General features: G+C 70.6%; 46 protein-coding genes. 18 read left to right on the forward strand and 28 right to left on the reverse strand.

The window, feature by feature from the left end; genetic code table 11:
• Window positions 1-153: 153 nt before the first annotated feature.
• Entirely contained in the window at window positions 154-648 is a 495-nt protein-coding gene (locus AC07EQ_RS35815; protein ID WP_478392245.1) for a winged helix-turn-helix transcriptional regulator, read from the reverse strand.
• A gap of 110 nt (window positions 649-758) precedes the next feature.
• Between AC07EQ_RS35815 and AC07EQ_RS35820 the strand changes: the two genes are divergently transcribed.
• Complete coding sequence (locus AC07EQ_RS35820) at window positions 759-1355, forward strand: dihydrofolate reductase family protein (protein ID WP_478392246.1); 597 nt, start codon at window positions 759-761, stop codon at window positions 1353-1355.
• Between the two features lie 129 nt (window positions 1356-1484).
• On the forward strand, window positions 1485-2189 hold the full coding sequence (locus tag AC07EQ_RS35825; RefSeq protein WP_478392247.1) for an SdrD B-like domain-containing protein: 705 nt from the start codon (window positions 1485-1487) through the stop codon (window positions 2187-2189).
• A 6-nt stretch (window positions 2190-2195) separates the two neighbouring features.
• Here the strand turns inward: AC07EQ_RS35825 and AC07EQ_RS35830 are convergent, their stop codons facing one another.
• Complete coding sequence (locus AC07EQ_RS35830; RefSeq protein WP_478392248.1) at window positions 2196-2825, reverse strand: NAD(P)-dependent oxidoreductase; 630 nt, start codon at window positions 2823-2825, stop codon at window positions 2196-2198.
• Window positions 2826-3032: 207 nt separating this feature from the next.
• Here AC07EQ_RS35830 and AC07EQ_RS35835 point away from each other — a divergent pair, with 207 nt between their 5' ends.
• Window positions 3033-3575 carry a DinB family protein gene (locus AC07EQ_RS35835; protein ID WP_478392249.1) on the forward strand — a complete coding sequence of 181 codons (543 nt, stop codon included), beginning with the start codon at window positions 3033-3035 and terminating at the stop codon, window positions 3573-3575.
• A gap of 43 nt (window positions 3576-3618) precedes the next feature.
• Here the strand turns inward: AC07EQ_RS35835 and AC07EQ_RS35840 are convergent, their stop codons facing one another.
• From AC07EQ_RS35840 to AC07EQ_RS35850, 3 genes are all read right to left on the reverse strand, one after another.
• A complete protein-coding gene (locus tag AC07EQ_RS35840; RefSeq protein ID WP_478392250.1) occupies window positions 3619-4923 on the reverse strand; it encodes a M20 family metallopeptidase in 1305 nt (434 codons plus the stop codon).
• A 229-nt stretch (window positions 4924-5152) separates the two neighbouring features.
• On the reverse strand, window positions 5153-7990 hold the full coding sequence (locus tag AC07EQ_RS35845; RefSeq protein WP_478392251.1) for a penicillin acylase family protein: 2838 nt from the start codon (window positions 7988-7990) through the stop codon (window positions 5153-5155).
• Between the two features lie 296 nt (window positions 7991-8286).
• Window positions 8287-9360 (reverse strand): LysR family transcriptional regulator, encoded by a 1074-nt coding sequence (locus AC07EQ_RS35850; RefSeq protein WP_132482556.1) that lies wholly within the window; start codon window positions 9358-9360, stop codon window positions 8287-8289.
• A 544-nt stretch (window positions 9361-9904) separates the two neighbouring features.
• On the opposite strand from AC07EQ_RS35850, the gene AC07EQ_RS35855 reads away from it, so the two are divergent.
• Window positions 9905-10495 (forward strand): hypothetical protein, encoded by a 591-nt coding sequence (locus tag AC07EQ_RS35855; protein WP_478392252.1) that lies wholly within the window; start codon window positions 9905-9907, stop codon window positions 10493-10495.
• A 144-nt stretch (window positions 10496-10639) separates the two neighbouring features.
• Here AC07EQ_RS35855 and AC07EQ_RS35860 read toward each other — a convergent pair whose 3' ends face one another.
• Complete coding sequence (locus tag AC07EQ_RS35860; RefSeq protein WP_132482552.1) at window positions 10640-11503, reverse strand: fumarylacetoacetate hydrolase family protein; 864 nt, start codon at window positions 11501-11503, stop codon at window positions 10640-10642.
• Window positions 11504-11740: 237 nt separating this feature from the next.
• Window positions 11741-12202: a MarR family winged helix-turn-helix transcriptional regulator gene (locus AC07EQ_RS35865; protein ID WP_478392253.1), complete on the reverse strand. Its 462-nt coding sequence runs from the start codon at window positions 12200-12202 to the stop codon at window positions 11741-11743.
• Window positions 12203-12282: 80 nt separating this feature from the next.
• Between AC07EQ_RS35865 and AC07EQ_RS35870 the strand changes: the two genes are divergently transcribed.
• Window positions 12283-13065 carry a dioxygenase family protein gene (locus tag AC07EQ_RS35870; protein ID WP_478392254.1) on the forward strand — a complete coding sequence of 261 codons (783 nt, stop codon included), beginning with the start codon at window positions 12283-12285 and terminating at the stop codon, window positions 13063-13065.
• A gap of 127 nt (window positions 13066-13192) precedes the next feature.
• Here AC07EQ_RS35870 and AC07EQ_RS35875 read toward each other — a convergent pair whose 3' ends face one another.
• Both AC07EQ_RS35875 and AC07EQ_RS35880 read right to left on the reverse strand, forming a co-directional pair.
• Entirely contained in the window at window positions 13193-13981 is a 789-nt protein-coding gene (locus AC07EQ_RS35875; protein ID WP_478392255.1) for an IclR family transcriptional regulator, read from the reverse strand.
• Window positions 13982-14320: 339 nt separating this feature from the next.
• Window positions 14321-15232, reverse strand: coding sequence for a pseudouridine-5'-phosphate glycosidase (locus AC07EQ_RS35880; protein ID WP_478392256.1), 912 nt, complete (start codon window positions 15230-15232; stop codon window positions 14321-14323).
• Window positions 15233-15301: 69 nt separating this feature from the next.
• On the opposite strand from AC07EQ_RS35880, the gene ileS reads away from it, so the two are divergent.
• Window positions 15302-18439, forward strand: coding sequence for an isoleucine--tRNA ligase (gene ileS / locus AC07EQ_RS35885; protein ID WP_478392257.1), 3138 nt, complete (start codon window positions 15302-15304; stop codon window positions 18437-18439).
• 96 nt (window positions 18440-18535) lie between these two features.
• On the opposite strand, the gene AC07EQ_RS35890 is transcribed toward ileS, so the two are convergent.
• The 3 genes from AC07EQ_RS35890 to AC07EQ_RS35900 form a co-directional block, all read right to left on the reverse strand.
• Complete coding sequence (locus tag AC07EQ_RS35890; RefSeq protein ID WP_478392258.1) at window positions 18536-19324, reverse strand: S1 family peptidase; 789 nt, start codon at window positions 19322-19324, stop codon at window positions 18536-18538.
• Between the two features lie 640 nt (window positions 19325-19964).
• Window positions 19965-20624 (reverse strand): response regulator, encoded by a 660-nt coding sequence (locus AC07EQ_RS35895; RefSeq protein WP_132482538.1) that lies wholly within the window; start codon window positions 20622-20624, stop codon window positions 19965-19967.
• Entirely contained in the window at window positions 20617-21879 is a 1263-nt protein-coding gene (locus tag AC07EQ_RS35900) for a sensor histidine kinase (RefSeq protein WP_478392259.1), read from the reverse strand. The genes AC07EQ_RS35895 and AC07EQ_RS35900 overlap by 8 nt, the downstream gene beginning before the upstream one ends.
• A gap of 195 nt (window positions 21880-22074) precedes the next feature.
• Between AC07EQ_RS35900 and AC07EQ_RS35905 the strand changes: the two genes are divergently transcribed.
• The 3 genes from AC07EQ_RS35905 (at window position 22075) to AC07EQ_RS35915 (ending at window position 25747) form a co-directional block, all read left to right on the forward strand.
• A complete protein-coding gene (locus tag AC07EQ_RS35905) occupies window positions 22075-23547 on the forward strand; it encodes a glycosyltransferase family 39 protein (RefSeq protein ID WP_478392260.1) in 1473 nt (490 codons plus the stop codon).
• Window positions 23548-23672: 125 nt separating this feature from the next.
• A complete protein-coding gene (locus AC07EQ_RS35910; RefSeq protein WP_397528742.1) occupies window positions 23673-24188 on the forward strand; it encodes a PH domain-containing protein in 516 nt (171 codons plus the stop codon).
• Window positions 24185-25747 (forward strand): PH domain-containing protein, encoded by a 1563-nt coding sequence (locus AC07EQ_RS35915; protein WP_478392261.1) that lies wholly within the window; start codon window positions 24185-24187, stop codon window positions 25745-25747. The genes AC07EQ_RS35910 and AC07EQ_RS35915 overlap by 4 nt, the downstream gene beginning before the upstream one ends.
• Before the next feature lie 63 nt (window positions 25748-25810).
• Here AC07EQ_RS35915 and AC07EQ_RS35920 read toward each other — a convergent pair whose 3' ends face one another.
• The 3 genes from AC07EQ_RS35920 to AC07EQ_RS35930 all read right to left on the reverse strand — a co-directional run bounded on the left by AC07EQ_RS35920 (window position 25811) and on the right by AC07EQ_RS35930 (window position 28813).
• Window positions 25811-26002 carry a DUF397 domain-containing protein gene (locus tag AC07EQ_RS35920; protein WP_478392262.1) on the reverse strand — a complete coding sequence of 64 codons (192 nt, stop codon included), beginning with the start codon at window positions 26000-26002 and terminating at the stop codon, window positions 25811-25813.
• Window positions 26003-26851, reverse strand: coding sequence for a helix-turn-helix domain-containing protein (locus tag AC07EQ_RS35925; protein WP_478392263.1), 849 nt, complete (start codon window positions 26849-26851; stop codon window positions 26003-26005).
• Between the two features lie 228 nt (window positions 26852-27079).
• Window positions 27080-28813, reverse strand: coding sequence for a pyruvate dehydrogenase (locus AC07EQ_RS35930; RefSeq protein ID WP_478392264.1), 1734 nt, complete (start codon window positions 28811-28813; stop codon window positions 27080-27082).
• A 184-nt stretch (window positions 28814-28997) separates the two neighbouring features.
• Here AC07EQ_RS35930 and AC07EQ_RS35935 point away from each other — a divergent pair, with 184 nt between their 5' ends.
• Window positions 28998-29165 (forward strand): hypothetical protein, encoded by a 168-nt coding sequence (locus AC07EQ_RS35935; protein WP_478392265.1) that lies wholly within the window; start codon window positions 28998-29000, stop codon window positions 29163-29165.
• 53 nt (window positions 29166-29218) lie between these two features.
• Window positions 29219-29692, forward strand: a complete 474-nt coding sequence (gene bcp / locus AC07EQ_RS35940) for a thioredoxin-dependent thiol peroxidase (RefSeq protein WP_478392266.1) — start codon at window positions 29219-29221, stop codon at window positions 29690-29692.
• 338 nt (window positions 29693-30030) lie between these two features.
• Here bcp and AC07EQ_RS35945 read toward each other — a convergent pair whose 3' ends face one another.
• The gene (locus tag AC07EQ_RS35945; protein ID WP_478392267.1) at window positions 30031-30789 is read right to left on the reverse strand and encodes a sulfite exporter TauE/SafE family protein; all 759 of its coding nucleotides are present in this window, start codon (window positions 30787-30789) and stop codon (window positions 30031-30033) included.
• Between the two features lie 153 nt (window positions 30790-30942).
• Here AC07EQ_RS35945 and AC07EQ_RS35950 point away from each other — a divergent pair, with 153 nt between their 5' ends.
• Complete coding sequence (locus AC07EQ_RS35950; protein ID WP_478392268.1) at window positions 30943-32370, forward strand: carotenoid oxygenase family protein; 1428 nt, start codon at window positions 30943-30945, stop codon at window positions 32368-32370.
• A gap of 49 nt (window positions 32371-32419) precedes the next feature.
• Here the strand turns inward: AC07EQ_RS35950 and AC07EQ_RS35955 are convergent, their stop codons facing one another.
• Both AC07EQ_RS35955 and AC07EQ_RS35960 read right to left on the reverse strand, forming a co-directional pair.
• Complete coding sequence (locus AC07EQ_RS35955) at window positions 32420-33115, reverse strand: MOSC domain-containing protein (protein WP_478392286.1); 696 nt, start codon at window positions 33113-33115, stop codon at window positions 32420-32422.
• 28 nt (window positions 33116-33143) lie between these two features.
• Entirely contained in the window at window positions 33144-34265 is a 1122-nt protein-coding gene (locus tag AC07EQ_RS35960) for a L,D-transpeptidase (protein ID WP_478392269.1), read from the reverse strand.
• Window positions 34266-34629: 364 nt separating this feature from the next.
• Between AC07EQ_RS35960 and AC07EQ_RS35965 the strand changes: the two genes are divergently transcribed.
• Window positions 34630-37818 (forward strand): NACHT domain-containing protein, encoded by a 3189-nt coding sequence (locus AC07EQ_RS35965; protein WP_478392270.1) that lies wholly within the window; start codon window positions 34630-34632, stop codon window positions 37816-37818.
• 12 nt (window positions 37819-37830) lie between these two features.
• Here the strand turns inward: AC07EQ_RS35965 and rdgB are convergent, their stop codons facing one another.
• The 6 genes from rdgB to AC07EQ_RS35995 form a co-directional block, all read right to left on the reverse strand.
• Window positions 37831-38436, reverse strand: a complete 606-nt coding sequence (gene rdgB / locus AC07EQ_RS35970; protein ID WP_478392271.1) for an RdgB/HAM1 family non-canonical purine NTP pyrophosphatase — start codon at window positions 38434-38436, stop codon at window positions 37831-37833.
• The gene (gene rph / locus AC07EQ_RS35975) at window positions 38433-39188 is read right to left on the reverse strand and encodes a ribonuclease PH (protein ID WP_358576377.1); all 756 of its coding nucleotides are present in this window, start codon (window positions 39186-39188) and stop codon (window positions 38433-38435) included. The genes rdgB and rph overlap by 4 nt, the downstream gene beginning before the upstream one ends.
• A gap of 182 nt (window positions 39189-39370) precedes the next feature.
• Window positions 39371-39823, reverse strand: a complete 453-nt coding sequence (locus AC07EQ_RS35980; RefSeq protein ID WP_478392272.1) for an N-acetyltransferase family protein — start codon at window positions 39821-39823, stop codon at window positions 39371-39373.
• A 48-nt stretch (window positions 39824-39871) separates the two neighbouring features.
• Complete coding sequence (locus AC07EQ_RS35985) at window positions 39872-40642, reverse strand: MBL fold metallo-hydrolase (protein WP_478392273.1); 771 nt, start codon at window positions 40640-40642, stop codon at window positions 39872-39874.
• Window positions 40639-41454, reverse strand: a complete 816-nt coding sequence (gene murI / locus AC07EQ_RS35990) for a glutamate racemase (RefSeq protein ID WP_478392274.1) — start codon at window positions 41452-41454, stop codon at window positions 40639-40641. Before murI ends, AC07EQ_RS35985 begins: the two co-directional genes overlap by 4 nt.
• A complete protein-coding gene (locus AC07EQ_RS35995; RefSeq protein ID WP_478392287.1) occupies window positions 41451-42047 on the reverse strand; it encodes a rhomboid family intramembrane serine protease in 597 nt (198 codons plus the stop codon). Before AC07EQ_RS35995 ends, murI begins: the two co-directional genes overlap by 4 nt.
• A 185-nt stretch (window positions 42048-42232) precedes the next feature.
• On the opposite strand from AC07EQ_RS35995, the gene AC07EQ_RS36000 reads away from it, so the two are divergent.
• Window positions 42233-43063 (forward strand): SMP-30/gluconolactonase/LRE family protein, encoded by an 831-nt coding sequence (locus tag AC07EQ_RS36000; protein ID WP_478392275.1) that lies wholly within the window; start codon window positions 42233-42235, stop codon window positions 43061-43063.
• Between the two features lie 256 nt (window positions 43064-43319).
• Here the strand turns inward: AC07EQ_RS36000 and AC07EQ_RS36005 are convergent, their stop codons facing one another.
• The 4 genes from AC07EQ_RS36005 to AC07EQ_RS36020 form a co-directional block, all read right to left on the reverse strand.
• Complete coding sequence (locus AC07EQ_RS36005; RefSeq protein WP_478392276.1) at window positions 43320-44270, reverse strand: PLP-dependent cysteine synthase family protein; 951 nt, start codon at window positions 44268-44270, stop codon at window positions 43320-43322.
• A gap of 233 nt (window positions 44271-44503) precedes the next feature.
• Window positions 44504-44782: a MoaD/ThiS family protein gene (locus AC07EQ_RS36010; protein WP_478392277.1), complete on the reverse strand. Its 279-nt coding sequence runs from the start codon at window positions 44780-44782 to the stop codon at window positions 44504-44506.
• Between the two features lie 69 nt (window positions 44783-44851).
• Window positions 44852-45307, reverse strand: coding sequence for a M67 family metallopeptidase (locus AC07EQ_RS36015; RefSeq protein WP_478392278.1), 456 nt, complete (start codon window positions 45305-45307; stop codon window positions 44852-44854).
• A gap of 98 nt (window positions 45308-45405) precedes the next feature.
• A complete protein-coding gene (locus AC07EQ_RS36020; protein WP_478392279.1) occupies window positions 45406-46437 on the reverse strand; it encodes a P1 family peptidase in 1032 nt (343 codons plus the stop codon).
• Window positions 46438-46632: 195 nt separating this feature from the next.
• On the opposite strand from AC07EQ_RS36020, the gene AC07EQ_RS36025 reads away from it, so the two are divergent.
• The 4 genes from AC07EQ_RS36025 to AC07EQ_RS36040 all read left to right on the forward strand — a co-directional run bounded on the left by AC07EQ_RS36025 (window position 46633) and on the right by AC07EQ_RS36040 (window position 51110).
• The gene (locus AC07EQ_RS36025; RefSeq protein WP_478392280.1) at window positions 46633-47943 is read left to right on the forward strand and encodes an MFS transporter; all 1311 of its coding nucleotides are present in this window, start codon (window positions 46633-46635) and stop codon (window positions 47941-47943) included.
• 45 nt (window positions 47944-47988) lie between these two features.
• Window positions 47989-48645, forward strand: a complete 657-nt coding sequence (locus tag AC07EQ_RS36030) for a response regulator transcription factor (protein ID WP_478392281.1) — start codon at window positions 47989-47991, stop codon at window positions 48643-48645.
• Window positions 48646-48828: 183 nt separating this feature from the next.
• The gene (locus AC07EQ_RS36035) at window positions 48829-50202 is read left to right on the forward strand and encodes a sensor histidine kinase (RefSeq protein WP_478392282.1); all 1374 of its coding nucleotides are present in this window, start codon (window positions 48829-48831) and stop codon (window positions 50200-50202) included.
• Window positions 50202-51110 (forward strand): TAXI family TRAP transporter solute-binding subunit, encoded by a 909-nt coding sequence (locus AC07EQ_RS36040; RefSeq protein WP_478392283.1) that lies wholly within the window; start codon window positions 50202-50204, stop codon window positions 51108-51110. The genes AC07EQ_RS36035 and AC07EQ_RS36040 overlap by 1 nt, the downstream gene beginning before the upstream one ends.
• The last annotated feature ends 128 nt before the right edge of the window (window positions 51111-51238 follow it).

Below are 51238 nucleotides of genomic sequence, written 5' to 3' on the forward strand. Positions count from 1 at the left end.
CAGGCTGGGGTGTCGGGGGAGGAGAGGACCCAACTCTCTGAAAGAACTGGGGGGCGGGGGGGGGGGGTTGGGGAGGGATTTTGAGAAGCCCCAAAAGAAAAAAGGACCCACGGCCACCGGCCGCACCGACCCTCGCGAAGCGCGGGAACCGCGTCACTCCCGCGCGAGTTCCGCCTCGTAGGCGGCGCGCAGGCGGGCGAAGACCGATTCGGTGCCGGCCGGCCGCGGGATGCCCAGGTGCTGCTCCCGCAACTCGTCCATGAACTCGTCCCACAGCTCGGGGCCGCCCCGTTCGAGCAGTTCGGCGCGGATGGCCAGCTCGCGCGTCACCGGCAGGTGGCGGCGCCCCCAGGCGCCGAGGTGCGCCATGACCGGGACGAGCTGGATGGCGGTCTCGGTGAGGCTGTAGATCACCTTCTGCTTGTGGCTCGGGTCGTCGGCCTTCGACACCAGTCCGTTCTCGACGAGGCGCTGCAGCCGCGACGCGAGGATGTTCGAGGCGATGCCTTCCTCGGAGTTGTTCAGCAGCTCGCGGAAGTGCCTGCGGTTGCCGAACATCATGTCCCGGATGACGACCAGCGACCACTTGTCGCCGAGCACCTCGACGGCGAGGTTGATCGGGCATCCGGATCGGCGCTCGTCCTTCACCGAAACCTCCTTGGATCAGAAACCACTTGCACTCTGCATCCGGTCTTGTATATGGTCCCACCACCGGTTGCAAAACGCAATCGGATGGGACGACGAACACGGGAGAACCCATGTCCAAGGTGGTTTGCGACATCGCTGTTTCGGCTGACGGGTACGCCGCCGGCCCGGGCCAGACCCATGAGAAGCCCTTCGGCGACGGCCCGGTCGACCGGCTGACCACCTGGATGTTCGAGACCGCGGACGAGAACAAGGCCGAGCTGGACGCGGTCACCGCGGCCGGCGCCTACATCATGGGGCGCAACATGTTCGGGCCGATCCGCGGGGAGTGGGACCTGGACTGGACGGGCTGGTGGGGCGACGAGCCGCCGTACCACGCCCCGGTCTTCGTGCTCACCCACCACTCGCGCGAGCCCCTGGCCATGGCCGGCGGCACCACCTTCACCTTCGTCACCGACGGCCTCGAATCCGCGCTCGACCAGGCCAAGAAGGCCGCGGGCGACCGCGATGTCGCGATCGCCGGCGGCGCGGCCACGATCAACCAGTACCTCGGCGCCGGGCTCATCGACGAGCTGCGCACCCACATCGCCCCCGTCACGCTCGGCGCCGGCGAGCGGCTGTTCGACGGCGTGCCCGCGCTGGACCTGGAACTGGTTTCGGCACGTCCCGCCTCGCTGGTCACGCACATCACCTACCGCGTCCGCCGCTGAACGGGGGGCGCGGGTCGTGAGCGCTCCTGGTCGTCATAGCAGCCAAGAGCACTCACGACCCCGGGCAACCGCGACCAGGTGGAGCGCGTCTTCGACGCAGAACGGGTACCCACTGCGAGCGGAGGCGTGATGACGGGAAGAGGCGCGGTTTTCGTGGCGGCGAGCGCGTTGGCGCTGCTGGGAACGGCGATGCCGGCGGCAGCCGAGCCGCCGACCGGGACCGTGCGCGGGCTGCACTACTTCGACCGCAACGCCGACGGCGTCCGGCAGCCGGGCGAACCGAGTGGTGGCAACGCGGTCGGGCTGTACCACCTGGACGGCAGCTGGGTGGCGACGGTCGGGACGAATCCCGATGCCACGTACGAGATTCCGGGCGTGCCGCCCGGCCGGTACCGGGTCGGCATCAACCCGATCGGCTACCAGATGACCACGCCGGACGAGGTCGTCGTCGAGGTGCATCCCGGCGGCACCAGCACTGCCGACTTCGGCAAGCTCGGCAGCGACATCACCGGCGTCACCTGGCACGACCTCAACGCCGACGGGCAACGCCAGGCGGCCGAGCCGCTGCTGCCCGGCATCCGGTTCTGGATCGGCAGGTGGGGCAGCGGCAGCGACGGCACCGGGCACTACGCGATGCCGAACCAGGGCACCAGCACCTACGTCCTGCGCTTCGTCCCGCCCGAGGGCATGGGCTTCTCGCCGCAGCACGTCGGCGCGCCGGAGACCGACTCCGACGCCGACCCGGCCGACGGCACCGCCACCGCCGTCGTCGCGCTGACCGACGGCAAGATCAACCAGTTCCCGGACTTCGACATCGGCCTGGTCACGAAGTAGGCGGGCTCAGTTGGCGACCGCGATCGCCTTGCCCACCGAGCCCGGATCGGCGAGTGCGCGCAGCAGGCAGTCGGCGACGTTCGCCCGCGAGATCCGCTTGGCGCCGCGCACGTTCCGGTCGACCGCCGTCCGGTACCGGCCGGTGCGCGGGCCGTTCGTGAGCTGCGGCGGCCGGATGATCGTCCAGTCCAGGCCGCTGGCCCGGACGACCTCCTCCATGTGCCCCATGTCCGTCCAGGGGTTGCGGAGGATGCGCCACAGGATCGGCTTGACCACGTGCTTGGTCACCGGGCCGTCGCCGTCGGAGAGCATGCCGCAGTTGCTGACCACGAGGAACCGGCGCGCACCGGCGGCGGCCATCGCGTCGAGGATGCTCCTGGTGCTGTCGGTCTGGATGGTGGTCGGCTTCAGGTCGCGCGAGCCGATCGCCGAGATCACCGCGTCCCGACCGGCCACGTGCGGCCGGATCGCGGCGGAGTCCATCACGTCGGCGGCCACCACGGTCAGCCCCGGGTGGTCGTGGGCGAGCCGCGCCGGGTCCCGCACCACGGCGGTGACCTCGTGCCCCGCCGCGCAGGCCTGTTCGAGCAGGTGCTTCCCGGTGCCGCCGGTCGCCCCGAAGATCGTGATCCGCATGTTCCGCACCCCATCGAGTTGGTGAGTGTTCACTGACCACTGCCTCCAGTCGGCGTTCTTCGCCCACTTCACCGACCAACCCAGCCCACCCCCGGCCGACCTGGTCGAAGCCCTCCTCACCGACCCGACCCCACACCGGTGACCGACTGGACGGCCTGGAGTGTCGGTGGGCGGTGGGAAGGTTCGGTTCTTCGATTGGAGGGCATCGTGCCGGAAATCCCAGTCAGCACTTCGCCTCGGTGGGCCGGCGGCGATCGGGCCGAGCCGCCGCGAACCGGCAACGAGCTGGAGACGCTCAGCGCCTTCCTGGACTGGCACCGGGAAACCCTGGCCCTGAAGTGCGCCGACGTGCCGGCCGCGCAGCTGTCCGCCCGGCTCGTCGAGCCGTCCGGGATTTCGCTGCACGGCCTGGTCCGGCACCTCGCCGGGGTCGAGCGGTGGTGGTTCCGCATCCAGTTCGCCCAGGAGGACGTGCCGATGCTGTACTACTCCGACGACGATCCGGACCAGGACTTCGACGACCTGGGCGGCGATTTCGCGGCCGCGCTGGAGACCTGGCGGGCGGAGTGCGCGAGGTCCCGCGAGATCGTCGCCGCGGCCGCCTCCCTGGACGACACCGGCATCCGCCGCTCCACCGGCGAGCCGATCTCGCTGCGCTGGGTCATGTTCAACCTGCTGGCCGAGTACGCCCGCCACAACGGCCACGCCGACATGCTGCGCGAACGCATCGACGGCGCCACCGGCACGTGACCGCGGCGTTCGGCGCGGTTTCCGCGGAAACCGCGCCGATCGGTCAGCTCTTCGCCAGCCACTCCAGGGCCGCCGTGGTCATCGCCGTCACGCCGGTCGTCAGGGTCGGCTCGACGACCGGGGCGAAGAACGGCGAGTGGTTGGACGGGATGTCCCGGTTGAGGGTGCCCGCGTCCTTCGCCGCCAGCCACGTCTCCCGGTCGGTGCCGCCGAAGAACCAGTAGCAGGTCGGCACGCCCGCCGCGGTGCCGAAGAGGCCGACGTCCTCGCTGCCGACCACCGGCGGCAGCTCGTGCACCTGGCCGTCGCCGAGCTCCTTGCGCAGCGCCGCCGTCGTCCGGTCGGTGACCTCGGGATCGTTCACCAGCACCGGGAAGTCCGTGAGCCGCTCGAACTCCGGCTCGCGCTCGGCCCCGGCGGCGATCGCCTCGGCGCGCACGATGCGCTGCACGGCCGCGATCACGTGTTCCCGGACCCGCTCGTCGAAGGAGCGGATGTTGACCCGCAGTTCGGCCTGGTCGGGGATGATGTTGTCCTTCGTGCCCGCCTTGATCGAGCCCACGGTCACCACCGCGGTGTCGCTCGGGGCGACCTCCCGGGACACGACGGTCTGCAGGCGCATCACGGTCGCCGAGGCCATCACGACCGGGTCGATGGCGTTCTGCGGCTGGGAACCGTGCGCGCCGCGCCCGAACATGGTGACCTTCAGGCCGTCGGCGGCGGACATGCTGGGACCGCTGATCATGCCGACCGCCCCCGCCTCGAACGGGAAGACGTGCTGGCCCAGGCACACGTCCGGCTTCGGGAACCGGTCGAGGAAGCCGTCGTCGATCATCGCCTGCGCACCGGCCCCGATCTCCTCCGCGGGCTGGAACACCGCGACGATCGTGCCCGCCCACCGGTCGCGGGCCGTGACCAGCAGGTCCAGCGCGCCGAGCTGGCAGGTGACGTGCATGTCGTGGCCGCAGGCGTGCATCACCGGGACGTCGTTGCCGTCCGGGTCGGTGCCGCGGCGGGTGCTGGCGTAGTCGAGGCCGGTCTGCTCCAGGACGGGCAGCGCGTCGAAGTCCGCGCGCAGCAGCACCGTCGGCCCGTCGCCGTTGCGGAGCACGCCGACCACGCCGGTGCGCCCCACCTCGGTGGTGACCTCCAGGCCCAGCGCTTCCAGCCGGCGTGCGACCTCGGCGGCCGTCCGGTGCTCGGCGAAGGACAGCTCCGGGTTCGCGTGCAGGTCCTTGTACAGCTCGGTGAGATCAGCCCGGATGTCGTCGAGTCGGCCCAACACGGTCCCAAGATCGCCCACAGCGCCCTCCGTTCGTCGGTCAGACCACACGGTATGCGCGATCATCCCCGCACACCACACCCGGCAGTTGAAAGCGCGACGGGCGCCATCTGGCGCTCAAGGCTGCGGTTGTATCGGCGTGGGCTTTCACGGCCGCTGGAGTCGGTCGTGCCGCGACATGACGTGCATCTCGGTGCAGTGTTCCGGCAGGTCCGGGGCCGTGAGTCTTTTGGGCTGCTATAGCGACCCAAAAGACTCACGGGCGACGTGACCAGCGGAAAGATCCAACCGAAACTCAGCGGCGGGTGGGGAATTCGACGACCTGTTGGTACGTGGGGCGATTCTGCCAGTTGATCTTCTGCTGGCTGATGCCGCCGATCTTGGTCTGCAGGATGGCGTCCGCGCACCACTGGTCTCCTGGCTTGCAGTCCGCGTCACCGGGATAGGTGTCCGTCGCCGGGGTCTCCGCGGCCTGCCGCAGGGTGTCCAGCAGCATCTGCCGGCACGCCCCGGCGTCACCGCCGCCGCACAGCGGCTCGCCGAACCCGCCCGGCACCGGCTCGCCCAGCACCGCGCGGATGTCCTTGGACACCTGCCCGAACCAGCCGAACTGGAACGCCGAGCCCTGGTGGCCCTGGCCGACGTGCAGGCCGGGCTCGCCGTTCTGCCAGCCCGATGGCGACTCGTTGATCTGCATCATGTCCGTCATCGCCCGGTAGGCGTCGGCGCCCACGGCCGGCTCGAACTCGCCGCGCACCAGCCGCGGCCACCACGCGTCGAGCAGCTCGATCGCCTCGGCGTGCGCGTACTCCTTGCTGCCCGGCGAGGTTTCCACCCGCTTGCCGCCGTCGGCGAGCCACGAGCGCAGCCGGTCGACCAGCGCCGCGGTTTCCGGATCGGTGACCGGTTGGCTGTCGATGAGCCGCAGCAGGTCCGGGAGCACCCGTTCGGCGCGCAGGTCGGTGACGCCCGCGTCGGCCATCGCCTGCGTCAGCGTGACGCGGTCGAACTTGCCGCCCGACGCGATGTGCTCGGCGACGCGGCGGTCGAGCAGGTCACCTCGCTGCACCGCGCCCTTCTCCGCCTTGGCGCCCGCGGTGCCGGGCGCCTGCTTGTTGTTCCAGCTGATGTAGTAGTCCTGGTTGATCGAGTTCGGGTGCTCGTGGAACGGGGCGTAGGCCGCGGTGTTGTCCGCCGGGTTCCAGCCCTGCCACTCGAACGCCGGGTCGCCGGCGATCGGCATGCTCGGGTCGACGTCGGGCTTGCGCACCACGTTCGCCCCGGAGTTGAAGTACGCGGTGTCGGTCGCGTCGGCGTAGAACCAGTTGAACGTGTAGTTGATGTCGTGGGCGGCGCGCTGGAAGTCCGCCGCCGAGGTGATCGCGCCCGGGTCGTTGAACTTCTGGAACCCGATGATCGAGTCGACCTCGTGCAGGAACGTCGAGCGGGCCCGCGCGAACGCCACCGGCCGCCCGTCGACCGTCGCCCGGTGCGTCACCGGGCCGTAGCGGGTGCGGAAGGACACCAGCCGGTAGGAGCCCTGCGGGGTGTTGTCGCCGAGGTTCGGCTGCCAGGCGTTCTTGCGCTCGACGGTCTGCATCGGCAGGCATTCGCCGCGGAAGCGGTAGAAGTTCGAGTCCTTCGTGGCCGGGCGGCCGTCGGGTTCGCACAGCTCTACGGCGTAGGAATCGATCATGTCCTGCGATGCGGTGGTGGCGCTCCAGGCGTAGTCCTGGCCGCGGCCGAGCAGAGTGTAGAAGCTCAGCCCGGCGAAGGACGCGCCCTTCGACGAGATGCCGGGGCCCTGGAGTTCCTGCAGGGTCAGCAGCTGCGGCGAGAAGTAGCCGGTCTGCGGCCCGAAGACGGCCACCGGGTGGCCGCTCTCGGTGTGCGCGCCGGAGACGACGAGCGCGTTGGACATGCCGCGGGCCTGCCCCATGCCGCCGGGCACCACGCCGTCGTCGAAGATGCCGCGCAGGCTCTCCACCGGGTCGTCGGTGGCCGGCGGCGGGTTGCTCGATTCCGCCCGGGTGGCCGGTTCGGCGGCCTCGACGGCCGATCCGGTCGGGTCGAAGATCAGCTGCTGCCCGGACACCGAACCGGGATCGGGCAGCACGACGCCGCGCGGATCCGCCGGCGTTCCGCCGTAGGGGAACGACTGTCCATCGTGGATGGTGCTGATGGCTTCTGGATCGTTCTCGGCGCGGAAGGCCGCCCAGATCTGCTCGCCGCGCTCCGGGCCGAACCGCTCGTGCAGCGACATCCGCGCGACGGCGTTCTGCACCTCGTTGCCGCCGCCACCGCCGAACTGGGCGCCGACCAGCGACGCCAGGACGACCAGGTCGGTGAGCCTGAACTGCTCGATCCGCCCGGCGTTGGTGATCGGGTCGACGTGCCCGGTGGCGACGTACTCGCCGGGGAAATAGCGCCCGTTGTAGGACTTCTCGATGTACTCGTTGATCCCGTCCACATAGGACTTCGCGTCTTCGAGGGCCTGGCGCCCGCGCTCGCCGTACCGCGCGACGGTGTCGATCTGCTGCTGCAGCTCCTGCTCGGTGTACGGCGAGACAGTGAAGAACTGCTGCTCCAGCTGGCGGTTGGCCGGCGCACCGCCGGCGAACGGCGTCACCTCGCCGCGCCCCGCTCGGCGCATCGCGTCCATCAGGAACAGCTTGTCCTCGGCGATCGCGTAGCCCGCGCCGTAGGCGGTGCCGGAGCGCGTGGTGCCGTAGATGTGCGGGATCCCGGCGGTCTTGTCCCGGACGATGGTGACGTCCTCGCGCGGCCGGTAGGTCCGCTCGACGTCGTCGGGCCGCACGCCGAAGGAGTTGTCGTTGAAGAAGTCGTCGATGGTTCCCGTCGTCAGCTCGCGGTAGCCGCCGGCGAGGCGGTCGTACTTGGCCAGCTGGTCGTCGGAGTGCGGCGGCCGGGTGCCCAGCAGCATGTGCGCGACGAGCTCGGCGAAGGTCGCGTTGCCGTTCTGGCCGGGCGGCAGGATGTGGTGGCACTGCTCCCGGCAGTAGTCCGGGGCGGGTTCCGGGATCGGCTCGGCGGTCGAAGCTGGTGCGAGCACCAGGGAACCGACGACTGCCGCGGCGCTGAGCGCGGCCAGGGTGCGCGAACGTCGCGGCATGCCAGGTCCTCTCGGTCGGTCGTCGCCGAGTCCGGACGCTAGCCACCCCGAGCCAAAACCGAAAGCCTTTCACGTTCGCCTCGACCCGAACGGCCCAGCACGAAACCCCAGGAGCACCAACGACAACGAGCCCCGACCAGCACCAACCCACACCGACCGACACCGTCCGGCACCCATCGACACCGACCGACACCGACCGACACCGACCGCAGGACCCTGTGGACAACTCCCCCACCCTGTGGACAACTTCCGCAATTTCAATGGAAATCGGACCTCTGATTTCCATTGAAATTGCGTCAGGACGCCTTGGCAGTGGCGACCTCGCCGCTCTTCCACTTGGCGTTCTCCAGCTCCAGGGCCGTCCACAGCAGGTTCAGCGGGTGCTCGGCGTAGTAACCCTGCCGCTCCCCGCGACGCGTGAAGGCGCCCACCAGCACCTGCATCTTCGGGCCGACGTCGTTGATCAGCTCGATGGTGCGCAGACCCTGGCCTTCAGGCAGCCGCCCGTCGCCGGCCGCCTCGCCCACGCCCTGGGTGACGATCATGCAGCCGTGCAGCAGTTCCGAGCGCAGCAGGTCGAACCCGTAGCGGACGTCGTCGATCTCGGCGGCGATGTCGAGCTTGTCCCGGAAGTCGGTGCCGAACCACCCGTGCAGGAACCCGGAGATCAGCCCGCTCGCCGGAACCACCAGCGGCACCGCGTGGAGTTCACTCGCGCGCAACGCGCGGTTCGGCAACTGTTCTCCGGATAAGTTGGTGACCAGGCTCAGCCCGCTGCGCCGCCACTCCATCACGTCGAATTCGGCCAGCACGGCGTCGTCCTCGGACACCAGCGCGCTGCCGCAGACGAGGTCCGCCTGCTTGGTCCGCAACGCATCCAACAACTCGCGGGTCCGCAAGTGCGTGACGCGCAAATCGATTCCACGATCCTGGAATTCCTCGGCGACGTGTTCACCCGCATTGGCAAGGAAACCGAGAGTGAAGCGAGTGGTGCCGACAGTAACCGTTTCGCCACGAAGTCGTCGCGTTTCGCGCACCCCGTCGAGCCAATCGCCCAAGGTGTCCCGCGCGATCTCCACGAACGCTTCGCCGGAGGCGGTGAACAGCACCTTCTTCCCGCGCCCCTGCTTGACGACGAGCGGTTCTCCGCACAACTGCGTGAAGTTCCGGTTCAAGGTGTCCAGCTGCTTCTGCACGCTGGACTGCTCGCGCCCGAGCGAACGCGCCGCTGCCAGCGCCGTTCCCAGCTCGTGCACCAGGACCAGCGTCCGCATCTGGTCCATTGTGGTGTCCAGCAAAGCGGACGGTGATTGCAGCAGGCGGCTGCGCAGGTCGGTCGCGGGCAGGCTGGCGGTTCCGGCTAACGGCACGGCATGCGTCCCTCTCTCTATCCCTTTCTCGCGCCGGAGTGTAGTGCGCCGAACTGATCTGCGTGCCAGAACTAATGATCTGCGGAATTTTTCCGAAAAGTGCTGGAATCCGTTGCGGCGCGGTGTAATGATCTGCCTCGCCCCAACAGCGGTCCTTCGACGACCGCCCGGGTCGGTTCGCACCGACCGGTCAACTCGGGGCAATTCGCACGGACGCGGGCCCTGCGGTGGCGTGAGCACCGCAGCCCGCTTGGAGAGGATTCGCGAAGCACCATGCGCATCACCACCGCTGCGCCCTGTCCGGGCGCGGCGTCGGACGAGGCTCGTTTCAGCAGCGCGTGGGCTCGCGCTGCGCGAAATCGCGTCGGACAGCGGGAGCGACGCGCGGTGGTCGACACGGCTACCGGCTCCCCAGACGGGATGCTCCGCCCGGAAACGGGTCACGACCACCCGGCGGCACCGCAGCCGCCGGCCGAGGCGATCGCGCCCCGCGGATTCCCCCACCGATCCCCCCTTTCATGAACCCTGGCAAGGAGAAACAGCCGTGACGCACTCCCAGACCGCTCCCCCGGCGGGCGGCCCCGTCCAGACCGCGTTGAAGAAGCCCGCCACGCTGCTGGCGCTGGTGGTCATCTCCGGAATCTCCGCGTTATCCGGCCTGATCGGCGCGATCTACCTGTTCGCAGGCGGCCGCGACCTCGCCGAGGGCTACGCGACCGACGTCGCGATCAACAACCCCTCGCTGGTCGGCCTCGACACTGTCATGGAGACCATGGGGACCGACAACCCCCAGGAGGCCATCGACCTCGCCAAGTCCGTTGACGAGTGGGACACCATCGTCTCGATCGCGCACGCCGGGCTGATCTTCAAGGCGTTCCTGCTGATCGTCTTCGCCGCGCCGCTGCTGCTGTTCACCCTGTTCGCGATCAAGGGTTCGACCTGGTCGCGCGTGCTGATCACCATCTTCGCGATCCTGTCGCTGATCGGTGGCCTGGCGGCGGCGTTCGACACCGGCGGCCCGGCACTGCTGAACGCCACGGGCTACATCGGCCTGGCGACCGCGGTCATCGCGGTCGTGCTGTGCTGGCTGCCGGCCAACAACCGCTACGCGAAGGCGCGGAAGCTGGCGGCCTGATCTGGAATCGGCAGCGTCGCACTGGGGGTCGGCGCAGCGGAGTTCCACGAAAGCGGCGACCCGGCACCGAGGGGGTTCGGTGCCGGGTCGCCGTCTTTCGCGTGTCAGATCCCGTTAGCGCGGAACGAGCCTGGAAGCAGGCCCTCAGGCCGACTTGAGCTGCTGGCGCTGGCGGCCGAGACCCTCGATCTCCAGCTCCATCACGTCGCCCGCGGCCAGGTACGGGAACTTCCCGGACAGCGCCACGCCTTCCGGCGTGCCGGTGTTGACCAGGTCGCCCGGCTCCAGCGTCAGGTACTGCGAGAGGTGCCGGATGATCTCCGCCACGCCGAAGATCATGTCCGACGTGCTGGAGTCCTGCCGCGCCTCGCCGTTGACGAACGTCCGCAGCCGCAGCGCCTGCGGATCGGCGATCTCGTCGGCCGGGACCAGCCACGGGCCGACCGGGTTGAAGGTCTCGCAGCACTTGCCCTTGGACCACTGCCCGCCGGAGTGGTCCTTCTGGAACGCCCGCTCGGACACGTCGTTGGACACCACGAACCCGGCGATGCTGGCGAGCGCCTCCTCCGCGCTGTCCAGGTAGCGGGCCCGGCGGCCGATCACGATGCCGAGCTCCACCTCCCAGTCGGTCTGCTCGGCGCCGCGCGGGATCAGCACCTCGTCGTACGGCCCGACGACCGTGTTCGGGTGCTTGAAGAACAGGATCGGCACCTCCGGCGGGGCCGAGCCGGACTCGGCGGCGTGCGCGGCGTAGTTCTGGCCGATGCACAGCACCGCCATCGGCCGCGCGATCGGCGCGCCGACCCGCAGGCCGGTGCCGTCGCCGGGGTCGTCGACCGCCGGGAGTTCGCCGGCGGCCAGCGCCGCGCGGGCCCGCTGGATGCCGTCGCCGGCCAGGAAGTCCCCGTCGATGTCGTCGGTGATCGGGCTCAATTCGAACACCCGGCCCTGGTCGTCCGCCACGTGCGGGCGCTCGGCCCCCACCGGACCCAACCTCAGAAACTTCATCTCTCTCCTTCGAAATGCGCGTGGCGGTCGCGCTGTGCCACGCAACTTCCTTCGGTCCTGCCGCGGCGTCCGGGCGGCCGGGTGGGGCGCAGGGCGCCCCGAGCCCATCGGCACGGCAGCCCTCAGACTTTCCACGGAACCGGTCCAGAAGGCAATACCCCACGGGCAGGTACGCACCTTCACATACCAGAAGAGACTTCGGTATTCTGAAATTTGATCAGGGGCGCGAGCGCGCCGTCAAGGCCGCTCGCGGAGCGCGCGGGTCACCGCCCCCAGCCCGGTCGCGATGGCGCGCAGCTGATCGCGGCTGAGCACGTCGATGAGGTTCGCGCGGACCAGCTCGACGTGCCCGGGCGCGGCCTTGCGCAGCTTCTCCCGGCCGGCGTCGGTGAGCCCGGCGATGACGCCGCGGTCGTCGGTGTCGCAGGTCCGGCGGCGCACCAGGCCAGCCTTCTCCAGCTGCGTGACCTGGTACGTCAGGCCGCTCTTCGAGGTCACCACCCGCTGGGCGAGCTCGGTCATGCGCATCTCGTCGTCGGGCTCGGCGGCGAGCCGGACCAGGATCTCGTACTGCGGGTGCGACAGCCCGGCCTGCTCGCGCAGCTGCTGCTCGACCCGCCGGGCGACCAGGTTGCTCGCCTCCAGGAAGGCGTTCCAGGCGGCCATCTCCTCGGCGTCGAGCCAGCGCGGTTCCGTCATGTCCGCCAGCCTAGCTTGTTCAAATTCGAACAACAGCGTACCTTCGAGGTGTAGTTCAAATTCGAACGAGGAGGATCGCCATGACCGCTCCGGCGACGGGCCGGATGCCCGCCCTCTACCTCAGCCACGGCGCCCCACCGCTGGCCGACGACCCGCAGTGGCCCGGGCAGCTCGCCGCCTGGTCGCGGGATCTGCCGAAGCCGAAGGCCATCCTGATCATCTCGGCGCACTGGGAGGAGGCCCCGCTGGCGATCGGCGCCACGACGACCGTGCCGCTGGTGTACGACTTCTGGGGCTTCCCCGAGCACTACTACTCGGTCCGGTACGCCGCGCCCGGCGCCCCGGAACTCGCCGCGCGGGTGCGCTCGCTGCTGCGCGGCCCGGACACCCCGGTGCAGGACTTCCCGGAGCGGGGGCTCGACCACGGCGCCTACGTGCCGCTGAAGGAGATGTACCCCGACACCGACGTGCCGGTGCTGCAGATCTCCATGCCGACGCTGGAGCCGGAGCGCCTGATGCGCATCGGCCAGGCGCTCGAACCGCTGCGCGACGAGGGCGTGCTCATCGTGGGCAGCGGCTTCTTCACCCACAACCTCGCGGCGCTGCGCGCCGAGACCACCCCGAGCTGGTCGACGGAGTTCGACGACTGGGGCAAGCAGGCGCTGGAGGCCCGCGACGTCGACGCGCTGCTCGACTTCGAGCGCAAGGCCCCGGCGGGCCGCCTGGCGCATCCGCGCACGGAGCACTTCGCCCCGCTGTTCGTCACGCTGGGAGCCGCCGGCTCGGACCTCGACCGGCAGAAGATCGCCATCGACGGCTTCTGGTGGGGCCTGGCCAAGCGCTCCGTCCAGTTCGGCTCGTGAGACGGCGATTTCGCGCGAAATCGCCGCTCCCCACGCGTGCTGGATGGCGATTTCGGGCGAAATCGCCGGCCTTCCGGCCGGAGCCCGGGCAGTGCCGCCTTTCGCGGTGCCGGCTCGCGACGCCTGATCAGCGGCGGAGCTGCTGCTCCACGGAAGAGACCACAGTGGACAGCGGGGCGCGGGTCTCGTCGGTCCAGTCCGGCCCGCAGCGCGGCGTCGGCGCCGAGACCGACATGGCCGCCACCACCGCGCCGGAGTGGTCGTGGATCGGCATCGCGACGCAGCGGCAGCCGATGATGTACTCCTCGTCGTCGACGGCGTAACCGCGGACGCGGGCCTGCTCCACCTCGGCCAGCAGCTCGGCCGGCTCGGTGACGGTGTTCTCCGTGAAGCGCTCCAGCCGCACGCCGCGGTACCGGCGCTCCAGCTCGTCGCCCGGCAACCCGGCCAGCAGCGCCTTGCCCAGCCCGACGGCGTGCGCGGGCAGCCGCATGCCCACCGCGGACACCAGCTTCATCGGCTGCGGCGACTCGGCGATGGCGATGTAGACGTTCTCGGTGCCGTCCAGCCGGGACAGCTGCACCGTCTCGCCCGTCTGCTGCGCGAGCTGCTCCATCAGCGGCAGCGCCAGGCCGACGATGTCGCGGTGCCCGGTGTAGCCCTGGCCGACGGTCCACGCCTTCAGCCCGAGCCCGTAGGTGCGGGTGGTCTGGTCGAACTCGGCGAAGCCGCGGTGCACCAGGGTGCCGAGCAGGCCGTGCACGCTGGACAGCGGCAGCCGGAGGATTTCGGCGATGTCGCTGAGCCGGTGCCGGCCGCGGGAGAGCAGCTCCAGGATCACCAGCGCGCGGTCGGCGGACTTGACCACGTTCTGCCCACTGCCCGCCTGTTCAGCGGTGGCCGATTCCGCCTTCACGCCGAGTTTCCTCCTGCTCCGTTGCCGCCGCGCTGACCCCGCACGACCTACTGAACAGTACAGCGGCCCAGCCAGGACCGCGCAGCTCGTCCAAGCGACCCGAAACCGCTGCTCCGCCCGTCCCCGCGCCCCGAACGGCACCCACCGATATGAGGCGGATGAGGTGAACGGACTGTACGCCTCTCCTATCGGCACGAACGGTCCGTTCACTCCACACCGGCGGCGCCCGCCGAGGTTGCCGGGATGAAGCGAACGGCCCGTTCACCTCGCCTATCGAGGCGAACGGTCCGTTCACTTCACACCAGGCCACACGGCCTTCATGACCAGCGAAAACGCCGCCTAGTCGGCCTCGGTGAGGGCGGTGGCGATCGCGGTGGCCAGCTCGATGTTGTTCCGGTAGACCGCGATGTTGACCGCCAGGCTGCGCCCGCCGGTGGCGCTGCGGATCCGGTCGAGCAGGAACGGCGTGATGTCGTGGCCGCCGACGCCCTGCCGCCGGGCCTCCTCCCACGCCTCGGCCAGCGCCCGGTCGTGCAGGGCCGGGTCGAGCTGCTCGTCCCCCGGCACCGGGTTGGCCACCAGCACCGCCGAGCGCAGGCCCAGCTCGTCCCGGGCCGCCACCGCCGCCGCGACCTCCTCCGGCGTGTCGGCCGAGTACTCGATCTCGTGGCCGGAATCGGCGACGTAGAAGCCCGGGAAGCGCGACGTCCGGTAGCCGAGCACCGGGATGTTCAGCGTCTCCAGCCGTTCCAGCGTGGCCGCGACGTCCAAAATGGACTTCACTCCGGCGCTGACCACGACCAGCGGCGTGGCGGCCAGGGTCACCAGGTCGGCCGATTCGTCGAAGCTCGTCGCCGCGCCGTGGTGCACCCCGCCGAGCCCGCCGGTGGCGAACACGCGGATACCCGCGCGGTGCGCCAGGAACGACGTCGCCGCGACGGTGGTCCCGGCGTTGCGGCGCTTCGCCGCCGCGACGGGCAGGTCCCGAACGCTCGCCTTCGCCGCGGCGCGGTCGCCGGCCAGCCGGTCGAGCTGCGCGCCGGTCAGGCCGACCGTCGCGACTCCGTCGACGACGCCGATCGTCGCGGGCACCGCCCCGGCCGCGCGGATCTGCCGCTCGGCGGCCCGCGCCACCTCGCCGTTGTCCGGGCGCGGCAGCCCGTGGGTGATGATCGTCGATTCCAGCGCCACGACCGGCCGCCCCTCGGCGACGGCCCGCCGGACCTCGTCGGACACCACCGGCAGCGACATCGCACCCTCCAGCCGTCACCCGGGAAGCTTCCCCCGGTCCGCGGCCGGGGAAGGTGTGAGCATATAGGGATGCAGCAGCCTGAAACGCCGTTTCGGCCGGTCGAGCCCTCGATCGAACTGCCCGCGATGGAGCGGCGCATCATCGAGTGGTGGCGCGACCGCGAGGTGTTCGAGCGCAGCCTCGCCCAGTCCGCCGGCGGTCCGCGCTGGGTGTTCTACGAAGGCCCGCCGACGGCGAACGGGACGCCCGGCACGCACCACGTCGAGGCGCGGGCGTTCAAGGACGTCTTCCCGCGGTTCAAGACGATGAAGGGCTGCTCCGTGCCGCGCCGCGGGGGCTGGGACTGCCACGGGCTGCCGGTGGAGCTGGCCGTCGAGAAGGAGCTCGGCATCAGCGGCAAGCGGGACATCGAGCGCATCGGCATCGCCGAGTTCAACGCCCGCTGCCGGGAGTCGGTGCAGCGCTACGTCGGCGAGTTCGAGGCCGTGACGCGGCGGATGGGCTACTGGATCGACCTGTCCGAGGCCTACTGGACGATGTCGCCGGGCTACGTGGACAGCGCGTGGTGGGCGCTGAAGCAGATCTTCGACGCGGGGCTGCTGGTCGAGGACTACCGGGTGGCGCCGTACTGCCCTCGCGACGAGACGACGCTGTCCGACCACGAGGTGGCGCAGGGCTACGAGAACGTGCACGACCCCTCGGCCTACGTGCGGTTCCCGGTCGACGGCCCGGTCGCCGGGCACCGGAACGCCGACCTGCTGATCTGGACGACCACGCCGTGGACGCTGGTGTCCAACACCGCGGTCGCGGTGCACCCGGAGGTCGACTACCAGGTGGTGCGCACCGTGCGCGGCACCTTCGTGGTGGCCGCGCCGCTGGTCGAGGCGGTGCTGGGCGCGGACGGCGAGGTGCTCGCGACGCTGCGGGGCACCGAGCTGGCCGGGCTGCGGTACCGGCGGCCGTTCGACCTGGTCGACATCCCGGACGCGCACCGCGTGGTGCTCGCCGAGTACGTGTCCACCGAGGACGGCACCGGCCTGGTCCACCAGGCGCCCGCCTTCGGCGCCGACGACCTGGCCGTCTGCCGCGAGAACGACCTGCCGGTGGTGAACCCGGTCGGCGGCGACGGCCGGTTCGCCGCCGAGGTCCCGCTGGTCGGCGGGATGTTCTTCAAGGACGCCGACGCGGTGCTGGTCGAAGACCTCCAGCACCGGGATCTGCTGTTCCGCTACAGCACTTTCGAGCACCCGTACCCGCACTGCTGGCGCTGCCACACGCCGCTGATGTACTACGCGCAGCTGTCCTGGTACATCCGCACCACGGCGATCCGGGAAGCGCTGCAGCGGGAGAACGAGCGCACGAACTGGTTCCCGCCGAACGTCAAGCACGGCCGCTACGGGAACTGGCTGGACAACAACGTCGACTGGGCGCTGTCGCGCAGTCGCTACTGGGGCACGCCGCTGCCGCTGTGGCGGTGCCCGGCGGGGCACGTCACGGCGATCGGCTCCCGCACCGAGCTCGGCGAGCTGACCGGCCAGGACTTCGCCGGCCTCGACCCGCACCGCCCCTACCTGGACGAGATCGAGTTCCCCTGCCCGGCCTGCCGGCGCTCCGCGGCGCGGGTGCCCGAGGTCGTCGACGCGTGGTTCGACTCGGGCTCGATGCCCTTCGCGCAGCTCGGTTATCCGCACGCGCCCGGCAGCGTCGCGGAGCTGGCGAAGAGCTATCCGGCGCAGTACATCTGCGAGGCGATCGACCAGACCCGCGGCTGGTTCTACACCCTGATGGCGGTCGGCACGCTGCTGTTCGACCGCTCCGCGTACGAGAACGTCGTGTGTCTGGGGCACATCATGGCCGAGGACGGCCGGAAGATGAGCAAACACCTCGGCAACGTGCTGGAACCGCTGCCGCTGATGGAGGCGCACGGCGCCGACGCCCTGCGGTGGTTCATGCTCTGCACGGGTTCGCCCTGGTCGGCGCGGCGGGTGGGGCACGGGCCGCTGCAGGAGATCGTCCGCAAGGTGCTCATGACGTACTGGAACACCGCGTCGTTCTTCAGCCGCTACGCCTCGCTCGTCGACTGGATCCCGGCGGACGCCGATCCGCCCGCCGGGCGCCCGGTCCTGGACCGCTGGGTGCTCGCGCGGGTCAACCGGCTGGCCGGCGAGGTCGACGCGCGGCTGGAGGACTACGACACCGCGGGCGCCGGGCGGGCGCTGGCGGAGTTCGTCGACGACCTGTCGAACTGGTACGTCCGCCGCTCGCGGCAGCGCTTCTGGGACGGCGACCGCAACGCCCTGCGCACCCTGCACGACTGCCTGGACGTGCTGACCAGGCTGCTCGCGCCGTTCGTGCCGTTCATCTCCGAGCAGGTGTGGCAGGACGTCGTCCGCCCGGGCCGGCCGGGCGCGCCGGAATCGGTGCACCTCGCCACCTGGCCGGAACCGGATCCCGCGCTGGTGGACGACGCCCTGCTGTCCGAAGTGGACGTCGAGCGCCGGCTGGCCGAGGCGGGCCGCGCGGCGCGCAGGAGCAGTGGCATCAAGGTGCGCCAGCCACTGGGCCGCGCGCTGGTCAGCGCCGCGCTGCCGGCGGAGCTGCTCGCCGACCTCGCCGACGAGCTCAACGTGCGGCACATCGAGCCGTTCGGCGGCGCCGGTGAGGTGCTGGACGTGTCGGTGAAGCCGAACTTCCGCGCCCTGGGCAAGCGGTTCGGCAACCGCACGCAGCAGGCCGCGGCGGCCGTCGGCGCCGCCGATCCGGCCGAGCTGACCCGGGAGCTGCGCGCGACGGGCCGGGCCACGATCGAAGTCGACGGGCAGGCCGAGCCGCTCACCGGCGACGACGTGATCATCAGCGAGGTGCCGCGCACCGGCTGGGTGGTGGAATCGCAGCGCGAGGTGACCATCGCGCTGGACACCGCGATCACGCCGGAGCTCAGGCGCGCGGGGCTGGCCCGCGAGGCGATCCGCTTCGTGCAGGACTGCCGCAAGCGGGACGGGCTCGACATCACCGACCGGATCGCGTTGCGCTGGCGGGCGACCGGCCAGCTTCGCGAGGCGCTGCAGGCCCACGCCGGGGAGATCGCCGCCGCCGTGCTGGCCGTCGAGATCGGCGAAACCCCCGCTCCCGCCGGGGATTTCGCCGAGCATTCCGACGCCGAGCTCGGCCTTTCGGTCTGGCTGCGCAAGGCCGGTCCCGAGTAACGAGCCGTGGGCGGCGCACCGCCCACGGCTCGTCCACTGCTGGTCGTGAGGGGTGACGGGCCTCGAGGGCGGCCGTCACCGCTCACGGGATCGGGGTCAGGAACCGATCTGCGCCGCGATGTCGTCGTGGTAGGCACCGACGCGGGCGTACACGCCCGGCTTGCCCGGGCGGGCGCAACCCTCGCCCCACGACGTGACGCCGATCAGCTTGTTGTCCACGACCATCGGGCCGCCCGAGTCGCCCTGGCAGGTGTCCACGCCGCCTTCCGGCACTCCGGCGCACACCATGGCGTCCGGGTTGTACTCGCCGTACGCACCCTTGCAGGTGTCGTCGGAGGTCACCGGCACGGTGGCCTTCTGCAGGTTGTCGGCCTGCTGGCCGCCCTCGGTGGTGTTGCCCCAGCCCAGGATCGTCGCCTGGCTGTCCGGCGCGTAGCCCGGGTCGTCGGCCGTGGCCAGCTCGATCGGCGCCTCCTGCACCGGGGCCTCGAGGGTGAGGACCGAGACGTCGAAGCCCTGCGCGGCGTCCTGGTACTCGGGGTGCACCCAGACGTTGGTCACCTTCGAGACGGTGCCCTCGTCCGAGCTGATCACGGTGCGGCCGCTGACCACGTTGATGTCCGCCGGCTGCGAGCCGACGGTGCAGTGCGCGGCGGTGAGGACCTTGTCCGGGGCGACCAGCGAGCCGCCGCAGAACTGCTGGCCATCCGGGGTCACCAGCGCGACGGTGAACGGGTGGTCGGCGATGTTGGCGTCTTCGCCGCCGACGATGAACGGGCTGACGTCCGACGGCTGGGCTTGCGCGACGGAAGCCGTCGTCAGACCGGCGACGGCGATCGCGGCGACTCCGGCGAGCCGGGCCAGGCGACGTGGGGCATCGACCATGGTTGCACTCCTTGTCCCGATGGTCGCTGGCGAATTCGCCCCGGCGGCCTGCCTTCCGCCGAACCGTTACGCACAGCGACGAACTTGATCGGAACGATATAGGCGCCCCACGTACCGGGAAAGCCTCCGAATTTGCCGTTTTAACCAGTCCGCGCAACCACTTTCCGGAATCGGAAACCGACCCGCTTACATCAAGGTGTGGCGCGCGTCAACCGGCTTGGCTACTTTTCGTTGCCATCGGGGCGGATTCGGCACGCGCCGCCGGCGGGCGAGCTGAACGCCCACCGTCCGGCAGACGAAGGGTTCGCGAATTCCTCGCGAGACTCGGCATTTCCGGCGCCGGGAGCACGAATCGACCGGGCGCGCATGGAAATGTCCCCGGTGCACCCCGATTTGCACCGGGGACACCCCAACCTCGGCCGGACCCCTCCGACCGGTGTCGCCATCGATCCCCGAACCGACGGCCGGCTCGCTCCGAGGCCCCGACCGCCTCGATCGGAACGTGCCACGTCTGGTTTACCTTTTTTCCGGTGGCATATTCCAGAGCCAATCGGGGGAGCCCAACAGGTTGACCGTTGAACCTCTCGGCGTAACGCTGGACCACGGTTTCAATTGAAACCGTGGTCCACCAAGCCGATCTCTACCTCGGCACCAGGCCCGCGTCGTAGGCGAGCAGCCCGGCCTGGAGCCGGTTCGCGCAGGACAGCTTCACCAGCATCCGCGACACGTAGCTCTTCACCGTCGCCTCCGACAGGAACAGCCGCTCGGCGATCTGCGCGTTGGACAGCCCCTGCCCCAGACAGGTGAGCACCTCGATCTCGCGGTCGGTCAGGTCGCGCACCAGCTCCACCGCCCGCTGCCGGCTGCTCTGCTCCTCCCCCGACGCCGCGAGCAGCCGCTTCTTCGCCTCCTGGGAGAGCACGGTGTGCCCGTCGGCGGCGACCCGCACCAGGCCGATCAGATCCTCCGGCGGCGTCGACTTGACCAGGAACCCCGCCGCCCCGGCCCGCAGCGCGCGCAGCACGTACTTGTCGGCGTCGAAGGTCGTCAGCGCCACCACGGCGGGCGGATCGGGCAGCTTGCAGATCCGCTCGATCCCGGTCAGCCCGTCCACGCCCGGCATCCGCAGGTCCATCAGCACCACGTGCGGCCGGTGCCGCACCACGCACTCGACGGCCGCCGCGCCGTCCTGCGCGTCGTCGACGACCTCGATGTCCTCGGCCGAACCGAGGATGGTGCGCAGGTGCGCGCAGACCATCGGCTCGTCGTCCACCACGACGACCCGGATCGGATCACTCATCGCCGACCGCCTCCCCCGTGGGCACGTACGCAGGGAGTATCACATCCACCTCGAAGCCACCGTCGCCGCCGGCCCGGGCGTGGAACGTCCCGCCGACCAGCTCCACCCGCTGCTGCAACCCGAGCAGGCCGGATCCCGAGCCGCTGCCCGCCAGGTCCGCCGCGGCGCGGACCGGCGGCTCGGTGTTCCGGATGACCAGCCGCAGCCGGTCGTCGCTGTAGATCACGTGCACGCTCACCCGCGAGCCGAACGCGTGCTTGTGGACGTTCGTCAGCGCCTCCTGCACCACGCGGTAGGCGGTCCGCCCGACCGCCGACGAGACCATCGCCGCATCACCGTCCACAGTGAACTCGACGGGCACCCCGACCGCCTCGGACCGCCCGATCAGCTCCGACAGGTCCGGCACCTCGGTCGGCGGGGCCGAGGCGGGGAGGCCCTCGTCCTCGACGGAGCCGCGCCGCAGCACGCCGACGAGATCCCGCAGCTCCTCCAGCGCTTCGCAGCCGCTGGTGCGCAGCTCCTCGGCGGCCTGCCTGATCTCCGCGTCCTCGGCCGCCACCCCCAGCGCGCCGGCCTGCAGCACCATGAGGCTGACCCGGTGCGTGACCACGTCGTGCATCTCGGTGGCCAGCCGCGTCCGCTCGTCCGCCCGGGCCTGCTTGGCGAGCAGCTCCTGCTCGTACTCGGCCCGCTCGACGCGTTCCCGCAACGCCTGCACCAGCCGGCGACGCGCGCCGATGTAGAGCCCCAGGACGGCCGGGAAGACCGTCCACAGCACCGAGACGACCAAGAGGTCCCGGAAGTTCGGATCCCACGGCCGGATCGCGATCACGGTGACGATGGCGACCATGTCCCAGGCGAAGAACCGCCTGGTGCGGCCCTCCGTGTAGGCCGCGACGGCGTAGACGATCCACGGTGTCAGGCCCGGGACCCACGGGTCGTCGTGCTGGTTGATCGCCAGCAGCGGGCCGGGGCCGAACTCGATCAGCAGCACCTGCGCGATCGCAAGCACCGTGGTCACGGCCATGATGGCCACCGGGAAGCGCCGCCGGGCCAGCAACGTGATGTCCAGCAGGGTCATCAGCAGGTCGTTCGCCCACAGCCCGCCGATCCAGTCGTACACCTCGGGCGGTGTCTCCGACGGGTAGAGGACTTCGAGAACGCGGCCGAGCAGGTGCAACCCGATCACGAGGCACACGTCGAACGCGGCCTCCCGCTTGGAGTTCCACAACAGCCGCCACAACGGGCGCTTCACGTGGAACACGGTAGTTAACCGGGTGTTCGGAATCGGCGAGGAACCCACTCGTGACGGTCAGGGATAGACGAAAGTTGCACCGGCCCCCCGGAGCCGCAACTTTCGGTCGACCGAACCGCTACTAAGCGCCGTGTCGGCAAGATGATCAACCGGGTTCCAATGGACGCACAGTCCAGTCGAGACCTGGGGGAACCGATGAGCGCCCAGCTGCTCAGCCCGCAACAACCACCGCCGACCCGCGCCGAGCCACCACCGCTGGCGAAGGGTCCGGTGTTCACCATCGCCGGCCTCGTCGCGGCCGCCCACCTGGCCTTCAGCCCGTTCGGCGGGTTCTGGATCGACGAGGCCTACATGCTCGCGGCCGGGAAGTACCACCCGGACTGGGGCTACGTCGACCAACCGCCGCTGGCGCCGCTGATCGCGGCGGCGATGGACTGGCTCGCGCCGGGGATGATGCCGGTGCTGCGGCTGCCCGCGGTGCTCGCGACCGCCGCGATCGTCGTGCTGACCGCGCTGCTCGCCCGCGAGTTCGGCGGCGACCGGCGGGCCCAGGCGCTGGCCGGCGCGGCCGGGGCCACCGGGCTGTGGACCGCGCTGGTCGGGCACTGGGTCACGCCCTACACCTTCGAGCCGCTGTTGTGGCTCGCGCTCATGTGGTGCTTGGTGCGCTGGGTCCGGCTGCGCGACCTGGGTCGTCCGGATGATCGACTGCTGCTGCTGTTCGGCGTGCTGCTCGGCATCAACCTGCAGATGAAGTTCCAGGTCGCGATCCTGTGCGTGGCGCTGCTGGTCAGCGTGCTCCTGGCCGGCCCGCGGGACATCCTGCGCCGCCCGATGTTCTGGGGCGGCGTCGGCATCGCGGCGCTGATCGCCCTGCCGACGGTGCTCTGGCAGGCGTTCAACGGCTGGCCGCAGCTCCAGATGGGCGCGATCGTCGCGGCCGAGTCGCCGATCCTCTCCGGTGGCCGCGGCGGCACCGCCATGAACCTCGTGCTCTTCGCCGGTGTCGCCGGTACCGCGCTGTTCCTGTTCGGGCTGTGGCGGCTGCTGCTCTCGCCCGAGCTGCGGTCGTACCGCTTCCTCAGCATCACGACCGTGCTGCTGTACACGTTCTTCATCGCAACCGCCGGGCGGCCGTACTACCTGATCGGGCTTTACGGCGTGTCGATCGCCGCCGGTGTCGTGGGGTTCCAGCGGCGCCGGGAATCCCGGCGGACCCGGTTCGGCTGGACGGCTTGGCCGGCCTTCGCGCTCTCGGCCGCGGCGGCGGGCTACATGATGTACGCGTCCATGACCATGACCATGATGTTCGGGGCGTCGACCACGGATTCGCTCGCCCGCGAGTCGGCGGCCGCGTATGCCGCGCTACCGCCGGAACGGCAGCAGCACACCGCGATCCTCGCCGACAGCTACGTCATCGCCGCGATGGTCGAAGTCGGTGGCGCGCAACACGATTTGCCGCAGGTCTACAGCCCGCACCGCGGCTACGGCTACTTCCCGCCGCCGACCGAGCAGACCGACTCCGTGCTCGTCGTCGGCGACCCGACCGCGCTGCGGACGCAGTTCGCCGACGTGCACCAGGTGGGATACGGCGAAGTCCCGATCTGGCTCTGCACCGGCAAGCTCGCCCCGTGGGCGGAAATCTGGCCGCAGCTCAAGTCGCTGTGAACGGGCCGACACCGAACCGGTTTCCCGGCCCGGCCCCGGCGCGCCGGGAAACCGGGAACCGTCCGACCGCGGGGATGCACGCTGCGAGAATGGCCACAGCAAGGCGAAACAGAGAGGGGCCGACAGTGGCCGCCCGAACGAACACGAACTCCGCCGGGCTCCGGCTCCGGCCACCGCGCAACCGGGTCGAACGCCGCGCCATCGGCTGGTGGACGACGCAGGCCCTGGTCCTCGTCGCTCCGCTGCTGATCGCGCTGGCGGTGACGGCGGTGTTCATCCCGCCCGCGCGGTTCTGGCTGCTGCTCTCGCTCGTCGTGGTCGCCGTGCTCGGCGTGCCCTACGTGCTGGTGATGCCGCAATGGCGGTACCGCGTGCACCGCTGGGAAACGACCGAGGACGCCGTCTACACGGCCGAGGGCTGGCTGAGCCAGGAATGGCGCATCGCGCCGATGTCCCGGATCCAGACGGTGGACACCGTGCGGGGCCCGCTGCAGCAGCTGTTCAAGCTGTCCAGCGTCACGGTCACCACGGCGTCCGCCGCCGGCCCGCTGACGATCGCCGGCCTCGACCGGGACGTCGCGGCTTCGCTCGTCGAGCACCTGACGGCCACCACGCAGGCCACCCCGGGAGATGCCACATGAGCAGCGTCATCGACGGGCAGTGGCGGCGCCTGGACCCGAAGACCGTCGCGGCCGCCGCGGTCCTGGTGCTGGCGCCGCTGGTGCCGACCGCGGGGGTCATGTTCCTGTCGGACGCCGAGCCCGCGACCCTGCTGGTCACCGCGCTGATCTGGATCGGTGCCGCGGTGCTGATCGCCGGGTTCAGCGCGGCGGATTGGTGGCTCACCTGGTACCGGATCACCGACGAGCGCTTCGAGCTGCGCCACGGCGTCCTGACCCGGAACCACCGCTGGATCCCGCGCGAGCGGATCCGCAGCGTCGACCTCACGGCGGACCCGGGCCGCCGGCTGTTCGGCATCACCACGGTGAAGGTCGGCACCGGCGGCCAGGCCAGCGACGCCAGCGAGCTCAAGCTCGACGCGATCTCGCGCCACCACGCCGAAACCCTGCGCCAGGAACTGCTCTTCGGCGGTCCGTCCACTTCGGACACCGTGGCGTACCGCGAGCCGGTCACCGTGCCGGGCATCGCGGCGGGCGCCGGAGCCGGCGGCACCGCGGCGAGCACCGAGGTCGGCGAGGCCACGCTCGCCCGCCTCAACCCCACGTGGTTCCGCTTCTCCGCGCTGACCCTGTCGTTCATGCTGATCGTCTGGGGCGCGATCGCCTCGGGCATCGGGTCGTTCAAGGAGCTGCTGAAGTCGTTCGGCGTCTTCGACAGCCTCGGGCAGGCCGTGCAGGCGACGTCGCTGTGGCTGGTCCTCGCGGTCGGGGCCGCCATCGCCCTGGTCGTCGGCGTGCTCGGCGCCATCGCGCTGTCCGTGGAGATGTGGTGGGGCTTCCGGCTGGCCCGGGAACGGGGCGACACGCTGCGGGTGAAGCGCGGGCTGCTCACCACGCGGTCGGTCTCGCTGGAGGAACGCCGCCTGCGCGGCGTCGAACTGGCGGAGCCGCTGCTGCTGCGCTGGGCCCGCGGTGCGCGGCTGCACGCCGTGGCCACCGGGCTGAACCAGAAGAACGAAGAGCACCAGCCGGACAACAAGACGCTGCTGCCGCCGGCTCCCCGCGCGGAGACGCACCGGGTGGCGGCCGAGGTCCTGCGGGAACGGGAATCGCCCTTCGGCGGCGAACTGCACCGGCACCCGCGCGCCGCGCTGCGGCGGCGCATCACCTGGGCGCTCGTTTCGGCCGTCCCGTTCATCGCGGCGGCCGTGGTGGCGGCGGTGATCGGCTGGTTGCCGGTCGCCGCGACCGTGGCCGTGGGGGTGGTCGCGGTCGCGGTGGCGATCGGTTTCGCGCTGGACGCCTACCGCAACCTCGGTCACGCGATCACCGATCGCTACCTGATCGCCCGCTCCGGCACCGGGATTCGCCGCACCGTCGCGCTGCAGCGCGACGGGATCATCGGCTGGCGCATCAGGAGGACCGTGTTCCAGCGGCGCTCGGACCTGTTGACCATCGGTGCGACGACAGCGGCCGGGAACAGCGTCTACGAGGTGCCGGACGTGAGCACCGAGACGGGGCTGCGGCTGGCGGAAGAGGCGGTTCCGGGTCTGCTCGCGCCGTTCCTGCAACGGGGCTGACCTGCCGGGAACCGGTTCGGTGATGGTGGCTCCGCTCTTCCCCGGGAGCGGAGCCACTGCTGGTCAGGAGTCGAAGCAACCGTGCTTCAGGCCGCGCACGAACTCGTGCCAGCGCTGCACCGCAACGGTGATCTGACCGGCGGCGCGATTCTTGGTGTCGCGAACTCCGACGTGGTCGGAACCGAAGCCGACTTCGACGCACTGGCCCTGCCCCTGGGTGCGGGTGCTGGTGCGCCAGTCGGTAATGCTTGACATCTACAGCTCTCCTATACGTTGTTGGAGGAGTTTCACGGAACCCTCAGGGTCTACCGCATGCGCGCGTAAATGTTCCATCATCATCACGTAGTTCGATAGCTCGATCTCCCTTTCGAGGTAAAGCCCGCCCACATGTGTTTCCAGATAAACCACGTCCGGGTCGACGTTATTCGAGTAGCGCAGGATGACGAACGGACCGGCCTGGGCGGGATGGGCACCCGCGTCCAACGGCATCACCTGCAGCGTCACGTGCGGCATTTCCACCAGCTTGAGCACGTGTTCCAGCTGGCGGCGCAGCACGCCGTTGCCACCGACGCAGCGGCGCAACGCCGCTTCCCCGACGACCGCCCACAGCTCCAGCGGGTTCGCCCCGACGACCCGCTGCTGGCGTTGTATTCGGAGATCTACTCTTCGAGTAATTTCCGAATCATCCGCTCGAATGAGCGTGGCCTTGGTCAGCGCATAGGCGTATTCACGCGTTTGGAGCAGTCCGGGAATGGCCTCGGACTCGTACGTGTCAATTGACGAAGCTTCGGCTTCGAGCCCCACATAGGTCTCGTACCACTCCGGCAGGACATCGCTGTACGAATGCCACCATCCGCGCTTCCTGGCATCTCGCGCCAGGTTGATCAGCTGATCCCGCTCGGCCCCGTCCACCCCGTAGAAGTCCAGCAACGCCGAGACATCACCGACCGAAGGCGACCGCTTCGCGGTTTCGAAGCGCCCGATCTTCGCCTGCGTGCAACCGAGGTGGGTGGCGGCCTGCTGCTGGGTGACCTCGGCCTGCGCCCGCAGCCGCCGCAATTCGGCGGCGAGACGGCGACGCCGCACCGTGGGACTGACTGTCATGATCTCCATACTCCACGCAACCCCACATTGCGTCACCACCCAGTCACCCTTACGACAGTAGGGTCACGCGGCATATTCCAAAGATTGCGCCGAATGGGCGTCACCCGGAGCGCGGCTGGGCGGGATTCCGTTTGCCGTTGCGGGCAAGCGAATCCGCACGGCGGGGGAACGAGCGGCGCCCCTGCCCGGCTCGCAGGCAGGGGCGCCGCTCGGTCGCGGAGCGGTGGCTTACGGCCGCGGCACGTTGCGCAGGTTGCTGCGCGCGAGCTGCACCATCTTGCCCACTCCGCCGGAGAGGACCGTGCGGCTGACCGCGAGCGCGAACCCCTTCACCTGGTCGCCGGTGATGCGCGGCGGGATCGACAGCGCGTTGGGATCGGTCACCACGTCCACCAGCGCCGGACCCGGTCGGCCCAACGCGTCGGCCAGGGCGTCGCGCACCTCGCCGGGCTTCTCCACCCGCACCGAGTGCATCCCGGCGGCCGCGGCCAGCGCGGCGAAGTCGACGTGGTCGTGATCGGTGCCGAAGTCGGGCATCCCGTCGACCAGCATCTCCAGCTTCACCATGCCCAGCGAGGAGTTGTTGAAGACCACGACCTTCACCGGCAACCGGTGGGTGCGCAGCGTCAGCAGGTCGCCGAGCAGCATGGCCAGCCCGCCGTCGCCGGACATCGAGATCACCTGGCGCCCCGGCTCGGCGATCTGCACCCCGATGGCCTGCGGCAGCGCGTTGGCCATCGAACCGTGCACGAAGGAGCCGAGCACCCGCCGCCGGCCGTTCGGCGTGACGTAGCGGGCCGCCCACACGTTGCACATCCCGGTGTCCACTGTGAACACGGCGTCGTCGGCGGCGAGGTCGTCGAGGACGTCGGCGACGTACTCCGGGTGGATCGGCACCTGCGTCTCGACGTTCCGCGTGTAGGCGTCGACGACGCGCTCCAGCTGGCCCGCGTGCTCGCGCAGCATCCGGTCCAGGAAGGACCGGTCCGCCTTCTGCGAAACGCGCGGAAGCACGGCGCGGATGGTCTCCCCGACGTCGCCGTGCACAGCCAGATCCAGGACCGTGCGCCGCCCCAGGTGCGCGGGTTCGATGTCCACCTGCACGGTGTTGGCCTGCGGCAGGAAGTTGTCGTACGGGAAGTCGGTGCCCAGCAGCACGACCAGGTCCGCGCGGTGCATCGCGTCGTAGCAGGCGCCGTAGCCGAGCAGCCCGCTCATCCCGACGTCGAAGGGGTTGTCGTACTGGATCCATTCCTTGCCCCGCAGCGCATGCCCGACCGGTGCGTTCAGCCGCCCGGCGAGCTCCATGACCTCCCGGTGCGCGCCGCGAGTCCCCGAACCGCAGAACAACATCGGCCGCTGGGCGGCGTTCAGCTTCTCCGCGAGCGCGGCCACCTGGTCCTCCGACGGCACCACGACGGGCGGCTCGCACTCGACGATGCCCTGGCCGGTGGGCCGGGTGGCCGGCTTCTGCGCGACGTCGCCCGGCAGCACCAGCACCGAGACGCCGCGCCGGCCGGCCGCGGTCTGGATCGCGGTGCGCAGCAGGCGCGGCATCTGCTCGGGCTGCGAGAGCAGCTCGCAGAAGTGGCTGCACTCGTTGAACAGCTCCTCGGGATGGGTTTCCTGGAAGAACCCGGTCCCGATCTGCTCGGACGGGATGTGCGAGGCGAGCGCCAGCACCGGAGCCCCGCTGCGGTGCGCGTCGAACAGGCCGTTGATCAGGTGCAGGTTGCCCGGCCCGCAGCTGCCCGCGCACACCGCCAGCCGCCCGGTCAGCTGCGCCTCGGCGCCGGCCGCGAACGCCGCGGCCTCCTCGTGGCGCACGTGCACCCACTCGATGCCGTCGGTGCGGCGGACCGCATCGACCACCGGGTTGAGGCTGTCCCCGACGATGCCGTAGATCCGGCGGACGCCGGCCTGCACGAGCACTTCGATGAACTGGTCGGCGACGGTGGGCATGGTGATCCTCCGGCGGTCGGTGGAACGGGCCACCCACCCGTCTACGCGGGGTGGTCGCGACCTGCAACTCGAAACCGCCGATAACCCGTACGAGGGACATCGGTAACGAACCGGGCGGCGAAGTCGATCAGCATCACGTCGACGTTCCATCGTCGGAATTCCCTGCCACCGGAAGGAAATCGCGGTGTCCATCCGCCTGTACACCACCTGCGCGCTGGCCCTGACCGCCTCCGCGGTCGCCGGACTGCTCGTCGGCGGATTTCTTGCGACAGCGGATCAGACGCCCGCCGGGCCGCAGATCACCCAGGTCTCGCAGCTGACCCCGGCGACCGGCGAGCTCGTCCGCGAGTGACGGTCGCTTCACCGGCCACGAACCGGTCGGGCGCATCGGATAGCGTCGGGAGCATGAGCGAACAGAATCGACTTTCGGCCGGCGACAAGGCACCCGAATTCGCGCTGCAGGACGCCGACGGCAACACCGTGTCCCTGGGCGACTACCGCGGCCGGTCCGTGGTGGTCTACTTCTACCCGGCGGCGAGCACGCCCGGCTGCACCAAGGAGGCCTGCGACTTCCGGGACAGCCTGGCGGTGCTCAACGACGCGGGCTTCGACGTCCTCGGGATCTCCCCGGACCAGCCGGCGAAGCTGGCGAAGTTCCGCGACGAGGAGGGCCTGACCTTCCCGCTGCTGGCGGACGCGGACAAGTCCGTGATGACGGCGTGGGGCGCGTTCGGCGAGAAGCAGAACTACGGCAAGACGGTGCAGGGCGTGATCCGGTCGACCTTCGTGGTGGACCCGGAGGGCAAGATCGCCAAGGCGCTGTACAACGTGAAGGCGACGGGCCACGTGGACCGGCTCCGCAAGGACCTCGGGGTCTGATCCGTTGGGCACCGACCCGGCCGGTGCCCTCCCAAGCCCCTCCAATTTTGCCTAAAACTGGAGAGCCCCACCCCGGCCACGAACCCCTCACCCGAGCTGGCGGACTCCCAATTTTGCCTAAAATCGCGAAACCTCCCCGACACCCACGCAAGCCTCACCTCGGTTCGGAGGCCCCCGATTTTGCCTAAAAATGGAGAGCCCCACCCCGGCAACGAGGCCTCGTCCAGGCTGGTGGGGTTCCGGTTTTGCCTAAAATCGCGAAACCTTCCCGGTGCCTGCGCGGGCCTCACCTTGGTTGGGGCGCCCCGGTTTCGCCTGGAATCGGGAAGCTCGCCCCGTCAGTCGAGGGCCATGTAGATCGCCACTCCGGCGGCGATCACCACCACCAGGTAGCGCAGCAGGTTCGACGGCAGCCTCTGGGCCAGCTTCCCGCCGATGAAGCCGCCGAGCACCGTGGTGGGCACCAGCATCAGCACCGCGATCCAGTCCACCGGCGCGATCAGCGCGTAGACGACCAGCGTCACGGCGCTGCCGATCATCCCCAGCCAGCTCTTCAGCGCGTTGAGCCGCCGCATGGTGTCGGTGGCGGCCAGCACCAGGATCGCGATCAGGATGACGCTGCGCGCGCCGCCGAAGTAGCCGCCGTAGATCGAGGCCAGGAAGATTCCCACCGTCAGCAGCACGGTGCGGTCCGGGGCGTCCTCGCCGGGCGTGCCCAGCCACTTGCGGATGGTGTTCTGGAACGCCATCAGCACGGCCGACAGCCCCACCAGCGCGGGCACCACGGCGTCGAAGACCTTGCCCGGCAGGACCATCAGCAGCACGCAGCCCAGCGCCGACCCGACGGCCGCGGCCACCGTGGTCAGCCACACCCGCCGCGGCGTGCCGGTGAGGTCCTTGCGCTGGCTGATCGCGGCCCCGACGAATCCGGGCCCCTGCGCCACCGAGTTGGTCACGTTGGCCACCAGCGGCGACATCCCGGTCGCCAGCAGGGCCGGGAAGACCAGCAGGGATCCGCCGCCGGCCACGGCGTTGATCGCGCCGGACAGGAAGCCGACGACGACGAGCAGCGCCAGTTCGAGCCAATCCGTGAACACGACTGCTGAAGTTAGCTTCTGGAACGACTCAAGTTCACACCGGGGCGAGCGGCATCACACCGCGATCCGGCCCCGATCGGCCGTTGCCCCTGTTCGGTAACGCCGTTATCGTTCCATAACGGCGTTACACAACCTCGCAGGAGGGTGTTCACCATGGACAACCCGTTCACGCAGGGCAACTACGCACCGATCCGGCAGGAGCACACCTGCACCGACCTGCCCGTCATCGGCGAGATCCCCGACCATCTCGACGGCCGCTACCTGCGCAACGGCCCCAACCCGATCTCCGAGATCGACCCGGACACCTACAACTGGTTCATGGGCGACGGGATGGTGCACGGCATCCGGCTCCGCGACGGGAAGGCCGAGTGGTACCGCAACCGCTGGGTCCGCTCCCCCGCCGCCACTCAGGCGCTCGGCGAACCGCCGCGCCCGCGCAACCCCCGCGCCGGCCTCGACGTCCTCGGCGCGAACACCAACATCATCGGCCACGCCGGACGCACGCTCGCCCTGGTCGAGGGCGGGGCGACGAATTACGAGCTGACCGACGAGCTGGACACCGTCGGTCCGTGCGACTTCGACGGCACGCTGCCGGGCGGCTACACCGCGCACCCCAAGCGCGATCCGGAAACCGGCGAACTGCACGCGGTGTCGTACTTCTTCGGCCGCGGCAACACGGTGCAGTACTCGGTGATCGGGGCGGACGGGCGCGCCCGGCGCACGGTCGACGTGGCCGTGTCCGGCAGCCCGATGATGCACGACTTCTCGCTGACCGAGAACCACGTGGTGTTCTACGACCTGCCGGTGAGCTTCGACGCGCGCCAGGCGGTCGAGGGCTCCGTTCCGGCGTGGCTGCGCCGCCCGGCCCAGCTGGTGGTGTCCGCGCTGATCGGCCGGGTCCGGGTGCCGGACCCGATCACGGCGCGGATGGCGCGCTTCACCCCGGCGAACCAGTCGTTCCCGTACCGCTGGAATCCGCGCTACCCGGCGCGGATCGGCGTGATGCCGCGCTCCGGCGGTGCGCGCGACGTCCGCTGGTTCGACGTCGAGCCGTGCTACGTCTTCCACCCGCTGAACGCCTATGAAACCGGAACCGGCCTCGTGCTGGAGATCGTGCGGCACGCGAAGGTCTTCGACGCGGACCTGCGCGGCCCGTCCGAGGGAGCCCCGACGCTGGACCGCTGGACGGTGGACTTCAAGTCCGGGCGGGTCCGGGAGGAACGCCTCGACGACCGCCTGCAGGAGTTCCCGCGCGTGGACGAGCGGCTGGTCGGCAAGCGCCACCGCTACGGCTACGCGGTCGGCGACGACACCCTGTTCAAGCACGACATGACGACCGGGAAGACGGAAACCCGCAGCTTCGGCGAGGGCGGCCAGGTCGGCGAGTTCGTCTTCGAGCCGAGGACCCCGGACGCGGCGGAGGACGACGGAGTCCTGATGGGCCTGCGCTTTTCGGCGGCGGAGGAGCGCAGCGACCTGCTCCTGCTGGACGCGGAAACCCTGGAGACGGTGGCCGAGATCCAGCTCCCGGACCGGGTCCCCAACGGCTTCCACGGCAACTGGGTCCCGACCGCCGGCTGACCCCGAGCAGCGGAAACGGCAGCCATGATCGTTGCTTTCACGGCAGGCGCTAGAGAAGCGCGACGGCGTCCCCGACCTGCACCGGTCCCGGGGTCGCGACCGTCGCCAGCGCGTCCAGGCGGGTGTCGTGCGCCTTGGCGATGGCCCGCAGCACCTGCGCCGAGTGCGGCAGGTCCCGCTGGGCCTCGTTGACCATCGCGCACCGCTCGCTGGACCGCACGAACTCGACGCACAGGCCGCCGATCCGCGCCTTGCTCCCGAACCACTCGTCCTCCGCGAAGGGCGGGGTGCCCGGCGGCGTGCGAACCAGGAGGTTCGGCCGGAAGCGCCGCTCGTCGACCGGCACGCCCGGGGCGGCCGAGCGCACCCAGTCGAGGGTGGCGGTGGTCAGGACGCTCAGCGGGAGCTGGTCGAAGTGGGAAACGGCCGCCTCGCGCGCCACCTCGACGTCGTCGCGGCCGAGGTAGCCGCGGAGGTACGCCGTCGGGTCCGCGACGACCGTGCCGTGCGGATCCAGCAGCTCCGGCTCGTCGGCGTCATCCAGGTAGCGGGAACGCAGCTCCAGCAGGCCGGGCATCCGCCGGAAGCGGCGGGTGTTCTTCCCCGAACCGAACTTGCCCTCGGCGTCGCGCACCGCGAAGAGCCGGTCCCCGAGCAGCCCCCGCGCATCGACGTCGACCCGCTGCAGCGGCTCACCGCCGGTCGACTTGATCGGGTACCGCCAGATCCGCTCGACCACTGCCATCACCCGGACGAGGCTACCGACGCCGCCGCTAGTGGAGGGCGCTGCCGGCCTGCCACTGGTCCCAGGACAACGCCCAGTCGCCGTAGGTGTCCCACACCGGCAGCGCCGGGCCGCCGGAGTTGGCGACCTCGACGACGTCGCCGAGCCCGAAGTGCTCGAAGAACCACTGCGCGTTGGCCTGGTCGAGGTTGATGCAGCCGTGCGAGACGTTGGAGCTGCCCTGCTGCGCGACGCTGGCCGGGTTCTCGTGCACGAACTCGCCGTCGTTGGAGATGCGTTCGGCGAAGAACTCGTCGGACCGGTACGCCTTCGGGTCGGGCGGGCACACGCCGTAGGTGCAGGAGTCCATCGTGTACTTCTGGTGCTTGTCCGAGATGACGTGCGCGCCGACGTGGGTCGGGGTGATGTCCTTGCCCATGCTGATGGGCATCGTGTTGACGAGCTGACCGTTGTGGAAGATCTGCATCTGCTCGGTACCGCCGTCGGCCTTCGCGATCCAGGAATCGTGCACCGCGAAGTCGATGCTTCGGTCGGTCTCCCCGTAAACCCCGCCGCCCAGGTCGACGCCGTAGAGGTTGATCTTCAACGTCACCTTGGTGCCCGGCTGCCAGTAGTCCTGCGGCCGGTAGTGCACTTCCTTGCCGGAAATCCAGTACCAGCCGCCGGGCTGGTCGGGAGCGCTGCTGAGCTGCAGCGCCTTCTCCGCGGCGGCGCGGTCGGTGATGGCGTGGTCGAACCGGACGACGATGGGCTGCCCGACGCCCACGTCGTGGATGGACGGCGCCGGGACCACGCTCGGGTAGGCCTGCGCCTTGGGAGCGAGCGTGTGGATCGCCTTGTGCTCCGTGGTGCTCTTCCCGTCGCCGTCGACGACCGTGGCGGCCACGTCGTAGACCTTGTCGTAGGCGAGCACCTCGGTGGTGCGCCAACCCGTCTGACCGTCGGCCATCTGCCCGGCGACCTGCTTGCCGTCGGGATTGGTCACGGTGACGGCGGTGAGCCTGCCGTCGCGGACCCGCACCTCGATGGGCGTGGTCGGGTTCACCTGGTCGCCCCCGGCGGCGGTGATGTCGACGACCGGCGCGGGCTTCGGAGGCGGCGCGGCATTCTGCCCACCGCCGCCCGGAGAGCAGCCGGCAATCCCGGCCAAAGCCCCGAGAACAACACCAGCAACACAAACCCGAAAACGGACGAATTCCCGCCGTCGAACACCTCGGCTCATTACCCCAGCTTACTCAGAAATCCGACTCCCCCAATGCCGCGGAAATATGCGGCGAAACAGATCGAGAAAAACGAGATGTCGCATCGGCGCACTAAATCCGAATTAACTGGAATTGCCCCGAATCCGGGCGCGGAGGGTCTCGCCACGACAACCGCCCGCGACACTGCGCACACCACAGCCTCTGCCGAGTCCTCCTTGCCCCGCCACAGGTCACCACGGTTGACCAGCGGATTTGTCCGAAACCGCCGATTCCCGCGAAGATCGGCAGTGGAGTCTGCCTGAGGGGGTTGGCGTGTCCGGACTCGAAACGGCCTTCCTGCGCGTCGGCGGAACCGTCGTCAAGCACGTCGCCACTGCCTGGTTGACCAGGAAGAAGACGGAGAACCGCCGAGGCGCGGAGCTCACCGAGCTGATCGCACAGCGCTTCGGCGGGCTCCGCGAGCGGGACCGCCGCGCACTTCGCCGCAAGCTCGAAGAGGTCGGCGAGCTCGCCGGCGAACAGCTGGAAAAGCTGTGCGCGAGGGAATTCGCCGATCTGGCGGAGAACGAGCGCCTCGCCGCCCTCGACGCGGTCGTGGACGCCCTCGCGGAGGCGGACCTCTCCGACGCCGTGCTCCTCGGCGCGGACCTGCACCCGATCTCGCTCGCCAAGCGGGTCCGCGACCAGGTGCCCGACGCAACCGCCCGGGCCGGGCTCGGTGCGGGCGCACAGGCGCTGTTCGATCGCGCCCTGGACCAGAGCTGCGTGCAACTGGTGCACCTGGTCCGCGAGCTGCCCGAATACGATTCGCGCCTGGCCGAGGAGACCCTCCGGCGCGCGTCCGCCGTCCTGTCCGGCATCGACCGGATCCTGGAACGATTACCGGTCACCAGCCTGGACGCACCGGCCGGGGCCGACCACGACGAGCAGTTCCGCGCCCGCTACCTCGACCTCGTCGCCAAGCACAACGACGACCTGGAGCTGATCGGCGTCAGCATCCGCAACTTCCGCCCCAAGACCCGGCTTTCCGTGGCCTACCTCAGCCTCAGCGTCGACGAGGGACGTCACCGCAACGACCCGTGGTCCGCGCAGCACAAGCACCGCAACGAGTCGATGCGGGTCGAAGCCGCGCTGAGCAGGGCCGAACTCACGCTGGTGCGCGGGGAGGCCGGTTCGGGCAAGAGCACGCTGCTGCGCTGGATCGCGGTGCAGGCCGCGCGCAACGGCTTCACCGGTGCGCTGCAGAAGTGGAACGGCCGGGTGCCGGTGCTGATCAAGCTCCGCGGCTACGCCGACCGCCCGCTGCCGCACCCGGAGGAGTTCCTGTCCGAGCCGCGGAGCCCGCTGGTCGGTCCGGTCCCGGCCGGCTGGGTGCACCGGCGGCTGATCGCCGGTGAGGTGCTGCTGCTGGCCGACGGCGTGGACGAGCTCGTCGAGGACGAGCGCGGCCGGGTCCGCGACTGGCTCGGCAACGTGCTGCAGAGCTACCCGGGCACCGCCGTCGTGGTGACCGCCCGACCGGCCGCGGCGAGCACCACGTGGCTGCGTGCCGAAGGTTTCACCGCGGTCGATCTGGAGCACATGACCGCCTCCGACGTCCACGAGTTCCTGCGGCGCTGGCACCAGGCCCTGCTCGACTCCGAGGTCGATGCGCTGCCGTTCGACCGGGCCGAGGTCCGGGCCCACCAGCGCGGCCTGATCGCGAAGCTCGACGCCCGCCCGCACCTGCGCAACCTGGCACGCAGCCCGCTGCTGTGCGCGATGTTGTGCGCGTTGAACCTCGATCGCGGCGGCGACCTGCCGCGCGATCGCAAGAACCTCTACGAGGCGGCGCTGGAGATGCTGCTGGTCCGGCGGGAATCCCTGCGCGGCATCCGGCACGAGATCGACCTGACCTACGCGCAGAAGCTGGTGCTGCTGCAGGACCTGGCGTTCTGGCTGAACCTCAACGGCCGCGCGGAGATCGACCGCGACAACGCCTTGCGCCGCATCGAGCGGAAGCTGCCGACCATGCCCGGGGTGACCTGCCGGGCCGAGGACTGCCTGGACTTCCTGGTGGAGCGCAGCGGGGTCGTCCGCGAACCCGCCGAGGACCGCATCGACTTCGTGCACCGGACCTTCCAGGAATTCCTCGCCGCGCGCGAGATCGCCGCGGAGGAGCACGTCCCGCTGCTGGTGGACAACGCGCACTCCGACCAGTGGCGGGAGACCGTGATCATGGCGGCGGGCCTGCTGACGCGGCCGCGTCGCGCGGACCTGCTGACCGGCCTGCTCGACCGCGCCGAGCAGTCGAACGTGAAGCAGCGCCGCCGCCTGCTGCTGCTGATCGCCACCTGCCAGGAATCCCTCGACGACCTGCCGGTGTCCATGGTGGATCGCCTGGAGGCCGCGATCGGCAGCCTGGTCCCGCCGCGCAACACCCGGGAGAGCCAGTCCCTGGCGACCGTGGGCGAGGTCCTGCTGAGCTACCTGCCCGAACGCACCGGGGAGCTGTCCGCGGCGCAGGCGGTGGCGTGCGTGCGCACGGCTGCGCTGATCAACGGCCCGGCGGCGCTGGAGCGGCTCGCCGAGTACGCGGTGGATCCGCGCGGCGAGGTGCAGGACGAGATCGCGGCGGCATGGGAGCTGTTCGAGCCGCAGGTGTTCGCCGAGCGGGTGCTCGCGCACGCCCCGCTGAACGGCGGCCACCTCGCGGTGCGCAACCTGGACCAACTGCCGCACCTGGCGAAAGTCGCCGCGCTGCAACGGGTTTCGCTGCGGATCCGGGAGGAGATCGGCGACCTGGACTTCCTCCCGCGCGACATGCCGATCGCCGCGATCAACGCTTACAGCCGCACCCCGGTGTCGCTGCGCCCGCTGCGCGACCACCCGGAGCTGACCTACCTGCTGCTGAGCAACTCGACGAGCTGGACCGATCACGGCGTCCTGCGCGAACTACCCGGGCTCCGGCACCTCTTCTTCGCGCAGCGCCCCGGCCCGGACCGGCTGGACTTCCTGGACAACCTGCCCCGGCTGCGGGAGCTGTGGCTGTTCGAACTGCAAGGGGTGACCGACTACGCACCCATCACCAACAGCGCCGACCTGGAGGTGCTCAGCCTGCAGAACCCGCGCAAGATCGGCTTCCTGTCGGACCTGACCGCGCTGTCCCGCCTGCGGGAGCTGCACATCCACGACTGCGGGACCGCAGACGTCTTCGACCGCACCTACGAGTCGTTCCCCGAGCTGTGGCGGGTCCTGTTCAACAGGTGCTGGATCACCGACCTCGCGGCGCTGGGCGCACTGCCGGACCTCCGGCGTCTGGAGATCATCGACTGCCCGTCGTTGACCAGTGTGGATGCGTTGCGGCGGATGCCGCGCCTGCGCACCGTGAACCTCCGCGGCACCCGCCCCGGCCTCGACCTGTCGCCGATGGCCGGACGCGACATCCGGGTGATCGTGGGCGCGAAGGACCGGGTGAAGGGCATCCCGCTGTTGAGACCCGGCACCGTCCGCCGGGTCTGACCGCGCGCTCGTTCAGCCCGCGAGTTGGCGGATGGCCGGGAGGAGGAGTCGCAGTGCCCGGCCTCGGTGGGAGTCCGCGTCCTTCTCCTCCGGGGAGAGTTCCGCGCTGGTCCGGGTTTCGCCTTCCGGGACGAAGACCGGGTCGTAGCCGAAGCCGTTGACCCCGCGCTCTTCCCGGATCACCGTGCCCCGCCACTCGCCGCGCACCACGGTTTCCGCGCCGTCCGGCAGCACCAGCGCCGACGCCGACACGAACGCCGCCCCGCGGCGCTCGTCCGGGACGTCCGCGAGCTGGCCCAGCAGCAGGTCCAGGTTCGCCTGGTCGTCCCCGTGCTTGCCCGACCAGCGGGCCGACAGGACTCCCGGCATCCCGTTGAGCGCGTCGACCGCGATGCCCGAATCGTCCGCGATCGCCGGCAGGCCGGTGGCCTTCGCCGCGTCCGCGGCCTTGGCCACCGCGTTCTCCTCGAACGTCGCGCCCGTCTCCGGCGCCTCCGGGAACTCCGGGACGTCGGCCAGGCCGATGACCTCCACGCCGGTCACGCCCTCGGCGGCGAGGATCCGGCGCAGTTCCACCAGCTTCTTCTGGTTCCGGGTGGCCAGCAGCACTCGCGTCATGCCGCGCTCCCCGGGAGTTCGCCCGGGTAGGGCTCGGCCAGTGCCGCCGACTGGAGCTCGGCCAGCTTGGCGCAGCCGTCCAGCGCGAAGTCGATCATCTTGTCCATCGTGGACCGCGTGTAGGTGGCGCCCTCGCCGGTGCCCTGCACCTCCACCAGGGTGCCGTGGTCGGTGGCCACCACGTTCATGTCCACCTCGGCACGGGAGTCCTCCTCGTAGGGCAGGTCCAGCCGCACTCGGCCGTCCACCACGCCGACGCTCACCGCCGCGACCGAGCAGGACAGCGGCTTCGGGTCGGACAGGCGACCGGCCGCGCCCAGCCACGTCACCGCGTCGGCCAGCGCCACGTAGGCACCGGTGATCGCGGCGGTGCGGGTGCCACCGTCGGCCTGGATCACGTCGCAGTCCAGCGTGATGGTGTTCTCGCCGAGCGCCGCCAGGTCGATGCAGGCCCGCAGCGAGCGGCCGATCAGCCGGCTGATCTCGTGCGTGCGGCCGCCGATGCGGCCCTTCACCGACTCGCGGGCGCTGCGGGTGTTCGTCGACGACGGCAGCATCGCGTACTCGGCGGTCACCCAGCCGAGCCCGGAGCCGGTCCGCCAGCGCGGGACGCCCTCCTGGACGCTGGCCGCGCACAACACCCTGGTCTTGCCGAACTCCACCAGCACCGAACCGGCCGGCCAGTCCTGGTATCCGCGCGTGATCCGCACCTCTCGGAGCTGGTCGTCGCTCCGCCCATCCGCTCGTGCCACGCCCCCAACCCTAAGCCCGCCAGGCAGCGGCACCGCCGACCACCCCTGGCACCCGGCCGGACGAACCGGGCGCGCCGCGCCGGCACGGGGTCGCGAAATCGCCATCCGGCACGCGTGGCGAACGCCGATTTCGCGCGAAATCGCCGCTCGCTCCAGGTTGGGCGTCATGCCGCGTGCAGGGTCTACGGTCGCCAGGCGTAGCGGATGTCCGGTTCTCGTTCTTCGTTGCGCCGCCCGTCGGTCCGCTCGACCTCGACGAAGCCGTGCCGCTCGTAGAACCGCTGCGCCGGGGCGTTGACCTGGAACGTCCACAGATCCAGTCCTCCGGGACGCTGCCGCTTGGCCAGGTCCGCGAACCGGTCGCCCAGACCACGGCCGCGCCACGACGGTTCGAGGTAGAGCTGGTCCAGCTCCGCGCCGTCCAACACCAGGAGCCCGACCACCGAGCCCGCGGTGACAGCCACCCAGCATTCGTGCTGCGGCACGACGACATGCGAGAACCAGCTCCGCACCTCGTCATCCCCATGCGCGCGGCGCACGGTCGGCAGCGCGGTGGCGAAGGAACGCAGCCACACGTTGGCCATGCCGAGCGCATCGGCATCTCCGGCACGCCGGAGCACGAGGTGATCGTCCACGACGGCTGACTGTGGCAGACGAGACGCCGCGACGCAGCCGAATATCCGTCAGACGTCGTAGGTGCGGTCGGCGGCGACGAGCTCGGTCGGGCCGTCGAACGCCGCCTTCGCCTCGGCGAGGATCTCCTCGCGGTCCGCCCACGGCACGATGTGCGTGAGCAGCAGGCGGCGGGCTCGGGCCGCCTTCGCCACCTCGGCCGCCTGGCGCCCGGACAGGTGCACACCCTCCGGCGCGTCCGGGAAGTCCGCCCAGGACGCCTCCGACAGCAGCACGTCGGCGTCCACGGCGAGCTCGGTCAATTGCGGGCACGGCCCGGTGTCACCGGTGTAGGCCAGCACCTTGCCCTCGGCCGCCACGCGGAATCCCCACGACGCGCAGAGGTGCGCCATCGGCACCGCCTGCACCTCGAACGGGCCGACGCGGACCGGCTCCGCCGCGATCGGGATGAACTCGAACACATCGGACAGATCGGTCTCGGCCCGCTCGGCCGCGTCCGGCGCGTAGAGGGCCGCCAACCGCTCCGGGGCGTTCTCGGGCGCGATCACCGGTAACCGCCGCGCGGTCGGGTCGTGCGGCGGGTTCGGGTGGTAGCGGCGCAGCACCGTCAGCGCGGCGAAGTCCGCGCAGTGGTCCGGGTGCAGGTGGCTGAAGAACACCGCGTCGAGCTGGAACGGGTCGACGAACCGCTGCATCGCGCCCAGCGTGCCGTTGCCGAGGTCGAGCGCGATGCGCGTGCCGCCGGACTCCAGCAGGTATCCGGACGACGGCGAGTCCGGGCCGGGAAAGCTGCCGGAACAACCGAGGATCGTCAGCTTCATGCGATGGAGCTTGACACGGTCAGCGGCCGAACGGCATCGGCCACCACGGCCGGACCTAGGAAGCGAGCCGCCAACCGGGCGAATCGGTCCGGCGCGCCGGTGGCGCGGAACTCGTGCTCGGGCACCGTCTCCGGATCGGCGAGCAGGTCGTTCTCGGTGAGCGCCCGCAGCACGTCCTTGGCCGTCTCCTCCGCGCTGGAGACCAGCGTCACGTGGTCGCCCATCGCGAGCTGCAGCACACCGGTGAGCATCGGGTAGTGCGTGCAGCCGAGCACCAGGGTGTCGACGTCGGCCTGCTGCAGCGGGTCCAGGTAGCTCTGCGCCAGGCCGAGGATCTGCCTGCCGCTGGTGATGCCGCGCTCGACGAACTCCACGAAGCGCGGGCACGCGACCGTGGTGAGCGTGATGTCCCGGGCGGCGGTGAACGCGTCGTCGTAGGCGCGGGACTGGATGGTGGCCTTGGTGCCGATCACGCCGACGCGGCCGTTGCGGGTCGTCGCCACCGCCCGCCGCACCGCGGGCAGGACCACCTCGACCACCGGGATGTCGTACCGCTCCCGGGCGTCGCGCAGGCAGGCCGCCGACGCGGTGTTGCAGGCGATCACCAGCATCTTCACACCCTCGTCGACCAGCGAGTCGGTGATCGCGAGGGTGCGGGCGCGGATCTCGGCCAGCGGCATCGGGCCGTACGGGGCGTTGGCGGTGTCGCCGACGTAGTGCACCGTTTCGGCCGGCAACTGGTCCATGACCGCGCGGGTCACGGTCAGCCCACCGAGGCCGGAGTCGAAGATCCCGATCGGGGCGTCAGTCACTCGGCCAGTTTGCCAGGCGCGGGTTCGGCGACCTGCCGACGAGTGCTGCGCGCCACCAACCAGGCCGCGAGCACCCCGCCCAGCGCGCCGAACAGGTGGCCCTCCCAGGAGATGCCGGGCTGGCCGGGCAGCACGCCCCACAACATGCCGCCCCAGTAGAAGAACAGCGCCACCGCGACCAGGATCTGCGCGAAGCTGCGCTGGAAGAAGCCGCGCAGCAGCAGGAACACCATCCAGCCGAAGATCACGCCGGACGCGCCGACGTGCACCCCGGGCGCGCCGACCAGCCAGGTGCCGATGCCGCCGACGAGCCAGACCGTCGCGGTCACCGCGATGAACTGCCGCAGCCCACCGGCCAGCACCAGCCAGCCGAGCACCAGGAACGGCAGCGTGTTCGCCCACAGGTGTCCCCACCCGGCGTGCAGCAGCGGCGCCCACGCGATGCCGCCCAGGCCGTCGACGTCCCGCGGCTCGATGCCGTAGGCGTCGAGGCTCGAAGCAGGGGTCGCGACGTCGTAGAACTCGATGCCGTAGAGCGCCGCGACGGCGATGAGCATCCCGACGGCGGCTCGCAGCGGATTCTGGGGCAGCACGCGTGCCCGGCGGCGTTCAGGCAGTCGGTTCACACCAACGAGGCTACGCGGCGGAGTCCCCCCAGGTCTCGGGGATGACCCCGATATTTGCCGTGGGGCCGCACGTCACCGGGCCGAGCCATGATCAACAAGAGTCGCCCCGGTAAAGTCCCGGATCGTCGTGCTCGTCCCTCGAAAGGTGCCCTGTGCAAGCCCAGGTCGACATCGCGGTGCCCGCGGAGGCGCGGTCCGGACAGGCACCGACCTGGGACGTCGGCACCGACACGCTGCTCTGGACCGACGCGCCCGCCCACACCGCGCACCGATACGTCCCCGGGCAGGCCGATCACGTGATGGGGCTGCCCCAGCAGGTCGGCGCCGCGAAACCGCGCAGCCGCGGCGGACTGGTGCTGCACCTGGCCGAAGGCATCGCCCTGTACGACGCCGGCGGTGAACAGCGCACCTGGCTGGCCTACTGGGCCCGCGACGGCGTCCAGGCCGGGGCGACGACGATCGACCGCAAGGGCCGGCTGTGGGCGACGACCTTGGGCGCCGGGGGCTGGCTGGCCCGCGTGACGGCGGACGGCGCGGCGAAGATCGCGGTGCCCGACCTGGTCGCCGGGCACGGCATCGGCTGGAGCCCGGACGACACCCGGATGTACCTGTCGGACGGCGCGGCGCGACGCATCGACGTGCTGGACTTCGACGTCGTCGCCGGTGCGGCCGGCAACCGCCGGGCGCTCTGCGACGTCGACGGCGAGCCGGGCGGCCTGTGCGTCGACGACGCGGGCCGGATCTGGGTCGCGGTGCGCGACCGGGGCGAAATCCGCTGCTACACCGCGGAAGGTGAGCTGGAGCGGACGATCCCGCTGCCGGCGCGCCGCCCGACGGACTGCTGCTTCGGCGGCCCGGACCTCACGGACCTGTACGTCACAACGGCCCGCGACGGCGTCCCCGGCCCGGCCGAGGCGGACGGCGCCCTGCTGGTCCTCCCGAACATCGGCACCGGCACCCGCCCCTTCGCCTTCACCGGCTGACGCCGCACCCCCGACCCGTTCACCGCAATTTCCATTGAAACCGAAGGTTCAATTTCAATGGAAATTGCGGGTTGTCCACAGTCTCCGGCGTGTCGTGGGTCCGACACGCCGGAGGATGTGGACAACTTCTTCAATTTCAATGGAAATTGCGGACCCTCGGAGAGAGGTTTCAATTGAAACTGTGGAACGACGCGGGTGAGGAGCACCTTTGACCCGGCGGGTCAGAGGTGCTCCTCGGGGAGCTCGTCCGCGGTGGTCAGGCCCAGAGCTGGCCTTCGAGGCGTTGGGCCGCTTCGTCGAGGGTGCCGCTGTAGGCGCCCGTCGAGAGGTACTTCCAGCCCGCGTCGGCCACCACGAACGCGATGTCCGCCGATTCTCCTTCTGCCGCAGCCTTTTCCGCGATCGTCAGCGCCGCGTGCAGCACGCCGCCGGTGGAGATTCCCGCGAAGATGCCCTCGCTCTCCAGCAGCTGGCGGGTGCGGCGCAGCGCGTCGTAGGAGCCGACCGAGAACCGGCGCGACAGCACGTCCGGGTCGTACAGCTCCGGCACGAAGCCCTCGTCGAGGTTGCGCAGGCCGTAGACCAGCTCGCCGTAGCGCGGTTCCGCCGCGACGATCTGCACGTCCGGCTTCTGCTGGCGCAGGTAGCGGCCGACGCCGACCAGGGTTCCGGTGGTGCCCAGCCCGGCCACGAAGTGCGTCACCGTCGGCAGGTCGCGCAGGATCTCCGGTCCGGTGGTGCGGAAGTGCGCTTCGGCGTTGGCCGGGTTGCCGTACTGGTAGAGCATCACCCAGTCCGGGTTCTGCTCGGCCAGCTCCTTGGCCACCGCCACCGCCTGGTTCGAGCCGCCCGCCGCGGGCGAGGAGACGATCCGCGCCCCGTAGGCCTGCAGCAGCTGGCGGCGTTCCTCCGAAGTGTTCTCCGGCATCACGCAGACCAGGCCGTAGCCCTTGAGCTTGGCCGCCATCGCCAGCGAGATCCCGGTGTTGCCGGAGGTCGGCTCCAGGATCGTGCAGCCGTGAGTGAGCCGGCCTTCCTTCTCGGCCGCCTCGATCATGGCCAGCGCCGCCCGGTCCTTGATCGAACCGGTCGGGTTGCGGTCTTCCAGCTTGGCCCACAGCCGGACGTCCGGCGCCGGTGACAGGTGGGGCAGCCCCACCAGCGGGGTGTCACCGAGCGCGTCCAGCAACGAGTCGTAACGAGCCACGGTGCGTCTCCTCCTCGCCCTCCGCCCGGAGGGGAATGTCCTGCTGCGGGTGGAGTTCTTCCGCGCCCGCGAGGCGCGGAGCTCCACGTGCCGGGCCGCTCGGACCTCGCGACCGGCATCGCCGCGGGTTCCCAGAGGCCTTCCCGCTTGCGACGGCCCCCATGCCGGGGCCGGGAGAAGGCCTCTGAGGTTCCGCTACCCGCGCCGTGCGACGCGGGTCCCGCAGAATTCCGTCAGCGCATGCCGCCGGCGACGGCCGGGAGGATGGTGACGCTGTCGCCGTCGGCGACCTTGGCCTCCAGGCCACCCGCGAAGCGGACGTCCTCGTCGTTGACGTAGACGTTGACGAAGCGGTGCAGATTGCCTTCCTTGACCAGGCGGTCCTTCAGGCCGTTGAAGTTGCTGTCGAGGTCGTTGATCACCTCGGCGACGGTGCCGCCCTTGGCCTCGACGGACTTCTCGCCGCCGGTGTGGGTGCGCAGGATGGTGGGGATCGAAACCTTGACTGCCATTGGGGAACCTCCTGTCCACGAAGGACTTCGTTGGGATCGGGACGCGAACACTGGTGGGCGAGCCGCGGCTCAGTCGAGGTCTGGGACCTCGTCGGCACCGGTGTGGGCGAACATGTACGACTCCACGACCTCCACCGGCTCCTCGGTCACAGAGCCGTCGAGGATCCGGTAGGAACGCAGCTCATGGGTCTTCGGGTCCCGGGTGGACACGAGCACGTAGTGCGCGTTGGGCTCCGAGGCGTAGGAGACGTCCGTGCGCGATGGGTACGCCTCGGTCGAGGTGTGCGAGTGGTAGATGACCACCGGCTCCTCGTCCCGCGCGTCCATCTCGCGCCACACCTTCAGCTGTTCGGCGGAGTCGAACCGGTAGAAGGTGGGCGAACGCTCGGCGTTGATCATCTCGATCAGGCGTGTCGGGCGGTCCGACCCTTCCGGGCCGGTAATCACGCCGCACGCCTCGTCCGGGTGGTCCCGTCGGGCATGCGCGACCATCGCATCGACCAGGTCGCGTCGGATCACCAGCACAGCAACCATCCTAATAGGTGAGGCACCGGCCTCCCACGATGTGGAAGATCCCGCTACCGGTGCGGCTTCGTCGGGCGAAAACGCAGGTACACGATGATTCATTCCCGCGCCGAGGGGTAGAGGCGCGTGTAGGAAGTCACCTCGTCCACCGGTTCGGCGGCCAGCACGCCGCGCACGATCGCCCGCGCGACGACGTCGGCCGCGACCGCGCACACCGCGTCCAGCCGCGCCGCCCAGTCCGGCTCGCCCGGCGCGGGCAGGGCGGCTCCGGTGCCAGTGGCCAGCGCGAACATCGTGTCGCCGTCGACCAGGAGGTGCGCAGGCCGGACGGTGCGGGCCAGCCCGTCCTGCGCGGCGACCGCCAGCCGCCGGCACTCGGCCTTCGAAAGCTTCAGGTCGGTGGCGACCACGCCGATCGTGGTGTTCAGCGGCCGCTCGACCGGGCCGTGCCGCCCGGGGCGCTTCCCGAACAGCCGCCGGCCCGCTTCGACCTCGGCGGGATCGGGCGGGCGCAGGCCGGGCGCCGGGATCCACGGCAGGCCGGCGTCCGGGTCGATCGCCGAGCCGGCCGCGTTGACGGCCACGAGCGCGCCGACGGTGGTGCCGTCGTCCAGCACGGCACTGGCCGTGCCGATGCCGCCCTTCACCGTGCCCACGACCGCGCCGGTGCCCGCGCCGACGTTGCCCTGCCGGGCCTCGGTGCGGCTCGCGTTCTCGCAGGCCCGGTGGCCGAACCCGGCGTCGGGCCGGTTGCCCCAGTCGCTCATCGGCACGTCGAAGATCACCGCGCCCGGCACCACCGGAACCACGTGCGACGGATCGGCGCCGACCCGCACGCCGTGCCCGCGCTCGCCGAGCCACCGCATCACCCCGTCGGCCGCCGCCAGGCCGTAGGCGCTGCCGCCGGTGAGGACCACGCCGTGCACCTGCTGCACCAGATGGCTCGGTTCGAGCACATCCGTCTCGCGCGTTCCGGGGCCGCCGCCGCGCACGTCCACCGCCGCCGTCGCGCCCTCCGGCACCAGGACCACGCTGGTGCCGGAGGCCCAGTGCTCGTCGAGCCGCTGCTCGTGCCCGACCCGCACTCCGCCGACGTCGACGATCGCGTCGAGCGCCCCTGCCCTGGGCATCCGATGGGCTCCTTCCGTCCGGGGTCGTGAGTGTTTTGGGCTGCTATAGCGACCCGAAGCACTCACGAGCCACCAACCGCACACCGTGATCACCCACGTTGGCATCACGTTAACCAGACGTAAAGGAAGCGCCGCCGTTCTTGTTGTCGATCCCCTGCCTCCGCACTGTGAGTCCGTTCACTAGGAGGAGGACGGATGTCAACTGAGGTGCACGGCCGCGACGCTGCGGCTCGCTCCGGTGGCGAGCGCCGGGTGGTCGCCAACGTCATTCGCGGCTCGATCGGCAACTTGATCGAGTGGTACGACTGGTACGCCTACACCGCGTTCAGCGTGTACTTCGCGGCGGCGTTCTTCCCCGCGGGCGACCTGACCGCCCAGCTGCTCAACACCGCGGGCGTGTTCGCCATCGGCTTCCTGATGCGCCCGCTCGGCGGCTGGCTGCTCGGCCGCTACGCGGACCGCTTCGGCCGCCGGGCCGCGCTGACGCTCTCGGTGACGCTGATGGCCTGCGGCTCGCTGGTGATCGCGCTGACGCCGGGCTACAACACGATCGGCATCGCCGCGCCGCTGCTGCTCGTCTTCGCGCGGCTGGTGCAGGGCCTCTCGGTCGGCGGCGAGTACGCGACGTCGGCGACCTACCTGTCGGAGGTCGCCACCGCGAGCAAGCGCGGCTTCTACTCCAGCTTCCAATACGTGACGCTCGTCGCCGGGCAGCTCACCGCGCTGGGCGTGCAGATCCTGCTGCTCCTGGTGCTCACCAATGAGCAGATGGATTCGTGGGGCTGGCGGATCCCGTTCGCGATCGGCGCGATCGGCGCGGTGATCGTGATGTGGCTGCGCCGCGGCATGGACGAGACCGAGAGCTACAAGAAGACCTCGGAGGGTGGCCAGTCGCGCGGCACCGTCAAGGCGCTGCTGCAGCACCCCAAGGAGTGCCTGCTCGTCGTCGGCCTGACCCTCGGCGGCACCGTGGCGTTCTACACGTACACGACCTACCTGCAGAAGTACATGGTGGCGACCTCGGGCATCGAGAAGGGCACCGTCGCCTGGATCAACTTCCTGGCGCTGCTGGTGTTCCTGTTCCTGCAGCCGTTGGCGGGCGCGCTTTCGGACCGCATCGGCCGCCGCTGGCTGCTGCTGGCCTTCGGCGTCTGCGGCACCGTGCTGACCGTGCCGATCATGACGCTGCTCGGCTCGACGCAGGACCCGGTCACGGCGTTCGCGCTGATGATGGGCGGCCTGGTGATCGTCACCGGCTACACCTCGATCAACGCGATCGTGAAGGCGGAGCTGTTCCCGACCAACATCCGCGCGCTCGGCGTCGGCCTGCCCTACGCGCTGACAGTGGCGATCTTCGGCGGCACCTCGGAGTACGTGGCGCTGTGGCTGAAGAAGGCGGGCATGGAGCAGGTGTTCTTCTGGTACGTCTCGGGCTGCGTGCTGATCTCGCTGGTCGTGTACCTGCGGATGCGCGAGACGTCGAAGGACTCCCGTCTGGAGGGCTGACCCGGCGCGTCGCCATACTCGGGGCGGAGCTTTCGGAGGTGGCTGGTGCGCGTGCTTCTCGTCGAGGACGACGACGGCGTGGCGGATGCGCTCGTCGACGTCCTCGCCGCGCACGGCCACCAGCCCACCCGGGTCTCGCGCGGCGCGGACGCGCTGACCCGGCACCGGGATCACGACCTGGTGCTGCTCGACCTGGGGCTGCCGGACGCCGACGGCCTCGACGTGCTGCGGAAGCTGCGCCGGGTCGGGCCGATCCCGGTGGTGGTGCTGACCGCCCGCGGCGAGGAGCGGATGGTGGTCCGCGGCCTGCGTTCCGGCGCGGACGACTACCTGGTCAAGCCGGTGCGGATGGCGGAGCTGCTGGCCCGCATCGAGGCGGTGGCCCGGCGCGGTCGCCCGGCGGCTGCGGCCGCCGACGAGGTCCGGGTCGGCGACGTGCTGGTGGACCTGCGGACCCGCCGGGTGCGGGTCCGCGACCGCGACGTGGAGCTGACGCCGAAGGAGTTCGACGTGCTCGCGGTGCTGGCCGGCGAGGCGGGCAGCGCGGTGAACAGGCAGCGCCTGATGGACGAGGTCTGGGGCGACGCCTACCTGGCCGTCTCGCGGTCCCTGGACGTGCACATCGCGCAGCTGCGCGCCAAGCTGGGCCGCCCGGAGCTGCTGGTGACGATCCGCGGCTTCGGCTACCGGTTCGGGGAGTGATCAGGTGAGCACGCGTCCTGCGCGCCGGTGCGGATCGCGGCCTCGCGGCGGCGTTTTCGCGCGAAAACGGCGCCGCCCAGCCACGCGGGGCGCCGGTTTCGCGCGAAAACGACGTTCCTCCCCGCACCGCCGCCCAGCGGATTCGCCGCCGTGCTCGCGGCCTCGCGACTTCGGTGACCGCTGATGCGCCGACGCTTGCTGCTGGTGCTGCTCACCTTCTCGGTCCTCGCGGTGGCCGGGTTCGCCGCTCCGCTACTGCGCGCCACCGCCGCGGAGCGGACGCAGCAGCTGGTGCTCGCCCGCACCGCCGACCTCGACCGGTTCGCCGCGCTCGCCGATCACGCGTTCAGCACCGGCGACACCAACCAGCTGCTCGCCGAGGTCGGCCGCTACACCGAGCTCTACGGCGAACCGCTCGTGGTGGTCGACGCGAATCGGGCGCCGGTCGTGGAAACCGGCGGCATGCACGCCACCGACGTGGCCGAGTCGATCGACAAGGCGCTGCGCAACGAGCTGGCCGGGCCGGTGCCGTTGCTGCAGCCGTGGTCCGAGGGCGAGCTGATCCGGTACCGGCCGGTCGGTGACGGCACGCGGGTGACCGGTGCGGTCGTGCTGCGCGCCTCGGTGCAGCACGCGACGGAGGACATCGCCACGCGGTGGGCGCTGATCGTGGCGGGCGCGCTGAGCGCCTTGGTGGTGTGCGGGCTGCTCGCGTTGGTGCTGGCCCGGTGGATCCTGCGGCCGTTGGCGGAGTTGCGGGCCGGGGTGCGGGCAATAGGCGCCGGCTCGCGCCGGTCGCGGGTGCCGGAGGACGCCGGGCCGCCGGAGCTGCGGGAGCTGGCGGTGTCCTTCAACCGCATGTCGGAGGCCGTCGCGGACGCCGAGGAGCAGCAACGGCGCCTCGTCGCGGACGCGTCGCATCAGCTGCGCAACCCGATGGCCGCGCTGCGCCTGCGGGTCGACGCGCTGGAGCGGCGGATCACGCCGGAAGGAGCGCAGAACTACCGGTCGACGCTGGACGAGGTGGACCGGTTGGAGTCGTTGCTGGACCGGCTCCTGAATCTGGCCACCGCCGATCGCGAACCCGAGGAATCCACAGTGGAGCCCTGTGAGGTGGATGTCGTGGTGGCCGACCGGATGGAGGCGTGGCGCTCCGCAGCCGAGGCGGCCGGAATCCGGTTCGCGGAACCCCGGCTCGACCCCGCCGAGGCGGTTCTCCCCGCCGAAGACCTCGCCCAGGTTCTGGACATCCTGCTGGACAACGCCATCAAGTACGCCGGGAACGGGGCAACCGTGGCGGTGACCTGCGAGGCCGGGCCCGGCAGCTGCGTGCTCACCGTCAGCGACACCGGACCGGGCCTGTCCGGCGACGAGATATCGCTTGCCGCGCAACGCTTCTGGCGCGCCGGGCGACACCGCGGAGGCCGCGGCTCCGGGCTCGGGCTGGCGATCGCCGACCGCCTGGTGACCGCTCGCGGTGGCTCGCTGCGCATCGAAGCCGCCCAGCCGCACGGCCTGTCGGTTCGGCTGGAACTGCCATCTCGGGAGGAAGCGTGATGCGCCGCAGAACTCTGCTCGCCCTCGCCGGCGCCGGGCTGGTCAGCGCCTGCACTGGGCGGACACCCGCGCGCACCCTCCGCATCGCCGCCGGCGAGCCGGGCGGCTTCTACACCGCCTTCGCCGGGCAGCTGGCCGCCCAGGTATCGGCGACCATTCCGGGTCTGCGGATAACGGTGTCGAGCAGCCAGGGCAGCGTCGCGAACGTCGAGATGCTGCGCGACGGGCAGGCCGACCTCGGAATGGTGCTCGCCCACACCGCCGCGGCGGCGCAGAACGGTGATCTCGGCCCGCGGATTCCCCTGCGCGCCTTGGGTCGGGTGTACGAGAACTACACACAGCTGGTCGTGCTGGCCGACAGCCCCGTGCACAGCCTCGATGAGCTGGCCGGACGCAGGGTTTCGATCGGTGCCCCGAAGTCCGGGACGGCGATGCTCGGAGCCCACCTCTTCGCGGCGCACCACGGGGTGCACCGCGAAGCGCTGCCGCTCGAAGATGCGATCGCGGCGTTGGAGCGCAGGACGATCGACGCACTGCTCTGGTCCGGCGGTCTGCCGACGCCGGTGCTCAAGACGCTCGACGATCGGGTCGGCATCCGCCTGCTGCCGCTGGACACGGCGGCGGCCGGCTGCGGCCCGCTGTGCGACCCGGTCCTGGTGCCACCCCGCGCCTACCGGAACACCGGCGGAATCCCCACGGTCGGCGTGCCCAACATCCTGGCCTGCACCCCGGAACTCCCCGCCGACCTGGCCGAAGCGGTGGTCCGGATCCTGGTGCTCCGCGCACCGTTCCTGGTCCCGCAGGAGACGGTGGGAACCCAGTTCCTGGACGTCCGGAACCTGATCGGCACGGGCGCGGTCCCCCTGCACCCGGGCGCCGAACGCGCCTACCGCGACCTCCACGGCTGACCCAACCACTCCGTAGGTCCCCAATTTTGCCTAAGGGGTCCTTGCAGAATGATCTTGTTGTGGCAAGGTGGTGGCTGGAGTTGATCACGTTTGCTTGTGGAGGAGCGTGGGATGGCTCAGCCGAAGCC

The sequence above is a fragment of the Saccharopolyspora sp. NPDC045839 genome, from assembly GCF_056431645.1.

Coding starts and splice junctions, on each gene's coding strand:
- AC07EQ_RS35820 (WP_478392246.1), top strand. CDS start 759: ATGTCCAAGGTGGTTTGCGACATCGCTGTTTCGGCTGACGGGTACGCC.
- AC07EQ_RS35825 (WP_478392247.1), top strand. CDS start 1,485: ATGACGGGAAGAGGCGCGGTTTTCGTGGCGGCGAGCGCGTTGGCGCTG.
- AC07EQ_RS35830 (WP_478392248.1), bottom strand. CDS start 2,825: ATGCGGATCACGATCTTCGGGGCGACCGGCGGCACCGGGAAGCACCTG.
- AC07EQ_RS35840 (WP_478392250.1), bottom strand. CDS start 4,923: ATGATCGCGCATACCGTGTGGTCTGACCGACGAACGGAGGGCGCTGTG.
- AC07EQ_RS35845 (WP_478392251.1), bottom strand. CDS start 7,990: ATGCCGCGACGTTCGCGCACCCTGGCCGCGCTCAGCGCCGCGGCAGTC.
- AC07EQ_RS35860 (WP_132482552.1), bottom strand. CDS start 11,503: ATGAAGTTTCTGAGGTTGGGTCCGGTGGGGGCCGAGCGCCCGCACGTG.
- AC07EQ_RS35865 (WP_478392253.1), bottom strand. CDS start 12,202: ATGACGGAACCGCGCTGGCTCGACGCCGAGGAGATGGCCGCCTGGAAC.
- AC07EQ_RS35870 (WP_478392254.1), top strand. CDS start 12,283: ATGACCGCTCCGGCGACGGGCCGGATGCCCGCCCTCTACCTCAGCCAC.
- AC07EQ_RS35880 (WP_478392256.1), bottom strand. CDS start 15,232: ATGTCGCTGCCGGTGGTGTCCGACGAGGTCCGGCGGGCCGTCGCCGAG.
- ileS (WP_478392257.1), top strand. CDS start 15,302: ATGCAGCAGCCTGAAACGCCGTTTCGGCCGGTCGAGCCCTCGATCGAA.
- AC07EQ_RS35890 (WP_478392258.1), bottom strand. CDS start 19,324: ATGGTCGATGCCCCACGTCGCCTGGCCCGGCTCGCCGGAGTCGCCGCG.
- AC07EQ_RS35895 (WP_132482538.1), bottom strand. CDS start 20,624: ATGAGTGATCCGATCCGGGTCGTCGTGGTGGACGACGAGCCGATGGTC.
- AC07EQ_RS35905 (WP_478392260.1), top strand. CDS start 22,075: ATGAGCGCCCAGCTGCTCAGCCCGCAACAACCACCGCCGACCCGCGCC.
- AC07EQ_RS35915 (WP_478392261.1), top strand. CDS start 24,185: ATGAGCAGCGTCATCGACGGGCAGTGGCGGCGCCTGGACCCGAAGACC.
- AC07EQ_RS35920 (WP_478392262.1), bottom strand. CDS start 26,002: ATGTCAAGCATTACCGACTGGCGCACCAGCACCCGCACCCAGGGGCAG.
- AC07EQ_RS35925 (WP_478392263.1), bottom strand. CDS start 26,851: ATGACAGTCAGTCCCACGGTGCGGCGTCGCCGTCTCGCCGCCGAATTG.
- AC07EQ_RS35930 (WP_478392264.1), bottom strand. CDS start 28,813: ATGCCCACCGTCGCCGACCAGTTCATCGAAGTGCTCGTGCAGGCCGGC.
- bcp (WP_478392266.1), top strand. CDS start 29,219: ATGAGCGAACAGAATCGACTTTCGGCCGGCGACAAGGCACCCGAATTC.
- AC07EQ_RS35950 (WP_478392268.1), top strand. CDS start 30,943: ATGGACAACCCGTTCACGCAGGGCAACTACGCACCGATCCGGCAGGAG.
- AC07EQ_RS35955 (WP_478392286.1), bottom strand. CDS start 33,115: ATGGCAGTGGTCGAGCGGATCTGGCGGTACCCGATCAAGTCGACCGGC.
- rdgB (WP_478392271.1), bottom strand. CDS start 38,436: ATGACGCGAGTGCTGCTGGCCACCCGGAACCAGAAGAAGCTGGTGGAA.
- AC07EQ_RS35985 (WP_478392273.1), bottom strand. CDS start 40,642: ATGAAGCTGACGATCCTCGGTTGTTCCGGCAGCTTTCCCGGCCCGGAC.
- AC07EQ_RS36010 (WP_478392277.1), bottom strand. CDS start 44,782: ATGGCAGTCAAGGTTTCGATCCCCACCATCCTGCGCACCCACACCGGC.
- AC07EQ_RS36020 (WP_478392279.1), bottom strand. CDS start 46,437: ATGCCCAGGGCAGGGGCGCTCGACGCGATCGTCGACGTCGGCGGAGTG.
- AC07EQ_RS36025 (WP_478392280.1), top strand. CDS start 46,633: ATGTCAACTGAGGTGCACGGCCGCGACGCTGCGGCTCGCTCCGGTGGC.
- AC07EQ_RS36035 (WP_478392282.1), top strand. CDS start 48,829: ATGCGCCGACGCTTGCTGCTGGTGCTGCTCACCTTCTCGGTCCTCGCG.
- AC07EQ_RS36040 (WP_478392283.1), top strand. CDS start 50,202: ATGCGCCGCAGAACTCTGCTCGCCCTCGCCGGCGCCGGGCTGGTCAGC.